46 protein-coding genes (1 of these 46 only partly in view) are annotated in these 53,608 nt (G+C 70.1%); 18 read left to right on the top strand and 28 right to left on the bottom strand.

Annotated features, from left to right (window positions below; all coding sequences use genetic code 11):
• Positions 1–67: 67 nt before the first annotated feature.
• A complete protein-coding gene (locus AC1ROC_RS06475) occupies positions 68–904 on the bottom strand; it encodes an alpha/beta fold hydrolase (RefSeq protein WP_085370763.1) in 837 nt (278 codons plus the stop codon).
• Between the two features lie 106 nt (positions 905–1,010).
• Between AC1ROC_RS06475 and AC1ROC_RS06470 the strand changes: the two genes are divergently transcribed.
• Both AC1ROC_RS06470 and AC1ROC_RS06465 read left to right on the top strand, forming a co-directional pair.
• Positions 1,011–1,580 carry a TetR/AcrR family transcriptional regulator gene (locus AC1ROC_RS06470; RefSeq protein ID WP_492998856.1) on the top strand — a complete coding sequence of 190 codons (570 nt, stop codon included), beginning with the start codon at positions 1,011–1,013 and terminating at the stop codon, positions 1,578–1,580.
• An 86-nt stretch (positions 1,581–1,666) separates the two neighbouring features.
• On the top strand, positions 1,667–3,289 hold the full coding sequence (locus AC1ROC_RS06465; RefSeq protein WP_492998854.1) for an MFS transporter: 1,623 nt from the start codon (positions 1,667–1,669) through the stop codon (positions 3,287–3,289).
• Here AC1ROC_RS06465 and AC1ROC_RS06460 read toward each other — a convergent pair.
• Positions 3,282–4,121 carry a helix-turn-helix transcriptional regulator gene (locus AC1ROC_RS06460; RefSeq protein ID WP_168688979.1) on the bottom strand — a complete coding sequence of 280 codons (840 nt, stop codon included), beginning with the start codon at positions 4,119–4,121 and terminating at the stop codon, positions 3,282–3,284. The two genes, AC1ROC_RS06465 and AC1ROC_RS06460, sit on opposite strands and share 8 nt — an antisense overlap.
• A gap of 100 nt (positions 4,122–4,221) precedes the next feature.
• On the opposite strand from AC1ROC_RS06460, the gene AC1ROC_RS06455 reads away from it, so the two are divergent.
• Positions 4,222–5,004, top strand: a complete 783-nt coding sequence (locus AC1ROC_RS06455) for an SDR family oxidoreductase (protein WP_085370767.1) — start codon at positions 4,222–4,224, stop codon at positions 5,002–5,004.
• On the opposite strand, the gene AC1ROC_RS06450 is transcribed toward AC1ROC_RS06455, so the two are convergent.
• A complete protein-coding gene (locus AC1ROC_RS06450) occupies positions 5,001–6,113 on the bottom strand; it encodes a DNA glycosylase AlkZ-like family protein (RefSeq protein WP_085370768.1) in 1,113 nt (370 codons plus the stop codon). The two genes, AC1ROC_RS06455 and AC1ROC_RS06450, sit on opposite strands and share 4 nt — an antisense overlap.
• The gene (locus tag AC1ROC_RS06445; RefSeq protein WP_085370769.1) at positions 6,113–6,583 is read right to left on the bottom strand and encodes a hypothetical protein; all 471 of its coding nucleotides are present in this window, start codon (positions 6,581–6,583) and stop codon (positions 6,113–6,115) included. The genes AC1ROC_RS06450 and AC1ROC_RS06445 overlap by 1 nt, the downstream gene beginning before the upstream one ends.
• A 223-nt stretch (positions 6,584–6,806) precedes the next feature.
• Here AC1ROC_RS06445 and AC1ROC_RS06440 point away from each other — a divergent pair, with 223 nt between their 5' ends.
• Positions 6,807–9,383 (top strand): ATP-dependent Clp protease ATP-binding subunit, encoded by a 2,577-nt coding sequence (locus AC1ROC_RS06440; RefSeq protein ID WP_168688982.1) that lies wholly within the window; start codon positions 6,807–6,809, stop codon positions 9,381–9,383.
• Positions 9,384–9,507: 124 nt separating this feature from the next.
• Here AC1ROC_RS06440 and AC1ROC_RS06435 read toward each other — a convergent pair whose 3' ends face one another.
• A complete protein-coding gene (locus AC1ROC_RS06435) occupies positions 9,508–9,699 on the bottom strand; it encodes a helix-turn-helix transcriptional regulator (RefSeq protein ID WP_085370772.1) in 192 nt (63 codons plus the stop codon).
• Entirely contained in the window at positions 9,680–10,102 is a 423-nt protein-coding gene (locus AC1ROC_RS06430; RefSeq protein WP_492998850.1) for a hypothetical protein, read from the bottom strand. The genes AC1ROC_RS06435 and AC1ROC_RS06430 overlap by 20 nt, the downstream gene beginning before the upstream one ends.
• Before the next feature lie 128 nt (positions 10,103–10,230).
• Between AC1ROC_RS06430 and AC1ROC_RS06425 the strand changes: the two genes are divergently transcribed.
• Both AC1ROC_RS06425 and AC1ROC_RS06420 read left to right on the top strand, forming a co-directional pair.
• A complete protein-coding gene (locus AC1ROC_RS06425; protein ID WP_492998848.1) occupies positions 10,231–12,864 on the top strand; it encodes a transglycosylase domain-containing protein in 2,634 nt (877 codons plus the stop codon).
• 62 nt (positions 12,865–12,926) lie between these two features.
• Positions 12,927–13,154 (top strand): hypothetical protein, encoded by a 228-nt coding sequence (locus AC1ROC_RS06420; RefSeq protein WP_143466014.1) that lies wholly within the window; start codon positions 12,927–12,929, stop codon positions 13,152–13,154.
• On the opposite strand, the gene AC1ROC_RS06415 is transcribed toward AC1ROC_RS06420, so the two are convergent.
• The 4 genes from AC1ROC_RS06415 to AC1ROC_RS06400 all read right to left on the bottom strand — a co-directional run bounded on the left by AC1ROC_RS06415 (position 13,151) and on the right by AC1ROC_RS06400 (position 16,894).
• Positions 13,151–13,759: an HD domain-containing protein gene (locus tag AC1ROC_RS06415; protein ID WP_085370775.1), complete on the bottom strand. Its 609-nt coding sequence runs from the start codon at positions 13,757–13,759 to the stop codon at positions 13,151–13,153. The two genes, AC1ROC_RS06420 and AC1ROC_RS06415, sit on opposite strands and share 4 nt — an antisense overlap.
• Positions 13,760–13,796: 37 nt before the next feature.
• Entirely contained in the window at positions 13,797–14,828 is a 1,032-nt protein-coding gene (locus AC1ROC_RS06410; RefSeq protein ID WP_492998845.1) for a zinc-dependent alcohol dehydrogenase family protein, read from the bottom strand.
• Positions 14,825–15,211, bottom strand: coding sequence for a (deoxy)nucleoside triphosphate pyrophosphohydrolase (locus AC1ROC_RS06405; RefSeq protein ID WP_143466015.1), 387 nt, complete (start codon positions 15,209–15,211; stop codon positions 14,825–14,827). Before AC1ROC_RS06405 ends, AC1ROC_RS06410 begins: the two co-directional genes overlap by 4 nt.
• Before the next feature lie 78 nt (positions 15,212–15,289).
• Positions 15,290–16,894 carry a serine hydrolase gene (locus tag AC1ROC_RS06400; RefSeq protein WP_492998945.1) on the bottom strand — a complete coding sequence of 535 codons (1,605 nt, stop codon included), beginning with the start codon at positions 16,892–16,894 and terminating at the stop codon, positions 15,290–15,292.
• Positions 16,895–17,006: 112 nt separating this feature from the next.
• On the opposite strand from AC1ROC_RS06400, the gene AC1ROC_RS06395 reads away from it, so the two are divergent.
• Positions 17,007–17,537 (top strand): cysteine hydrolase family protein, encoded by a 531-nt coding sequence (locus tag AC1ROC_RS06395; protein ID WP_085370779.1) that lies wholly within the window; start codon positions 17,007–17,009, stop codon positions 17,535–17,537.
• A 95-nt stretch (positions 17,538–17,632) separates the two neighbouring features.
• Here AC1ROC_RS06395 and hpaD read toward each other — a convergent pair whose 3' ends face one another.
• The 6 genes from hpaD to hpaH form a co-directional block, all read right to left on the bottom strand.
• Positions 17,633–18,709: a 3,4-dihydroxyphenylacetate 2,3-dioxygenase gene (gene hpaD, locus AC1ROC_RS06390; RefSeq protein WP_492998842.1), complete on the bottom strand. Its 1,077-nt coding sequence runs from the start codon at positions 18,707–18,709 to the stop codon at positions 17,633–17,635.
• A gap of 47 nt (positions 18,710–18,756) precedes the next feature.
• A complete protein-coding gene (gene hpaE, locus AC1ROC_RS06385) occupies positions 18,757–20,253 on the bottom strand; it encodes a 5-carboxymethyl-2-hydroxymuconate semialdehyde dehydrogenase (protein ID WP_085370780.1) in 1,497 nt (498 codons plus the stop codon).
• Positions 20,254–20,299: 46 nt separating this feature from the next.
• On the bottom strand, positions 20,300–20,995 hold the full coding sequence (locus AC1ROC_RS06380; RefSeq protein WP_085370781.1) for a GntR family transcriptional regulator: 696 nt from the start codon (positions 20,993–20,995) through the stop codon (positions 20,300–20,302).
• Positions 20,977–22,419 (bottom strand): fumarylacetoacetate hydrolase family protein, encoded by a 1,443-nt coding sequence (locus AC1ROC_RS06375; RefSeq protein WP_492998839.1) that lies wholly within the window; start codon positions 22,417–22,419, stop codon positions 20,977–20,979. Before AC1ROC_RS06375 ends, AC1ROC_RS06380 begins: the two co-directional genes overlap by 19 nt.
• A 73-nt stretch (positions 22,420–22,492) precedes the next feature.
• A complete protein-coding gene (locus AC1ROC_RS06370; protein WP_492998837.1) occupies positions 22,493–23,302 on the bottom strand; it encodes an HpcH/HpaI aldolase family protein in 810 nt (269 codons plus the stop codon).
• The gene (hpaH, locus tag AC1ROC_RS06365; protein WP_434948096.1) at positions 23,287–24,072 is read right to left on the bottom strand and encodes a 2-oxo-hept-4-ene-1,7-dioate hydratase; all 786 of its coding nucleotides are present in this window, start codon (positions 24,070–24,072) and stop codon (positions 23,287–23,289) included. Before hpaH ends, AC1ROC_RS06370 begins: the two co-directional genes overlap by 16 nt.
• A 294-nt stretch (positions 24,073–24,366) precedes the next feature.
• Between hpaH and AC1ROC_RS06360 the strand changes: the two genes are divergently transcribed.
• The 5 genes from AC1ROC_RS06360 to AC1ROC_RS06340 all read left to right on the top strand — a co-directional run bounded on the left by AC1ROC_RS06360 (position 24,367) and on the right by AC1ROC_RS06340 (position 31,945).
• Positions 24,367–25,890, top strand: a complete 1,524-nt coding sequence (locus tag AC1ROC_RS06360; protein ID WP_085370785.1) for an ABC transporter substrate-binding protein — start codon at positions 24,367–24,369, stop codon at positions 25,888–25,890.
• Positions 25,891–25,984: 94 nt separating this feature from the next.
• Positions 25,985–26,926, top strand: a complete 942-nt coding sequence (locus tag AC1ROC_RS06355; protein WP_085370786.1) for an ABC transporter permease — start codon at positions 25,985–25,987, stop codon at positions 26,924–26,926.
• Positions 26,923–28,761 (top strand): dipeptide/oligopeptide/nickel ABC transporter permease/ATP-binding protein, encoded by a 1,839-nt coding sequence (locus AC1ROC_RS06350; protein WP_492998834.1) that lies wholly within the window; start codon positions 26,923–26,925, stop codon positions 28,759–28,761. The genes AC1ROC_RS06355 and AC1ROC_RS06350 overlap by 4 nt, the downstream gene beginning before the upstream one ends.
• The gene (locus tag AC1ROC_RS06345; protein WP_492998832.1) at positions 28,758–29,597 is read left to right on the top strand and encodes an ATP-binding cassette domain-containing protein; all 840 of its coding nucleotides are present in this window, start codon (positions 28,758–28,760) and stop codon (positions 29,595–29,597) included. The genes AC1ROC_RS06350 and AC1ROC_RS06345 overlap by 4 nt, the downstream gene beginning before the upstream one ends.
• Positions 29,594–31,945, top strand: a complete 2,352-nt coding sequence (locus AC1ROC_RS06340; protein ID WP_492998830.1) for an arylsulfatase — start codon at positions 29,594–29,596, stop codon at positions 31,943–31,945. The genes AC1ROC_RS06345 and AC1ROC_RS06340 overlap by 4 nt, the downstream gene beginning before the upstream one ends.
• Before the next feature lie 60 nt (positions 31,946–32,005).
• On the opposite strand, the gene AC1ROC_RS06335 is transcribed toward AC1ROC_RS06340, so the two are convergent.
• Entirely contained in the window at positions 32,006–33,445 is a 1,440-nt protein-coding gene (locus tag AC1ROC_RS06335; RefSeq protein ID WP_085370790.1) for an aldehyde dehydrogenase family protein, read from the bottom strand.
• Positions 33,446–33,699: 254 nt separating this feature from the next.
• Here AC1ROC_RS06335 and AC1ROC_RS06330 point away from each other — a divergent pair, with 254 nt between their 5' ends.
• On the top strand, positions 33,700–35,226 hold the full coding sequence (locus tag AC1ROC_RS06330) for a GMC family oxidoreductase (protein ID WP_492998943.1): 1,527 nt from the start codon (positions 33,700–33,702) through the stop codon (positions 35,224–35,226).
• On the opposite strand, the gene AC1ROC_RS06325 is transcribed toward AC1ROC_RS06330, so the two are convergent.
• The 5 genes from AC1ROC_RS06325 to AC1ROC_RS06305 are packed head-to-tail and all read right to left on the bottom strand — an operon-like array spanning position 35,207 to position 40,802.
• Positions 35,207–36,454 carry a multidrug effflux MFS transporter gene (locus AC1ROC_RS06325; protein WP_492998827.1) on the bottom strand — a complete coding sequence of 416 codons (1,248 nt, stop codon included), beginning with the start codon at positions 36,452–36,454 and terminating at the stop codon, positions 35,207–35,209. The genes AC1ROC_RS06330 and AC1ROC_RS06325 overlap by 20 nt on opposite strands.
• Positions 36,455–36,467: 13 nt before the next feature.
• Positions 36,468–37,460 carry an alpha/beta hydrolase gene (locus AC1ROC_RS06320; protein ID WP_492998825.1) on the bottom strand — a complete coding sequence of 331 codons (993 nt, stop codon included), beginning with the start codon at positions 37,458–37,460 and terminating at the stop codon, positions 36,468–36,470.
• 43 nt (positions 37,461–37,503) lie between these two features.
• A complete protein-coding gene (locus AC1ROC_RS06315) occupies positions 37,504–38,529 on the bottom strand; it encodes an alpha/beta hydrolase (protein ID WP_492998823.1) in 1,026 nt (341 codons plus the stop codon).
• A gap of 54 nt (positions 38,530–38,583) precedes the next feature.
• Complete coding sequence (locus AC1ROC_RS06310) at positions 38,584–39,591, bottom strand: aldo/keto reductase (RefSeq protein WP_492998821.1); 1,008 nt, start codon at positions 39,589–39,591, stop codon at positions 38,584–38,586.
• A 50-nt stretch (positions 39,592–39,641) separates the two neighbouring features.
• The gene (locus AC1ROC_RS06305; RefSeq protein WP_492998819.1) at positions 39,642–40,802 is read right to left on the bottom strand and encodes a zinc-binding dehydrogenase; all 1,161 of its coding nucleotides are present in this window, start codon (positions 40,800–40,802) and stop codon (positions 39,642–39,644) included.
• A gap of 112 nt (positions 40,803–40,914) precedes the next feature.
• Here AC1ROC_RS06305 and AC1ROC_RS06300 point away from each other — a divergent pair, with 112 nt between their 5' ends.
• Positions 40,915–42,345: an amidohydrolase gene (locus AC1ROC_RS06300; protein WP_492998816.1), complete on the top strand. Its 1,431-nt coding sequence runs from the start codon at positions 40,915–40,917 to the stop codon at positions 42,343–42,345.
• 634 nt (positions 42,346–42,979) lie between these two features.
• Here AC1ROC_RS06300 and AC1ROC_RS06295 read toward each other — a convergent pair.
• Positions 42,980–43,720: an SDR family NAD(P)-dependent oxidoreductase gene (locus tag AC1ROC_RS06295; protein WP_492998814.1), complete on the bottom strand. Its 741-nt coding sequence runs from the start codon at positions 43,718–43,720 to the stop codon at positions 42,980–42,982.
• 99 nt (positions 43,721–43,819) lie between these two features.
• Between AC1ROC_RS06295 and AC1ROC_RS06290 the strand changes: the two genes are divergently transcribed.
• A complete protein-coding gene (locus tag AC1ROC_RS06290) occupies positions 43,820–44,800 on the top strand; it encodes an aldo/keto reductase (protein ID WP_492998812.1) in 981 nt (326 codons plus the stop codon).
• Positions 44,801–44,874: 74 nt separating this feature from the next.
• On the opposite strand, the gene AC1ROC_RS06285 is transcribed toward AC1ROC_RS06290, so the two are convergent.
• Complete coding sequence (locus tag AC1ROC_RS06285; RefSeq protein ID WP_492998810.1) at positions 44,875–45,699, bottom strand: alpha/beta fold hydrolase; 825 nt, start codon at positions 45,697–45,699, stop codon at positions 44,875–44,877.
• A gap of 155 nt (positions 45,700–45,854) precedes the next feature.
• On the opposite strand from AC1ROC_RS06285, the gene AC1ROC_RS06280 reads away from it, so the two are divergent.
• On the top strand, positions 45,855–46,844 hold the full coding sequence (locus AC1ROC_RS06280; RefSeq protein WP_492998808.1) for a methyltransferase: 990 nt from the start codon (positions 45,855–45,857) through the stop codon (positions 46,842–46,844).
• A 94-nt stretch (positions 46,845–46,938) separates the two neighbouring features.
• Positions 46,939–47,925 carry an MBL fold metallo-hydrolase gene (locus tag AC1ROC_RS06275; RefSeq protein ID WP_492998805.1) on the top strand — a complete coding sequence of 329 codons (987 nt, stop codon included), beginning with the start codon at positions 46,939–46,941 and terminating at the stop codon, positions 47,923–47,925.
• On the opposite strand, the gene AC1ROC_RS06270 is transcribed toward AC1ROC_RS06275, so the two are convergent.
• The 4 genes from AC1ROC_RS06270 to AC1ROC_RS06255 form a co-directional block, all read right to left on the bottom strand.
• Positions 47,912–48,505, bottom strand: coding sequence for a TetR/AcrR family transcriptional regulator (locus AC1ROC_RS06270; RefSeq protein ID WP_492998802.1), 594 nt, complete (start codon positions 48,503–48,505; stop codon positions 47,912–47,914). The two genes, AC1ROC_RS06275 and AC1ROC_RS06270, sit on opposite strands and share 14 nt — an antisense overlap.
• Before the next feature lie 111 nt (positions 48,506–48,616).
• Positions 48,617–50,284 (bottom strand): amidohydrolase, encoded by a 1,668-nt coding sequence (locus tag AC1ROC_RS06265; protein ID WP_492998800.1) that lies wholly within the window; start codon positions 50,282–50,284, stop codon positions 48,617–48,619.
• Positions 50,281–51,159 (bottom strand): molybdenum cofactor biosynthesis F family protein, encoded by an 879-nt coding sequence (locus AC1ROC_RS06260; RefSeq protein WP_492998797.1) that lies wholly within the window; start codon positions 51,157–51,159, stop codon positions 50,281–50,283. The genes AC1ROC_RS06265 and AC1ROC_RS06260 overlap by 4 nt, the downstream gene beginning before the upstream one ends.
• Positions 51,160–51,212: 53 nt before the next feature.
• Positions 51,213–53,219: a primary-amine oxidase gene (locus AC1ROC_RS06255; protein ID WP_492998795.1), complete on the bottom strand. Its 2,007-nt coding sequence runs from the start codon at positions 53,217–53,219 to the stop codon at positions 51,213–51,215.
• A gap of 277 nt (positions 53,220–53,496) precedes the next feature.
• Here AC1ROC_RS06255 and AC1ROC_RS06250 point away from each other — a divergent pair, with 277 nt between their 5' ends.
• Positions 53,497–53,608 carry the beginning of an APC family permease gene (locus AC1ROC_RS06250; RefSeq protein ID WP_492998941.1) on the top strand. It continues 1,334 nt past the right edge of the window, so the window shows 112 of its 1,446 coding nt (coding positions 1–112); the start codon lies at positions 53,497–53,499; its stop codon lies beyond the right edge, outside the window.

Raw genomic sequence — 53,608 nt, 5'->3', positions numbered from 1 at the left:
CTACCCCCCCCCCCCCCCCCCCCCCCCCCCCCCCCCCCCCCCCTCGGTGGGGTGGCGCCTGTTTCGGCTACTTGGCGAGGAAGGCCAGCAGGGCGGCGTTCACCTCGTCGGCGTGGGTCCAGAGCAGGCCGTGCGGGGCGCCCTCGATCTCGACGTACTCCGCGTCGGGGAGCGCTGCGGTAAACCGGCGTCCTGTGGCGTCGATCGGCAGGATGCGGTCCGCCGTGCCCTGCAGGATGAGAGCTGGCACGTCGACCTTCGCGATGTCCGCGCGGAAATCGGTGAACCAGGTGAGCGGAGCAGCACTGGATGCGACGGCGCCGCTTCCGGCCGCGACGGCCCAGCTGTTGCGCACGGCCTCCTCGCTGATGCGGCTGCCGAGGTTCTCGTCCAGGTTGTAGAAGTCGTTGTAGAAGGCGGTGAAGTACGCATAGCGGTCGGCCTTCACCGCGTCGACGATGCCCTGGAAGAACTCGAGCGGAGCCGCGCCGTCCGGGTTCTCGTCCGTCTTCAGCAGGTACGGCTCCAGCGGTGCGAGGAACGCGGCCTTGCTGACCCGCTCCGAGCCGTGAGTGCCGAGGTACCTGCCCACTTCACCGGTGCCCATCGAGAATCCGACGAGGACCGCATCCCGGACGTCGAGCGTCTCGAGGACGGTGGCGAGGTCGGAGGTGAAGGTGTCGTAGTCGTATCCGGTAGCCGGCTGGCTCGACTGGCCGAAGCCGCGGCGGTCGTAGGTGATCACGCGATAGCCGGCGTCCAGGAGGGCGGCGGACTGCTTCTCCCAGGAGTGGCCGTCCAGCGGGAAGCCGTGGATGAGGACGACGGGCCGGCCCGTCCCGTGGTCTTCGTAGTAGAGCTCGATGGGGGTGCTGTTCTCTTCGCCGACGGTGATGAACGCCATGTCCGTATCCCTTTTCGTGTGTGCTGTTCGCCGAGAACGGTCGTTCTCGGCTGCTGTTGACGATCATATGAGAACGATGGTTCTCGCGCAAGCTATACTTCTGGCTATGACCGGAGAAGCTGTGCGGGACCGCATCGTCGACGCGGCGGACGACCTCTACTACGCGCGCGGCATCACGGCCGTCGGCATGGACGAGATCCGCGACACGGCGGGCGTGTCGCTCAGGAAGCTGTACCTGGAGTTCCCGTCGAAGGACGACCTCGTGCTCGCCGTGCTCGACAGGAGGCACCGGATGTGGACGGACGGCGTCGCAGGCAGGGTCGCCACCGTCGACGACCCGGAAGAGAAGCTCCTCGCCATCTACGACTACCTGGCGGACTGGTTCGCCGACGACTCGTTCCGCGGCTGCGGCTTCATCAACGCGTTCGGGGAGCTCGGCGGCGGGCATCCGGATGTCGTCGCGGCGGCCAGGAAGCACAAGCAGTCGTTCCAGGAGTACGTCGCCCGGCTCGTCGAGGAGGCCGGCGCATCCCCGTCGCTCGCTCCCCAGCTCGCGATCCTCGCCGAGGGCGCGCAGACCACAGCGGCCATCGCCGGGACGGCGGACGCTGCAGAGCAGGCGAGGGACGCCGCGCGCATCCTGGTGCGCGCGGCGAGGAGCTCCGACCGCGGCTGACCGCGCCATTGCGGCCGATGCGCGCGGAGGAACATACTGAGCGCATCCGGTCGGGGAGGAACACCCCGCAGAGTCGGGAGCCGCACATGAAGAAGTGGTCGGTCGTCATCGTCCTGGGAAGCGCCCAGTTCGTGATGGTGCTCGACGGCACCGTGATGAACGTCTCCATCTCGACCGTCGTGGCCGACCTGCACACCACGGTCGCGGCGATGCAGGCCGCTATCACCTTCTACACGCTGACGATGGCGGCGTTCATGCTGCTCGGCGCGAAGCTCGGCGACGTCTGGGGCAGGCGCAGGGCGTTCGTGATCGGCTCGTGCGTGTACGCCCTGGGGTCGCTGCTGACCGCGGTCAGCCCGAACATCGAGACGCTGTTCCTCGGCTGGTCCGTGATCGAGGGGCTGGGGGCCGTGCTGGTCATCCCGGCCATCGCCGCCCTGATCGCCGACAACTACCGCGGGCACGACAGGATCACGGCGTACGCGATCATCGGAGCCGTCTCCGGTGCGGCGGTCGCCGCCGGGCCGCTGATCGGCGGGTACGTCACCACCTACCTCGACTGGCGATACGTGTTCGTCTCCGAGGTGGTCATCATGGCGGTGGTCGTGCTCTTCAGCAGGGTGGTGCGCGACGCGACGGGACGCACGAAGTCGAGGATCGACGTGTGGAGCGTGCTGCTGTCGGCGTTCGGCCTGGTGTTCGTGGTCTACGGGATGCTGCAGAGCAAGACCTGGGGCTGGCTCATCCCGCTGCACTCCCCGGTGATCGGCGGCGTGCCGATCAACCCGTTCGGGATCTCGCTGACGGCCTGGTTCATGCTGATCGGCGGCGTGCTGCTGTTCCTGTTCGCGCGAAGGCAGCGGAAACTGGCCGACTCCGGCAGATCGCCGCTCGTGCACATCGAGATGTTCGGCATCCGGCAGTTGCGCAGCGGCCTCAGCGTGCTCGGCGCGCAGTACGCGGTCACGGCCGGGCTGTTCTTCATGGTGCCGGTCTACCTGCAGATGACGCTGGGGCTGGATGCGCTCTCCACGGGGCTCAAGATCTTCCCGCTCTCCATCGCGCTCATCTTGTTCTCCGTGCTCGGCACGATGCTGTCCCGGTTCTGGTCGCCGAGGCGGATCGTGCGGGTGGGGCAGGTGATCCTGGTGGTCAGCTCGCTCATCCTGCTCGGTGCGGTCACCGCCGACCTGCGGAGCTGGCTGTTCGGCATCGGGATGTTCCTGGCCGGCGGGGCGCTCGGGCTCTTGGCCTCCCAGCTCGGCAACGTGAACATGTCCAGTGTCGGCGAGAAGCAGTCCAGCGAGGTCGGCGGCCTGCAGGGCGTGTTCCAGAACCTGGGCTCGTCGCTCGGCACGGCGCTGATCGGCTCGATCCTGATCGGCGCGCTCGCCACGTCGTTCGCCTCTGGCGTGTCCAGCAGCAGCCTGCCCGACAGTGTGCAGTCGACCGTGCAGGAGCGGACGAACGGCGGCGTCGACATCGTCCCGGCGGACAGCGTGCAGAAGATCGGTGAGGACGCAGGGCTGTCGGAGAGCGACGCGAAGACGCTGGAGTCGATCTACCGGGATTCGCAGCTCTCGTCGCTCAGGATCTCGATCTTCGGCCTCATCGTGATCTCGGTCGGCTCCCTCGCGCTGTCGCGCGGCATCCCGACGCAGGTGCTGGGGCGCAAGCGGGAAGAGGAGACCGAGAAGACGGTCAGCTGAACGCCTGCATCCCGAGCACGCCGAGCAGGGCGAGCTTCTCCGCGCCGTCGGTGCGCGGGGGAGCGGTGAGGACGAGCAGACACTGCGACTGGTCCTCGGTGAACAGCACCTGGCAGTCCAGCTCGATCGGGCCGAGCTCCGGATGCACCAAGGTCTTGTGGTCCTCGAACCGGTTGGCGACCTCGTGCCTGTCCCACAGCTCGGCGAACTCCGCGCTCTCCCGCTGCAGGGCGCGCACCAGCTCGCCCGCCTGCGAGGCGGAGCCCATCGCGCCGTACGCGACCCGCAGCGAGGCGACCTGCGCGCGGCTCTGCCTGTCCCTGTCGTCCTCCGGGTACCGGATGCGCTCGGTCTCCGGATGCACGAACCACCGGTACGCCTCGAACCGTTCGATACCGGTGAAGCCGGAGCGGTCGCCGAGCAGCGCGGCCGACATGCCGTTCTGCACCAGGGTCTCCCCGAGGTTGGACAGGATCAGGGCGGGGGTGTCGTCGAGCCGGTCGAGCACGCGGAGCAGAGCGGGGGCGACGTGCGCCGCCCCGGCGAACCGGTCGGGCGGGTTGTGGCCTGCCGCGCGGAACAGGTAGTCGCGCTCGTCGCCGCTCAGGCGGAGGGCGCGGGCGAGGGAGCCGAGCATCTGCTCGCTCGGCTGCGGGCCGCGCTGCTGCTCGAGCCTGGTGTAGTAGTCGGCGGACATGTTCGCCAGCTGCGCCACCTCCTCCCGCCGCAGGCCGGGCGCGCGGCGGCGGGCGCCGGACGCGAGACCGACGTCGGAGGGCTGCAACTCCTCCCGGCGTCTGCGGAGGAAATCGGCGAGGTCTGCGCGGTCCATGTGTCCATCATCCGTCGTCCGGCCGTGGCGAGCCAGGGATCGCGCATCCCCCGATAACCGCTCTCTGCCGGGAGGCGCGCAGCCCCCGGACACTCGAAGCATGAACATCACAGGAAACACCGTCTTCATCCCCGGCGCGACCAGCGGGATCGGCCTCGCCATCGCCGTCGCCCTGCACGCGAAGGGCAACACCGTCATCGTCGGCGGCCGCCGGGCAGAACTGCTCGAACGGATCGCGGACGAGCACCCGGGCATCCACACCGTGCGGATCGACACGGCCGACCCGGAGAGCATCCGGTCGGCGTCCGCAGCGGTGATCGCCGCGCATCCCGACCTCAACGTACTGATCGCGATGGCCGGGATCATGCGGGTGGAGGACTGGCACTCGGCAGCAGGATTCCTAGCGTCCGCCGAGGCCACCGTCGTCACCAACCTGCTCGGCCCGATCCGGCTGATCGCCGCGTTCACCGAGCACCTGCAGAGCAGGCAGGATGCGACCATCGTCACCGTCTCGTCCGGTCTGGCGTTCGCCCCGCTCGCCGTGACGCCGAGCTACAACGCGACCAAGGCGGCCATCCACCAGCTGAGCGAGAGCATCCGGCTGCAGCTGGCCGACACGAGCGTGCGCGTCGTCGAGCTGGTGCCACCCGCGGTGCGCACCGGGCTGCTGCCCGGCCAGGAGGAGAGCGAGGTGGCGATGCCGCTCGACGCGTTCGTCTCCGAGGTCATGGAGCTGCTGGAGACGCAGCCGGATGCGCGGGAGATCCTGGTCGACCGGGTGAAGTTCCTGCGCTACGGAGAGGCGCGCGGCGACTACGAGATGGTGGTGGCTGCGCTCAACGCGAGCGACCCGCACGGGAAGGCGCCGGTCGCGGCGAACTAGGCGCGCTCGACGGCGAGGCCGAGCCAGGCGGCGAGGTCGGCGATCTCGGCGTCGACCGCATCCCGCGTCTCCGGCGTGAACGGTGTGTCCTCGTGCACGGCGGAGACGCGGAGGACGCCCGCCTTCTTGTCCGCGGTCGCGTCGAGCTTGCCGACCAGCCGGTCGCCGTGCAGGATCGGCAGCGCGAAGTAGCCCCAGCGTCGCTTCGCGGCCGGCTTGTACATCTCCAGCAGGTACTCGAACTCGAAGACCTCCAGCGTGCGCACCCTGTCGTGGATGAGCCTGTCGAACGGCGAGAGCAGCGCGGTGCGGCCGGAGAACGCGTGGCCGGCGCCGGCATCCAGAGCGTCCAGCGCATCCGGGTCGGCCCGCCACGGCCGGCTGCTGCCCTCGATCTCGACCGGCACGCCCGCTTCGCCGACCATCGCGGCGCGGGCGATGCCCTGCGAGCGCAGGCGACGGGCATCCCGGATGCGTGCGGCCTCCTCCTCGGGGACGACCTCGATGCCGGACGGATAGACGCGCTCCGCGAGGTCCCACGTGCGCTGCTTGCCGATGCGGCCTGCGGTCGCGATCTCGCCCCGGGCGGAGAGGAACTCGAGCATCCTGGTCACGTTCTGGCCGTGCGTCCAGCCGCTGGACTCCCACGGCACGGCCGCCGTATCAGGGATGTCGCGGGAGAGCAGAGGGCCGTCGGTGCGCAGCCGGGCGAGCACATCCAGGCGGAACTGCGCGTTCGCCTCCAGCCAGGCGTGCACGCCGCTTCCCTCGCGCGGCCACCTGGCCATCGCGTCGAGGTGCAGGCCGAGGGCGGAGGTGGGGCGGAGCATGGCGATGGGCGGGGTGCTCTGGTCGTCCTGCGCCTTCTGCTCGAACAGGGTGCGGTCGGTCTCGACCGCCTGGCGCAGCTGCTCCGGCCGGAAGGCGGAGCCGAGACGGGTCCAGGCGATCAGCTCTGCGCTCGGTGCGATGGCCGCCGTCGGGTCGAGTTGCAGCAGGGTGAGCTGCTCGACCAGGGGGATCAGTTCGGTGGGCCGGTCGGCGTCGAGGCGCTGCGCGGTCACCGCGATCCTGCGCGCCTCCGCGCGGCTCAGCCCGGTGGACGGCATCAGGCCTGGTGTCCCGCGTCCGCCAGTTCCTCGACGATGTGCTCGAACAGCGCAGAGGAGATGAGGTGCCGCCGGAGTGCTGTGCCCGCGACCTCCATCGGTCCTCCACCGCCCTGGCCGAGCGGCAGGCCGTCGAGGGGGACCGGAGGGATCTCGCGCAGCCGCGCCACGAGTTCCGCCTCGTCGAGCCGCCCTGCGCCGTACGCCTCGAACAGGCGGCCTGCGTACGCACCGCCGTCGCGGAGAGCGGTGATCTTGGCCCCCACCTCGTTGAGGTAGCCGAGCTCCCGCCACTGCAGGATGTTCGCGTGCGCCTTCCGCGCGGCGTTCGCGACGGCGGACTTGGCCTGGGCGGGCGGCGTGGACAGCGGCACCCGCGCACGGAACGCGGCGAGAGGGAGGTCGCTGAAGCGGACGAGGAATCGGGCGGCGTCGTGCTCGACGGAGACCGTGTCGGCGTCGGCGTGCATGGGGGACTGGAGCGCTGACGCTACAGCGTCGTACAGCGCCCTCGCCTTGGCATTCGCGACGCCATTCCTGGAGCCGGCGCGACTTTCCATCCACCAAGGTTAACGCGGCCGACGGTCGACGGCGAACGCGCCGCGGCTGTGTTCGGGCCTGCGGGAATACCTCGCACCCCGCAGCGTTGAACTTGAGTGCAGTTCACTCAACTTTCAACACACAGGAGATTTCGTGCCCGAAGACTTCACTCCCGACAGTAACGAAGGAAACTCGTTCGACGAGTTCCTCGCCCGTTACCTCGCGGGTGAGCGTGCGCGTACCGCGCGCTCCATCGACATCAGCCGGTTCCTGAGCCGGCGCACGCAGGAGACCCTCGCCGAGGCCGGACGGTTCGCGCTCGAACACGGCCACCGGGAGCTCGACGCCCTGCACATCCTCCGCGTCATGGCGACGGCAGAGCCCGCCGCAGACGCCATGCGCCGCATCGGCGCGGACCCGCAGGCGGTCGCCGCCGCGGCAGAGCAGCGACTCCCGCAGACGGGCGACCCCGTCGACGTGGATGCCGCATCCATCACCCCGTCCGCCCAGCGGGCGCTGTTCCACGCGTACCAGGTCGCCCGCGCATCCGGATCGACGTACATCGACCCCGAGCACCTCTTCTTCGCGCTCGTCATCATCCAGGACGCCCCCGCGGGGCAGGTGCTGCAGGCGGCAGGCGTCACCCCGGATGCGCTGACCTCCGCCATGCGCCAGACCACGACCGTCGGCGCCGGAACTGCTGGACAGGCCGCTGACGGAGAGGACGCGGAGAACGCATCCACCACTCCGATGCTCGACCAGTTCGGCACCGACCTGACCGCGCTCGCCCGCGACGGCAAGCTCGACCCGGTGATCGGCAGGCTCGACGAGATCGAGCAGACCGTGGAGATCCTGTCCCGGCGCACCAAGAACAACCCGGTGCTCGTCGGTGAGGCGGGCGTCGGCAAGACCGCGATCGTCGAAGGCCTCGCCAGCGCGATCGTCGACGGCGGAGTGCCGGAGCAGCTGCGCGACAAGCGCGTGGTGTCGCTCGACCTCGCCGGAATGGTGGCCGGCACCCGCTACCGCGGCGACTTCGAGGAGCGCCTCACGAAGCTGATGGACGAGATCAGCGCGGCCAAGGACGAGCTCATCGTGTTCATCGACGAGCTGCACACCGTGGTCGGCGCCGGCGGCTCGGGAGAGTCCGGCGGCATGGACGCCGGCAACATCCTGAAGCCGCGGCTCGCCAGGGGCGACCTGCACCTGGTCGGCGCGACCACGCTCAAGGAGTACCGCCGCATCGAGAAGGACCCGGCCCTCGAACGCCGCTTCCAGCCCGTGACGGTCGGCGAGCCCAGCATCGAGGACGCCGTGCTCATCCTCTCCGGGCTCCGCGGAGCGTACGAGGAGCACCACGGGGTGCGATACACCGACGACGCGATCCGCGCGGCCGTCGAACTGTCCGCCCGCTACGTCTCCGACCGCTTCCTGCCGGACAAGGCCATCGACCTCATCGACCAGGCTGGGGCTCGCCTCCGCCTGCGTCTCGGCAAGCGCGTCGACACGACAGAGCTGATGGCGACCCTCGCCACCCTCGAGTCGGAGAAGAACTCCGCTGTCGCGTCCGAGCACTACGAGGAGGCGTCGCGCCTCCGCGACGAGATCGAGGCGGTGCAGCGTTCGCTGGACGAGCTCGGCTCCGCGCCCCGGCCGGATGCTGTGGTCGACGAGCCGGAGATCGCCGGCGTCATCTCGCGGGCGACGGGCATCCCGGTCAGCCGCATCGGAGAAGCGGACCGCGAACGCCTCGCCAAACTCGAGACAGAGCTGCACGAGCGCGTGATCGGTCAGGACGACGCGGTCGTCGCCGTCGCGAAGGCGGTGCGCCGCAACAGGACAGGGCTCGGAGACGAGCGCCGCCCCGTCGGCAGCTTCCTCTTCCTCGGCCCCACCGGCGTCGGCAAGACGGAACTCGCGAAGGCGCTCGCCGCCTCCCTGTTCGGTGACGAGAAGGCGATGCTCCGCTTCGACATGAGCGAGTTCGGCGAACGCCACACGGTCGCCCGTCTGGTCGGCGCCCCTCCCGGATACGTCGGATACGACGAGGCAGGCCAGCTCACCGAGCGTGTGCGCCGCAACCCGTACTCTGTCGTGCTGTTCGACGAGATCGAGAAGGCGCACCCCGACGTGTTCAACCTGCTGCTGCAGGTGCTCGACGACGGCCGCCTCACCGACGGCCAGGGCAGGACGGTCGACTTCCGCAACACGGTGGTCATCATGACCTCCAACCTCGGCTCGGAGTTCCTCGCATCCCGCAGCGGCGCCCTCGGCTTCGTGCCGGTCGGCGGCGACGCCTCAGCATCCGGTTTCGCGTCGGAGAAAGACCTGCGCGACCGCGTGATGGGCAAACTGCGCGAGGCGATGCGTCCCGAGTTCCTCAACAGGATCGACGAGATCGTGCTGTTCAGGAAGCTCGACGCCGAGCAGCTGCGCGACATCGTGCGCCTCCTCCTTACGGCGACGAGCGCCCGCCTCGGTGCGCGCTCGATCGGCTTCGAGGCGACAGACGCCGCGGTGGAATGGATCGCCGACGCCGGCTACGAGCCGGAATACGGCGCCCGCCCCCTGCGCAGGGTCATCCAGCGCGAGATCGACGACAGGATCGCCGAACTCATGGTGAGCGGCGAGCTGACCGACGGCGGCACCGTCACCGTCGACGCAGTGGACGGCGCCGTGCGGGTGACCGCCGGTGCGCGTGCTGCGGAGTGGATGGCGCGGGCGGCGTAGCCGCGGTCGTGCTGTGAGGTGAGAGGCGGCGTCCCCGGGAGGGGGCGCCGCCTCTTTGTGTGTGCGCATTCAGTGCACGTGCATCCCAGTTGGAGCACGTGCCGCTAGCGGACGGTGACCGCGATCAGTCCAGGCTGAAGATGTCTTCGACGGGGACATGGAAGCGGCGGGCGAGTTTCAATGCGAGCGTCAGGCTGGCCTGGAACGTGTCGTTCTCGAGGGCGACGATCGTGCGTCGTGACACGCCGCAGTCCGTGGCGAGCTGGCTCTGCGTCAGTCCGGCCGCGAGGCGGTGCTCACGAATCCTGTTCCGCATCCTGACTTCCGTATCTGGTCGTGCTGACGGCCGAGCGTGCCCAGACGTCGATCACCAGCGCGACGACGTAGCCGAGCATCACAAAGCCGGGTGGCCAATCCGAGCCGACGGTGAACGTCAGGGTGCCGAGGAGGACCGCGAGGACCAGAGCGTCGACGAAGGCCGCTGCGCGCACGCGCAGTGCGGTGTGCGACTCGACGCTCTCCGCCTCCGCCGCCAGCGTCGCTCGCTCCCTCGCGGTGCGGAAAGCGAAGGTGCCGATGGCGCCGATCAGCACGATCGCACCGAGCAGCCACGGGTAGACCGGGCGGGCAGAGGCCGTGGAGTTCCCCCAGGCGGCGATGGCCGCGAGCCCGAGCAGGCAGCAGGCCAGGAAGACGATGTATGTGCTGCGGTTCTTCATTGAAGGCCTCTCGGAGATGGAGCGCGTGAAGTCTACTTCACCTTCGATTGCACCCACTCTGAAAGGACGGACAGGGTTCGCCGCGGTGCGTCAGTGGTTTCTGAGTGTTGCGGTGAAACGCTGGATGGATGTCTTCCCGCCCGCAGTTCCGTGACCGGCCGTGGTTCGTCGCGCTCTCGCGGCGGTTCGATCCGTTGCGGGGGTACGAGATCCGGCCGGCGAGGTCGCGGGCGGGGCTGATCGCGCAGTTCGGGGTGGTCGCGCTCATCGCGGCCGTGCTGAGTTCGGTGTTCGTCATGCCCGGATTCCTGGGAGTCGGCCAGACGGCGGCTGCCGCATCCAGTGCGTTCGAGGCGCTGCCGTCGAACCTGGAGATCCAGCCGTTCGCGCAGAACACCACCGTGTACGCCAAGAAGGGCGGGGCGGATGTCCCGATCGCCTCGTTCTATGCGCAGAACAGGCAGGACGTCGGCTGGAAGGATGTGGCGCAGACCGTCAAGGACGCCACCGTGGCCGCCGAGGACCCCCGGTTCTACTCCGAGGGCGCCGTCGACCTGCTCGGGACCGTGCGCGGGGCGTTGTCGACCGTGAGCGGGAGTTCGGTGCAGGGCGGGTCATCAATCACGCAGCAGTACGTCAAGAACGTCGAGGTGGAACGCTGCGACGCGCTCACCGACGCCAAGAAGCTGCAGGCCTGCTACACCGACGCCGCCGGGGTCACCCTGCAGCGCAAGGTGCAGGAGATGCGGTACGCGGTCGGGCTGGAGAAGAAGTACACCAAGGAGCAGATCCTGCTCGGCTACCTCAACGTCGTCGGATTCGGCGGCACCGTGTACGGCATCGAGGCGGCAGCGCACTACTACTTCAACACCACGGCCGCCCAGCTGAGTCTGCCGCAGGCCGCAACGCTCGTCGCCATCCTGAACAACCCGGCCAACCTGCGCATCGACGAACCGAACAACAAGGACAACGGCGCGGCCGACGGATACAAGGCCACCAAGGAGCGGCGCGACTACGTGCTCGACCGCATGGCCATCAACCACAAGATCACCGCGGCCGACCGGGATGCGGCGAAGAAGACGCCCGTGCAGCCCGTCATCACGCCGACCACCTCCGGATGCGCGGCCGCCTCGCAGTACAACGCCGCGTTCTTCTGCGACTACGTGCGGGATGTCGTGCTCAACGACCCGGCATACGGTGCGACCGCCGACGACCGCTGGGCGACGCTCAACCGCGGTGGGCTGAAGATCTACACCACCCTCAACCTCGACCTGCAGGCGGTGGCGCAGCAGTCGCTCAGCGCATACATCCCGCCGTCGATGGCGGGGATCGACCTCGGCGCATCCAATGTCTCGATGGAGCTCGGCACGGGCAGGATCGTGACGATGGTCGAGAACCGGGCGTTCAACAACACCGACCAGCCGCAGGACGGCACGACGGCGGTGAACTACAACACCGACGAGGCGTACGGCGGATCGCAGGGCTTCCAGACCGGCTCGACCTTCAAGGCGTTCGACCTGGCGGCGTGGCTCGAAGCGGGCAACAGCCTGTACGACACCATCAACGCCACCCAGCACGACTTCCCGACCTCCGAGTTCACGAACAGCTGCGCCGACATCAACGGACCGGACTGGCCCGTCACCAACGACGAAGGCTCGGCCAGCAGGCTCTCGGTGATGGCGGCGACGGCCGAATCGGTCAACACCGCGTTCGCGAAGATGGGGACCAAGGTCGACCTCTGCTCGATCCTCAACGCGGCGAAGGCGCTCGGCGTGCATCCCGCGTCGTCGAGCAACCCGTTGACGTCCGTGCCGTCGATGATCCTCGGCGTCAATTACCTGTCGCCGTTGACGATGGCGACCGCGTACGCGGGCATCGCCAACAACGGCACGGTCTGCACGCCGGTCGCCATCGACAAGGTCGTGAACGCGGACGGCTCGCAGCACAAGGTCAGCCCGACCACCTGCACGCAGGGGCTGCAGCCGAACATCGCGGCCGGAGTCACCTATGCGCTCCAGGGCGTGATGCGCGGCGGCGGCACGGCGGCCAGCGCCAACCCGTACGACGGCACGCCCATCATGGGCAAGACGGGCACGACGGACGACTCGCTGCAGAACTGGCTCGTCACCTCCACCAGCAAGGTGTCGACGGCGACCTGGGTCGGCAACGTGTCAGGGGCGACCCCGCTGCGCAGTCTCGACTTCAACGGAGTGGGCGGCGGCGACGTGAAGTTCTCCGTCGCCAAGCCCATCCTCGAGGCGATCGACGGCCTGTACGGGGGAGACGCGTTCACCAAGCCGACCAACGCCGTGCTGTACGGCGACCAGGTGACGATCCCGGATGTGTCCGGCAAGACCCCCGACGAGGCGCAGTCGCTCCTGACGGGGCTCGGCCTGGACGTGACGGTCGACCAGGCGCCTGTCGACTCCGCGCAGCCGGCGGGGACGGCGGCGGGCACCGATCCTGCAGCAGGATCCTCCGTCAACAAGGGCAGTTCGGTGACGGTGCAGATCAGCAACGGGCAGTCCGCGACCATCCCGGGTGGCCTGATCGGTCAGTCGGAGAGTGCGGCGAAGGCGGCGCTGGCCGCGGCCGGGTTCACCAACGTGAGCGTGAAGAAGCCGGATGCCGGTGGCGGCAACGGCAACGGCAACGGCGGCGGGAACGGGAAAGACGCATCCAGCCTGACGGTGAAGGCGGTGGACCCCGCTGAAGGAACGCCGGCGCGGAAAGACCAGGCGATCGTCCTCACGCTCGGCTGACCGGATGGCCAGCGCGCCGGGTGGCGTGCGGCCGCCCGCCTGGCGTGGCGCACAATGGAACCATGCAGGACGGCAGCGGGGGAGCACGGGCGACGTGTCCGTCGTGCGGTGCTGAGGCGCACGTGGTGCGGAACCCGTACTACGGCGCAGGTCTCGCGGTGCACGAGCTGATCGTGGAGTGCCCGCAGTGCGGCGTCTCATTCCTGGACACGGTGCCGGTCGCTCACGAGGATGCGCCGCCGAAACGGCGAGGTCTCGGCGCGAGGCTGCTCGCCCTGTTCGGCCGCTAGGCGCCCAGTGCCTCCAGCGGGTTCTCCGCCAGCTTCCGCACGACGCCGTTCGCGACGATCCTGGCCGCCTGCGTCGTCGGCTTGCGCGCGGCCTGGTCCGTCACGCACGCTCCGAACTCGGCGGCGATGCTGAGCCGCGGGTATGCGGCGAGCACCTCCTCCCGGAAGGCCAGAGGAAGCAGGTCGGCGCGTACGCCGGAGATATCGAGGCCGGTGGCGATCTCGAGCAGATGGCCCTCCGCATCCAGTGCTGGATCCACGGTCGGCCAGTTGTGGCGCACGATCACCTCGTGCACGCGGGTGCGGCGCTCGGCGGGCCAGCCTGCGCCGGCGGTGAGCGCGGCGGCGACGTGCCCGCCGGCGTCCTCGTAGCTGAGCGTGACGTTGTCGAACTCCTCGACCAGCCCGAGGTCGTGCAGCAGCGCCGCGACGTAGAGCAGCTCGTGGTCGATGTCGTCCGCGCCGTCCAGCTCGGCGAAACCGAGCGCCCACAGCCACGACCGGATGCAGTGGTTCAGCAGCGCCGGCGTCTGCCGCTCTGCGGCGAACTCGTACGCGGCGCGGGCGGCCTGGGTGTCTGGCGGGGTGAAATCGGCGAGGCGCATACGGCCATCATGCCGGGTTTCCGGGAGGAGGGCGCGCTCAGGCCGGGTGGACCACGGTGATGCCCGTCGGCGACGCCGTCTCCGCATCGGGGAGCATCGCCGCGCCGGTCTCCAGGCTGACGGCGCCGGAGAGCAGTGCTTGCGGGCGGAGGGCTCCGGAGGCGACGAGGTCGAGCATCCCGGGATAGTCGGCGGCGGACATCCCGTGGCTGCCGAGGATGTCGAGCTCCCAGGCGAGTACGCGGTCGAGGGGGAGGACGGGGAGCTGGTCGGCAGAGAGCAGGCCGACCTGCACGTGGCGGCCGCGGCGACGCAGCGACAGGACGGCGTCCGTGCTGGTGGTGGACGAGCCGACGGCGTCGATGCTCACGTCGGCGCCTCCTCCGGTGAGGTCGGTGATGGCGGCCGGAGTGGATGGGTCTGCGAGCACGACGTGCTCTGCGCCGAGGCGGGCGGCGAGGTCGAGCGCGGCCGGGTTGCGGTCGACCGCGACCACCCTGGCGCCGAGAGCGGCCGCGATCATCACGGCGCTCAGGCCGACGCCGCCCGCTCCGTAGATGGCGACCCACTCGCCCGGGCGAACGGCGGCGCGCATCCGGACGGCGCGGTACGCGGTGGCGAAGCGGCAGCCGAGGCTGGCGGCCGCGTCGTCGTCGAGACTGTCCGGCACGGCGACCAGATTGAGGTCTGCGGCGCGGATCGCGACCAGTTCCGCGTGCGATCCCCAGTGCGTGAAGCCGGGCTGGGTCTGGTTCGGGCAGACCTGCGACTGGCCGGATGCGCACCAGGAGCATGCGCCGCAGCCGTTGACGAACGGCGCGGTCACCCTGTCTCCGACCCGCCAGCCCGTCACGCCGTCGCCGAGCGCGGCGATGGTCCCCGCGAACTCGTGGCCGGGGACGTGCGGCAGGTGGACGGTGTCGTCGTGTCCGGCCCAGGCGTGCCAGTCGCTGCGGCAGAGGCCGGATGCTCCCACCCTGATCACCGCGCCGCCCTCCGGAGCGACGGGGTCGGGGACGTCGCGCGCCTCGACAGGACCGCCGAAGCGGTCATAGACCATCGCCCTCATGCCGTGAGCACCCGGACGGCTGGCACGTCGGCCGCGGCCCACTCCAGCGCCGCCAGCTCCGTGGTGCGGACCCAGAGGAGCGCGTCGTGGTCCGTGCTGCGCGTCGGCAGCTCACCGGTGAGTTCCGCGCGGTAGCAGGCCAGGTCGATCGAGCGTCCGCCCGCCTCCGTGACACTGCGGTCGACCAGCTCGCCGACCAGGATGCCGACGCCGAGCTCTTCGCGGATCTCGCGCACCAGCGCGGTCTCCGGGGTCTCGCCCTGCTCGACCTTGCCGCCGGGGAACTCCCAGAGTCCGGCGGCGTCTTTGCCGGGGGCGCGGCGGCACGCCAGCACACGCCCGTCGCGCACGAGGACGGCAGCCACCACTTCGAGGGGTTCCACGACTCCATCCTGCCCCCTGGGGGCCGAAACCGCCGGGTGCCCGCGCCGTCGGGCGCGACAGGCCGCTCGCGCATCCGGTCAGCGGGTGAAGGTGCCGACCTTCTCCGTGTTGTAGTACTCGAACACGAACGAGGCGCTGCGACCGTCCGACGGCGGGGAGAACGTGATCGCGGAGAGCGAGCCGGGCGGCGCGTTCTCGCTGTCGAGCGGCGTGACGAACTCGTCTCCCGTCCAGTGCTTCAGCGTGTACACGGTGTTCTTCGGGCCGAGCGTGATGGTGAGCGTGCCGCCGGTGGCCGCGACCGTCGCCGGGCCGGTGTACGGGTTCTGGTACGTGCCGACGAACGAGCTGAGCGGTGCGGACGGGACGGGAGAGGTGGGAGGCGACTGGCCGACCAGGGTGCCGACGGGTTCGTCCATGTGGGCGAAGGCGTTGCTGTACAGTTTCGCCCAGTCGGTGCGCGGCGCGCCGTACTGCACGAGGTCGAGGAACTGCATCGCCAGCGTCTCCGCCGTGCCGTTGGCCGCCGCGTTCACCAGGACGACGATGCCGAGGTCGGCGGAGGGGAGCGTGACGAACGTGGTCCCCGCGCCGAGCTGGAACGCGCCGGAGTGGCTCACCGTGGTGCGGCCGGAGGCGGCGACGCCGACGTTGAAGCCGTAGCCGTACTGGCCGGGGCGGGTCTCGGCGTTGGCGACCGGGCCCGTGATGATCTGCGGGGAGATGGCGGGCAGCAGCGCTTTGCCGTCGACGATCTCGTGGCCGCCGTACCGTCCGTCGTCGATGACCATCGCCATCCACTTGGTGAGGTCGGTGACGGAGGAGCTGACACCGCCGGCCGGGGACTGCGCATCCGGCTCGCGCTGGTACTTGGCCTCGTACTGGCCGTCGACCAGCACGTGCGGCACCGCGCGGTCGGTCCTCGCGGTGTAGTCGGAGAAGCGCGAGCTGGTGGCCGTCATCCCGAGCGGTCCGTAGAGGTCGCGCTGCGAGAGCGTCTCCCAGTCGGTGCCTGCGGCATCGGCGACGGACTGAGCGGCGGCGGTGATGCCGAAGTTGGTGTACGTCCACTGGGCGCGGAACGGTTCGAGCGGAAGGTAGCGCAGGCGCGAGAGCACCTCTGCGCGGTCGTAGCCGAGCTCTTCGAGGTCGTCGCCGGCGTGGTCGGGGAGGCCGGAGCGGTGCGCGTAGAAGTCCGCGATGGTGGCGTGCGTCGTGACGTACGGGTCCGCGAGCGCGAACGACGGGAGGTTGGCCGTCACCGGGGTGTTCCAGGCGACGGTGCCCTTGCCGACCTCGTCGGCGATGACCGTGGCGCCGATGGGCTTCGACAGCGACGCGAGCTGGAACACCGTGTCCGCGTCGACGGCGCCCGGCTTGCCGACCTCGCGGACGCCGAAGCCCTTCGCGAAGACGGTCCTGCCCTGATAGGTGACGCCGACGGCGATGCCGGGCACGCCGGTCTGCGTCAGGATCGACGACGCGAGCGCGGGGAGCCTGTCGATCGCGGCGGTGACGGCACCCTGCGCGATGGGCACACCGGCGTCCGCTCCCGGATCCGTGCTCAGGCCGGCCGGGGCCGCCGGCGTGTGCGCCGCGTCTCCGCCCCCGCCGCTCGCCGTGCACCCCACCAGGGTGACCACCGCCACCGCGGCACCGATCAGAGCACCCGCCCGTCGCATCCTCACGATCCGCACTCTAGCGGTCAGGCGGGGGTCGGGCCCAGTGTTTTTCGTTGGGATTCCGGGGGCGGGTGTCGGTGCCGTGCGGCAAGATGAAGGGGTGCGCTCATCTGTGAACCCCACCGTCCTCATCGTCATCGACCTGCAGCGGGGGGTGCTCGCGGAGTGCTTCGACGCAGAGGGCGTCGTCAGCCGCACGGCCGCACTGGTCGATCGGGCGAGGGACGAGCGGGTGCCGATCATCTGGGTGCAGGACGAGCACGACTTCCCGCAGGACAGTGAAGGCTGGGGACTCGCGGAGGGGCTCACCAGGGCGCTCGGGGAGCCGCTCGTGCGCAAGTCGTACCGCGACGCGTTCGCGGACACCGGGCTCGACGAGCTGCTCGAAGGCTTCGACGTGACCCACATCGTGGTTGCCGGCGCACAGTCCGACTACTGCATCAGGACCACGACGCAGGCCGCCGCCGTCCGCGGCTACGACGTGACGCTGGTGGGCGACGCCCACACCACGACGGACGCGGAGTGGGACGGCGAGCAGCTGACGGCCCAGCAGATCATCGCGCACACCAACAGGTACTTCTCCGGGCTGCGCTACCCCGATCAGACCTTCGCCGTCGTTCCGGCGGCCGACGTCGCGTTCTGACCCCCGAAAACATCGAGTCCGAACTTGTTCACGCCCGACACCGGCGTGTCGCGTGAACAAGTTCGGACTCGATTGTTTGGGGAGGGGGCTCGCGGCTAGAGGGTGGCTCCGAGCTTGAAGCCTTGGGTCTCCTCGCCCTTGCGGGTGTACGAGAAGCCGTCGGCCCCGATGGTGACGTCCATCTCGGAGTCGTCGGTGCGGGAGGTGAGCGGCTGGGGGTTGCCGTCGAGGTCGAGCACCAGGGAGGCGTCGGTGTACCAGGACGGGACGACGGGGTTGCCCCACCAGTCGCGGCGCTGGTTGTCGTGCACGTCCCAGGTGACGACGGGGTTGTCCGGGTCGCCGGTGTAGTAGTCCTGGGTGTAGATCTCGACACGGTGGCCGTCCGGGTCGCGCAGGTAGAGGTAGAACGCGTTGGAGACGCCGTGGCGGCCGGGGCCGCGCTCGATCGCGTCGCTGCGGCGGAGGGCGCCGAGCTTGTCGCAGATGGCGATGATGTTGTGCTTCTCGTGCGTGGCGAACGCGACGTGGTGCATCCGGGGGCCGTCGCCGCCCGTCATCGCGGTGTCGTGCACGGTGGGCTTGCGGCGCATCCACGCGGCGTAGGTGGTGCCCGCCTCGTCCTGGATGTCCTCCGTGACGCGGAAGCCGAGGTCCTCCATGTACTTGACGGCGCGGGGCACGTCGGGGGTCACCTGGTTGAAGTGGTCGAGACGGACCAGCGCGCCGGGGGTGTAGAGGTCGTACCGCCAGGCGAGGCGCTCGACGTGCTGCACGTCGTAGAAGAACTCGTACGGGAAGCCGAGCGGGTCTTCGACACGGACGGAGTCGCCGACGCCCTTCGTGAATCCGGAGGCGTTGCGCTCGACGCGGCAGCCCAGCTCGGTGTAGAACTCGACGGCGCGGTCCAGGTCTTCCGGGGTGCGCACCCGGTACGCGAACGCCGCGACGGCGGCGACAGGTCCCTTGCGGAGCACCAGGTTGTGGTGGATGAACTCCTCGAAGCTGCGCAGGTAGACCGCGTTCTCGTCCTCCTCGGTCACGACCAGGTCGAGCACGTCGACGTAGAAGTCGCGGCTGGCCTGCAGGTCGGTGACGACGAGCTCCATGTACGCGCAACGCACGACGTCCGGCGGCGTCGCCTTCGGGGTGGGGATGGCGGTGGTGGTCATGGGGTGAATCGCTTTCTCTTCGTTGAGGGGGGAGTAAGGGGTGAAGGTCAGTTGGCGCCGAAGCGTGCGGTGTGCACCGGGCCGAGGGTGATGTGCACGGCCTGCTGGTCGGTGTAGAAGTCGATCGAGCGGTAGCCGCCCTCGTGACCGAGCCCGGACGCCTTGACGCCGCCGAACGGGGTGCGCAGGTCGCGGACGTTGTGCGAGTTGAGCCACACCATCCCGGCCTCGACGTTCTGGGCGAAGGTGTGCGCGCGCTTCAGGTCGCTGGTCCAGATGTATGCGGCGAGGCCGTAGCGGACGCCGTTGGCGAGCTCGAGGGCCTCCTCGTCGGAGTCGAACGGCGTGATGGCGACGACGGGGCCGAAGATCTCCTCCTGGAAGATCCGCGCATCCGGTGCGACATCGGCGAACACGGTGGGCGCCACATAATTGCCGTGGTCGATGCCCTCCGGACGGCCGCCTCCGGCGAGGAGCCGGCCCTCCTGCTTGCCCAGCTCGACGTAGCTCATCACCTTGTCGTAGTGCTCGGGGTGCACGAGCGCGCCCACCTCGGTCTTCGGGTCGTGCGGGTCTCCGACGACGATGTTCTTGGCGCGGGCGGCGTAGCGGGCGCAGAAGTCGTCGTAGACGCTGCGCTCGACCAGGATGCGGCTGCCCGCCGTGCAGCGCTCGCCGTTCAGCGAGAACACGCCGAACAGGGTGGAGTCGATCGCGGCGTCCAGGTCGGCGTCGGCGAAGACGACGGCCGGTGACTTTCCGCCGAGCTCCATCGACAGGCCTTTAAGAAAGGGAGCGGCGTTGCCGAAGATCAGCTGGCCGGTGCGGCTCTCACCCGTGAACGAGATGAGCGGGACATCCGGATGCTTCACCAGCGCGTCTCCCGCCTCCTCTCCGAGGCCGTTGACGAGGTTGAACACGCCGTCCGGCACCCCGGCGTCGCGGAAGATCTGCGCCCACAGGCTGGCGGAGAGCGGTGTGAACTCCGCGGGCTTGAGCACGACCGTGCAGCCGGAGGCGAGCGCGGGGGCGAGCTTCCAGCTCTCCAGCATGAACGGGGTGTTCCACGGCGTGATGAGGCCGGCGACGCCGATCGGCTTGCGGTTGACGTAGTTGAGCTGCGAGCCGGGCACCTTGAACGCGTCGTCGGCCTGGGCGACGATCAGGTCGGCGAAGAACCGGAAGTTCTCCGCAGCGCGCTGCGCCTGGCCGAGCGCCTGGGTGATCGGGAGGCCGGTGTCGAAGGTCTCCAGCTCGGCGAGGCGTGCATCCTGGGCTTCGACGGCGTCGGCGACGCGGTTCAGGATGCGAGCCCGCTCGCGCGGCTTCATCCGCGGCCACGGGCCTTCCTTGAAGGCGCGGGTGGCGGCGGCGACGGCGAGGTCGATGTCCTCCTTCTGGCCGGCCGCGGCGGTGACGTACGTCTCGTTCGACACAGGGTCGAGCACGTCGAACGTCGCGCCGGAAACGCTGTCGACGAAGGCGCCGTCGATGAAGTGCTGGATGCTGTCTGGCAGATTCTCCGGAATGTAGTGCTGCGTCATGGGCGCACGCCTCCTTCGGCGGTCGGTGAATTGATGTGTTGTGGTCTCAGTGCTGCGGGTGCTTGTGCTCGTCCTGATAGGCGTGGAACGCATCCAGGGTCGCGAGTCGGTGGCGGCGGGCGGCCAGCTCGATGTCGAGAGGCTCGGCCCCCCGCTCGATGAGCTTCAGGATCTGCTCGTGCTCCTCGACGGATTCGCGGGCACGGCCGGGAACGAAGCTGAAGGTGGAGTCGCGCAGCACCTTCAGCCGGTTCCAGCCGCGGTGCACCAGATCCAGGATGTGCGGGTTCGGGCACTCCTCGAACAGGACGGAGTGGAACTCCAGGTTCAGCTCCGTGAACCGGTGCGGGATGAAGTCGTCGAGGCACGCGATCATCTCGCGGTTGATCGACCGGGCCCTGTGCAGGTGGTCGCCGTTCAGCAGGGGAGCGGACATCTGGGTCGCTGCGCCCTCGACCAGGGCGAGCGTCTCCATCGTGTACGTGTACTCGGTGTCGTGCAGCAGGGCGACCTGGGCGCCGACGTTCTTCTCGAACGTCACCAGCCCTTCCGCCTCCAGCCGGCGGATCGCCTCGCGGACGGGCACGACGCTGATGCCGAGCTCCCCGGCGATCTGGCCGAGCACGAGCCGGAATCCGGACACGTACCTGCCGTCGTCGATGCGCTCCCTGATCCAGTCGTATGCGAGTTGGGATTTGCTCGGCGTCGCCGTCTTCGCGGTTCCTACTGCTGTGTCAGCCACACGCGGTACCTGTCCTTCCATTCGGCGTTCATCGGGAACAGACCGTCGATCGTCGCGCCGGCAGCGACCTGCTCGGCGATGAACTCCTCTTCGCGCTCCTGTTCGAGCGCGTCGGCCACGACCTCCTCGACCAGGGCGGTCGGGATGACGAGCAGGCCGTCGGCGTCGCCGACGATCACGTCGCCCGGCTGCACGGCCGCGCCGCCGCAGGCGACGGTGATGTCCGCATCCCACGGCACGTGCTTGCGGCCGAGGACGGCCGGGTGACCGCCCGCGTGGTAGGTGGGGATGTCGAGCGCGGCGACGATCGCGAGGTCGCGCACGCCTCCGTCCGTGACGATGCCCGCAGCGCCGGCGACCTGCGCCCGCAGGGCGAGCACGTCGCCGACGGTGCCGCTGCCGCGCTCGCCGCGGGCCTCGATGACGAGCACGTCGCCGGGGCCGAGGGCGTCGAAGGCGCGCTTCTGGGCGTTGTATCCGCCTCCGTGCGCTGCGAAGAGGTCTTCGCGGTTCGGCAGGTAGCGGAGCGTCTTGGCGCGGCCGACCAGCTTGGTGTCCGGCCGGGTGGAGTTGAGGCCGTCGATCGAGACGTTGTTCAGGCCGCGCTTCCGCAGCTGGGAGCTGAGGGTGGCGGTGGAGACGGAGAGCAGCTGGGCGCGCACGGTGTCGGTCAACTCGAATCCGGGAGCCGCGGGGGCGGGAGGAGTGCCCCAGGCCTCCGACCGCTGGAAGTCGTCCACGGCGGGCTTGGTGCCGAAGTCGCCGAACGGGACGGTGCCCTCGGTGATGCGGGTGGCGAGGCGGCCGGTGCTCGGCGCATCCGGAGCCGTCGGCGCGTCGACCTCGACCTCGACCAGGTCGCCCGGCTGCGTGACGGACGAGCCTGCCGGGGTGCCGGTGAGGATGATGTCTCCCGGCTCCAGGGTGAGCAGCTGGGAGAGGTCGGCGACGAGCTGGCCGAACGGGAAGAGCAGGTCGTCCGTCGTCCCTTCCTGCACCAGTTCGCCGTTCAGCCAGGTGCGCACGCGGAGGGTGTCGGGGGAGACGGCGTCCGCCGGGATGATGCGGGGGCCGATGGGCGTGAAGCCGTCGCCGCCCTTGGAGCGGACGTTGGAGCCCTTGTCCGCCGCGCGCAGGTCGTAGACGCCGAAGTCGTTCGCCGCGGTGACGCCGGAGACGGCCGCCCAGCCGTCCTCGGGGGAGACCCGGCGGGTCGGGCGGCCGATGATGAGCGCGATCTCGCCCTCGAAGGCGAGGAGCTCGGTTCCCGCCGGGCGTTCCAGCTCGGAGCCGGAGGCGGCGATGGAGGAGGCCGGCTTGAGGAAGTAGGACGGGGTGGCGGGTGTGCGACCTCGCTGCGCGGCACGCGAACGGTAGTTCAGGTGCACGGCGATGATCTTGCCGGGGAGGCTGATGTCGCTCACGGGGTGGTTCTCCTCGTCATCGGGGACTGTATCTGAGATTGTATACGATCCGTGAGGCGTGCGCCAGCGCGCATCAGTAGCTCGCGGGCGCGACATCGGAACCGCCGCCGATGAAGCGATCGGCCAGCGCCTCGGAGGCGCGCGCCAGCAGGGCGACATCGGCGCCGACCAGCACCCAGCGCGCACCGGCGGCGAGATAGCGGTCGGCGGCGACCGGGTCGAACGCGTTCACACCGACCGGCTTGCCCGCCGCCGTGCCTGCCGCGATGGCCGTCTCGACCGCGGCGACGACGTCGGGATGCGTCTGCTGGCCGAGGAGTCCCATCGACGCCGCGAGATCGGCCGGACCGACCAGGAGGCCGTCGACGCCGTCGACCGCTGCGATCTCGTCGACGTTCGCCAGCCCATCCACCGTCTCGATCTGCACGTACAGGGAGACGAGGCCGTCGGCGCGGGAGAGGTAGTCGTCGATCCTGCTCCACCGGGCGGAGCGGGCGAGGGCGCTGCCGACGCCGCGGACCCCGGCCGGCGGGTAGCGGACGGCGGCGACCATCTCGGCAGCCTGCTCCGCGCTGTTCACCATCGGGATGAGCAGGTTCTGCGCCCCGAGGTCGAGCAGCTGCTTGACGATCACCGTGTCGCCGATCGGCGCGCGCACCAGCGGCGTCACCGGATACGCGGCAATGGCCTGCAATTGCGCGAGGATCGACTCGAGCCAGACGGGGGAGTGCTCCCCGTCGATGAGCACGATGTCCAGCCCGGCCCCCGCGCAGATCTCGGCGACGAGCGCGCTGCCGGAGCACGACCAGATGCCGAACTGGGGACGGGGTGCTGTGCGCAGCCGGTCGGCGAGCGTCGGCGTTGGTTCTAGGCGAATCGGCATGTGATGGCTCCCAGGGTTCCGTAGTCTGCGTGGACGGTGTCGCCGCGTTCCACCCACATCGGGCGGGTGAACGAGCCGGCGAGGACGATCTCGCCGGCTTCGAGGGTGGTGCCGTGTGCCGCGAGCTTGTTCGCGAGCCACGCGACGCCGGAGGCCGGGTGGTTGAGGACGGCGGCGGCGACGCCGGACTCCTCGATGGTCTCGTTGCGGTAGAGGAGGGCGGACACCCAGCGCAGGTCGACAGCATCCACGGCCACGGGGCGGCCGCCGACGACCATGCCGCCCATCGCAGCGTTGTCCGAGATGGTGTCGACGATCGTGCGCCCTGCCATCTCGATGCGGGAGCTGAGGATCTCGAGCGCGGGGACGACGTACTTCGTCGCGTCGAGAACGTCGTAGAGCGTGCAATCCGGGCCGGTGAGGCTCTCGCCGAGCACGAACGCCAGCTCGACCTCGATGCGCACGTTGGAGTACGCGTCGAACGGGATGACGGAACCGGTCTCGAAGACCATGTCGTCGAAGATGACGCCGTAGTCGGGCTCGGTGATCCCGGTCGCCTGCTGCATCACCTTGGAGGTGAGGCCGATCTTGTGGCCGACCAGTCTGCGTCCAGCGGCGATGCCGCGTTCCTTCCAGACGTTCTGGACCGCGTACGAGTCCTCGACGGTCATCTCCGGATGGCGGGCGGTGAGCAGCGGCACGGTGCTGCGGTCGCGTTCTGCGGCCGCCAGTTCGTCCGCGATCGAGTGGATGGTCGAGTCTTCGAGCACCGGATGGTCCCTTCGTCGTCGGAGGTTCTGGCCGCCGGGGCAGCCTCGGGTGAATCGTATATCATCCCGTACATCTTGGCGATTTCGCGGAGCGGCCGAGTCGTGGAAAGCTCGTCTCACCCCGTTTTTCTCCACAGGTTGTTTTTCTTGTCAACAACTGTAGAATTACCGCCACGACACAGCGATGTGTAGCCAACCTCGGTTGACGACCGGATCAGTAACTGCTGTGTCGTACGCCTGCGCAGCGTTCGATTGATGTTTTAGCTCCTGCCTTGCCAACCGAGAGAAGAAGACATGAAGAAAGCAATGATCGCGGTGGCCGTCGCCGCCGTGACCGCGCTTGCGTTGACCGCATGCGGCTCAGGGGGAAGCGACACCAAGGCCACGACCGGCGCATCCGGTGGCCCGCTCAACATCGGGAACTTCGCCGATGTGACCAGCTGGGATCCGTCGCTCGCCGATATCGGCTTCGATGGCCCGTACCTGTCGGCGGTCTACGACCCGCTGGTCAGCGTCGACGGCGACGGCAAGCCCACACCGGCCCTCGCCACCTCCTGGAAGGTCTCCGACGACTTCCTGAAGGTCACCATGACCCTCCGCACCGGCGTGAAGTTCAGCGACGGAGAGGCCTTCGACGCGGCAGCAGCGGTGAAGAGCCTCGACTACCTCAAGAAGGGCGCGCGCTCCGGCGAGGCGTACGAGAACGTCGCGAAGTTCGTGGCCGTCGACGACAAGACCCTGGAGATCGACCTCACCAAGCGCGACGACACCCTGCTCTACTTCATGGGCATCGGCCGCAGCTGGATGATGGCGCCCAAGGCCATCGCGGCCGGCACGCTCGCGAAGACCCCGGAGGGCTCCGGCCCGTACACGCTCGAGACCTCGAGCGTCGCCGGATCCGAGTACCACTTCAAGAAGGTCGCGAACCACTGGGACGCGAAGCAGTTCCCGTTCGACCCGCTGGCGATCTACCCGATCCAGGATGCGACGGCCCGCGACAACGCGATGGCCTCCGGTCAGATCAACGTGAACTACGCCGACGATACGGCTCTCAAGCAGGCCAAGGAGAACAACTGGAACGTCGCGGCCAAGGTCTCCGGCTGGGTCGGTCTGCAGTTCACCGACCGTGCGGGGGAGAAGTTCAAGCCCCTCGGCAACGAGAAGGTGCGCCAGGCGCTGAACTACGCGTTCGACGGTGCGAGCATCCTGAAGTCGGTCGGCAGCGGAGCAGGAGCGGTGTCCAACCAGGTGTTCCCCGACGGCACGCCGGGCAACGTGAAGAGCCTGAACAGCGAGTACAAGTTCTCCATCGCCAAGGCCAAGTCGCTTCTCGCCGACGCCGGATACGCCGACGGGTTCGACCTGCACATGCCGATGTCCCAGGTCTTCCAGGTCTGGCAGCCGGTCGTCGACCAGACCTTCGGCCAGCTCGGCATCACAGTCACCTGGGACGACATGCAGTACATGGACTACCAGAAGAACGCGCCGACCTACCCGATGTTCGTCTCCTTCCTCGCGATGGACTCGAACCCGGTCGCGACGGTGCAGCGCATGATCAACCTGCCGCAGTGGTTCAACCCGACCCCGCAGGTCGAGAAGTTCCCGGATGTGCAGGCACAGGTCGAGAAGGTCCTCTCCGCCGACCCGAGCAAGCAGACCGCCGAGATCGAGAAGCTGAACACGCTCGTGACCGGCAAGGCGTGGTTCGACGTCTGGTACCAGGCGAACAACAGCTACGTCTCCACCTCGAACATCTCGATCACCCCGGTGACCGGCATGATGTTCCCCACCCTGCGCCAGATCACCGCCAAGGGCTGACGCACCCCAGGCGGGCCGCGGGAGAGCGCGGCCCGCCATCCCGTTTCATCCCACTTCCCGCTCCACTCCCTCCCCGTCTCCGACAGGACAAGACATGATCAGATTCACGGTCAAGAGGCTCGTCTCCGGCGTGATCCTCCTGCTCGTCGTGGCGACAGGCACGTTCTTCCTCGCCCACGCCGCCATCGGCGATCCGACGGCGGGGCTCCTCGGCTCGTCGGCGACGCCCGCGCAGCAGGCCGCGCTCGCTGCGAAGATCGGTACGGACCGCCCGCTCCTCGTGCAGTTCTGGGAGTGGGGCTCGCACGCGATCGTCGGCGACTTCGGAACGTCCTGGCGCAACTTCCAGCCCGTGAACGCGCAGATCGCGATCAAGCTCCCCGTCACCCTCTCCGTGGTGACGGCGGCCACCCTGCTGTCCGCCGTGTTCGGTGCCCTGTTCGGCGTGCTGGCCGGGCTCCGGCCCGGCTCCGTGCTGGACAAGGTGATCAAGGCGGCCTCGGTGATCCTGTTCGCGCTCCCCGGTTTCTGGGTGAGCCTCGTGCTGGTGATCTGGTTCGCGGTGAACCTGCACTGGTTCCCCGCCGTCGGCTACGTGCAGCCGTCGCAGAGCATCGACGGGTGGCTGCGCTCGATCACCCTGCCGTCCATCGCCCTCTCGCTCGGCGCCATCGTGATGATCGCCGAGCAGCTGCGCAACGCGATCATCTCCGCGAACAACCAGGACTACGTGCGCACCCTGCGCAGCCGCGGCCTGTCCCAGCGTCGCGTGGTCGTGCACCTGATCAGGAACGCGGCTCCGGCATCCCTCACCGTGCTCGCCCTGATGTTCGTCGGCCTCCTCGGCGGAGCCATCGTGGTGGAGCAGATCTTCTCCCTGCCGGGCATCGGAGCGCTCACCAGCGGTTCGTCGCAGAACGGCGACATCCCCATCCTGCTCGGCATCACCGTCGTCACGGTCATCTTCGTGGTGATCGTGAACTTCGTCCTCGACGTGGCGCTCGGCTGGATCAACCCGAAAGCGAGGGTGCAATGACGACTCCGACCGATGTGATCATCGACCCGCGCGCCGGTCGTCGCGGCTCGACGTTCGCCCGCTTCATCAAGCGCCCTGCCGGTGCGATCTCGTTCGCCGTGCTGGTGCTCGTGGTGCTCGTCGCGTTCTTCGCACCGCTGCTCTCGCCGCACGACCCCAACTTCGTCGACCTCGCGCTGACGAAGGCGCCGCCGAGCCCCGCGCATCCCCTGGGCGGGGACAGCGCGGGCCGGGATGTGCTGAGCCGCCTCATCTGGGGAACGCAGTCGACCCTGTGGGGCGCGTTCGTGACCATCGTGGTCGCGGTCGTCGTCGGCGTTCCCGCCGGCCTGGCCGCCGGATACTACGGACGCTTCTTCGACAGGGCGGCCACCTGGGTGAGCGACGCCCTGCAGGCGATCCCGGCCATGATCATCCTGCTGATCGTCGCGGCGGGGACGCGCAACGACTTCACCGTGCTGATGGCGACTCTCGGCGTCTTCATGGCGCCCGGCTACTTCCGGCTCACCCGCTCCACCGTGCTCGCGGTGCGCAACGAGCCGTACGTGGATGCCGCCAAGGTCTCCGGCCTCGGCAATGCCAGGATCATGGCGAAGCACATCGTCAAGGCGGTCTACGCCCCGGTCATCATCCAGACCGCGCTGACCGCCGGGATGGCGATGGGCATGCAGGCGGGCCTCCAGTTCCTCGGCATCGGCGGAGCGAAGACGCCCGGCTGGGGCGCGATGATGAACGAGGGCTTCCGCACGATGCTGACCACCCCTCTGCTGCTGCTCTGGCCGTCGCTGGCTCTCGGCATCACCATCGCGGCGCTGGCGGTGCTCGGCTCGACGCTCGCCGACGTGGTGAGCGTGCGCACTCCGATCGGGCGGCGCAGGAAGGCCTCGCGGCGCGCACGGCGTTCTGGTGCAGAGCCGGCGGTCGTCACCGCGTCGACGGGCTCCGTCGCCCACAAGTCCGTCGACTCCGCCGTGCAGCTGCAGAACCTGCGGGTGAACTACGTGACGCCGGACGGCGGGACCGTGGAGGTGGTGCACGGCATCACCCTCGATGTCGCCCCCGGCGAGGTGCTCGGCATCGTCGGCGAGTCCGGCTCCGGCAAGTCGCAGACGGTGTTCTCGATCCTCGACCTGCTGCCTGCCGGCGGCGAGTACACGGCCGACGCCCTCTGGATCGGCGGAGCCGACGTGACCAGGATGGCGCACGCCGACAGGCAGAAGCTGCTCGGCCACGAGGTGGGATACATCCCGCAGGAGCCGATGTCGAACCTCGACCCCTCGTACACGATCGGCTACCAGCTCACCGAGCCGCTGCGCTCGGTGCACAAGCTGTCGAAGGCGGACGCCGCAGCCCGGGCTCTGGCGATGCTCGACAGGGTCGGCATCGTCGACCCTGTCAGGGTGATGAAGTCGTACCCGCACCAGCTCTCCGGTGGAATGGCCCAGCGCGTGCTGATCGCCGGGGCCATCGCCGGGAAGCCGTCCGTGCTGGTCGCCGACGAGCCGACCACGGCGCTCGACGTGACCGTGCAGGCCGAGGTGCTCGAACTGCTGCGCGAACTGCAGCAGGAGTACCGGATGGCGCTCGTGATCGTGACCCACAACTTCGGCGTCGTCGCCGACATCTGCGACCGCGTCGTGGTGATGCGCGACGGCGGCATCGTGGAGGTCGGCACCGTGGAGCGCATCTTCTCGCGGCCGACGGACCCGTACACGGCCGAGCTGATCGCCGCCTCGCTCGACGGCGCGGCCAGCCGGTCGGAACTGGATGCGTCTCTCGCCGCATCCAGTGGGCCGACAGAACCCACCGAACCGCGGAAGGCGGTCCTCGCATGAACACGTCCGTGCCCAGCACCCCCTTGCTCAGCGCATCCAACGTCGTGGTCGACTACGGCACCCGGCGCGGGACGTTCCGCGCCCTGAAAGAGGTCTCCATCGATGTGGGCGCGGGAGAGTGCGTGGGCCTGGTGGGGGAGTCCGGCTCCGGCAAGTCCACCCTCGGCAAGGCGATCCTCGGCCTCGTGCCCGTCGCGAGCGGCAGCATCCGGTTCGACGGCGAGGACATCACCCGGCTGAAGGGCTCGAAGCGGCGGGCGCTCGCGTCGAGCATCCAGGTGGTCTTCCAGGACCCGTACGGCTCGCTCAACCCGGCCATGACCATCGGGGACATCCTCGCGGAGCCGCTGACGACGGCGGGCACCGGCCGGCGGGATGCGCGGGCGGCCGTCTCCGAGATGCTCGACAGGGTCAAGCTGCCGTCGACGGTGATCGACCGCTACCCGAAGGAGTTCTCCGGCGGGCAGCGGCAGCGCATCGCCATCGCCAGAGCACTGGTGCGCAAGCCGCGGCTGATCGTCTGCGACGAACCGGTGAGCGCGCTCGACCTCACCACCCAGGCGACCATCATCGACCTGTTCATCGAGCTGCAGCGCGACACCGGCGTCTCCTACCTGTTCGTCTCGCACGACCTCGGGGTGGTGCGCAGGATCTGCCACCGCGTCGCCGTGATGTACCGCGGCGAGATCGTCGAGACGGGCGACGGCGAGCAGGTCACGCGCGACCCGCAGCACCCGTACAGCAAGCGGCTGCTGATGGCGTCGCCGGTCGCGGACCCTGCCGGGCAGGCCGAGCGCAGGGCCGCGTGGCTGAAGCTGCGCGAGCAGGCGGCGTGAGCGGGGCGAGCGGGACCGGGGCAGGCGCGAACGGGGCGCCGGCGGACAGCAGGGGCTACGAGGGGTTCGACGGGTTCGTCGCCGAGGTGGCGAGCGCATCCATCCCGTCGTGGCCGCCGCGCGTCCGAGCGCGCGAGGGCGCGCCGAACGTGATCGTGGTGCTGCTCGACGACCTCGGGTTCAGCGACCTGTCGCCGTTCGGCAGCGAGATCGACACCCCGGCCGTGAAGCAGCTCGCCGAGTCCGGCTACCGGTTCACCAACTACCACTCGACGCCGGTGTGCTCCCCGGCGCGCGCCGCGCTGCTCACCGGGCTCAACCCGCACAGGGCGGGCTTCGCCTCCGTGGTGCACGCGGATCCGGGGTTCCCGGGCTACGTGATGGAGATCGCGGACGACGTTCCGACCATCGCGCAGTCGTTCCGCGCATCCGGGTACGCCACGTTCATGGTGGGCAAGTGGCACCTCACCACCGAGTCGAAGATGCACGACGGCGCAGACAAAGCCTCTTGGCCGCTGCAGCGCGGCTTCGACCGGTACTACGGCTCGATGGACGGCTTCACGACGCTGTTCCACCCGCACCGGCTGGTGAGCGACAACAGCCCGGTGACCGTCGACGAGTTCCCGGACGACTACTACCTCACGGACGACCTCACCGACCGCGCCGTCGGCATGATCCGCGGCCTGCGCGCCAACGACGCGGACAAGCCGTTCTTCCTCTATTTCGCGCATCACGCCGTGCACGGGCCGATCCAGGCGAAGGCGGCGGACATCGAGAAGTACCGCGGGGCGTACGAGCGCGGCTGGGACCACATCCGGTCGGAGCGGTTCGCCCGGCAGGTGCGGGACGGGCTGTTCCCGCCGCAGACGGTGCCTGCCCCGCGCAACGAGGAACCGCTCGCTCCCGTCACGGCGTGGGACGACCTCGGCGACGAGCAGCGCGCGCTGTTCGCCCGCTACATGGAGGTGTACGCGGCCGCCGTCGACAACGTCGACCAGAACCTCGCGAGACTCGTGGATGCGCTGCGCGAGAGCGGAGAGTACGAGAACACGATCATCGTGGTCGCCTCCGACAACGGGGGCACGGGCGAGGGAGGTACGGAGGGCACACGCAGCTACTTCAGCCAGTTCGTGCAGCTCGCCGGACTGCCCGCCGACTGGGAGCGCGACGTCGACCGCGACCCGTCGCTGATCGGCGGCCCCCGCGTGTTCGCGCACTACCCGGCCGGATGGGCGTACGCGTCGAACACCCCGTTCCGGCTCTACAAGGGGGCGACGTACGAGGGCGGCATCCGCGTCCCGCTCGTGGTCTCCTGGCCGGCCGGACTGCCGCGCGATGCTGGCGACGACGGCGTGCGCGACCAGTACACCTACGTGACCGATCTCGGGCAGACCCTGCTGTCGCTGGCGGGCGTCGAACCGCTCGCCTCGCGCGCCGGACTCCCGGCGAAAGAGGTGGACGGCGTCCCGTTCGACGCGGTGCTGCGGGATGCGGGCGCTCCGGCCACGCGCACGGAGCAGTACTCGGAGTTCGCCGGCAACCGCGCCTTCGTGAGCGGCCGGTGGAAGATCGTCACCGACCACCGCTGGACCGACGCGTTCACCGACGCGGAGTGGCGGCTGTACGACCTCGCGGACGACCCCACCGAACGCGTGGATCTGGCGGGGGAGCATCCGGAGCGGGTGGCCGAGCTGGCCGGGAAGTGGCGTGCGTCAGCGTGGAGCAACACGGTGTTCCCGCTCGGCGACGACGGCTCGCTGTTCACGCACCGGCCGTCGACCGAACTCGAGCTGGAACGGCCGGTCACGCTCTATCCCGGCACCCCGACGCTGGAGCGGTTCCGGGCGAGCAAGCTGACCAAGCTGCGCAGCTTCGACGTGGAGGTGCGCGCCGACCTGGCCTCGGGAGAGGGCACGCTGGTCGCGCACGGCGACCAGGGCGGCGGATACGCGCTGCAGGTCTCCGACGGGCGGCTGACGCTCGCGTACAACGAGTACGGCCGGATGCACAGGGTGACAGTGCCGGTCGCTGCGCTGGGTGGCCGGGACGTGACCCTGCGCTTCGAGGCCGTGCCGGGCATCCGGTGGCTGATCGGCGTGGAGGCGGGCGGCGAGAGGGTGGCGGAGCTCGGGCCGGTGCTTCAGCTGGTCGGGATGGCGCCGTTCACCGGCATCAGCGTCGGCGTGGACCGCGGCGGCCCGGTCGACTGGGACGTGTACGAGCAGCGGAGGTCGTTCCCGTTCAGCGGGGTGCTGCACGCGGTGCGGTATGTGCCAGGCGCGAAGGCGGAGGAGAACCCCGAGGTCATCGTCCCGATCGAACGGGAGCTCGCGCGCATCTACGAGTGACGGCGCACGACGAAACGGCCGCGACCCCCTCGGGAGATCGCGGCCGTTTGTGTTCGTCGCTCAGTAGTGCAGCCAGACCGACTTGGTCTCGGTGTACGCGTCGATCGCCCACGGGCCCATCTCGCGGCCCCAGCCGCTGGCCTTGTATCCGCCCCACGGCGCTGCCATGTCGGGGATGGACGGCATGTTCACGAACACCGCACCGGCCTTGATGCCGTTGGCGAGGCGCTGGGAGGTGGCGATGTCCTTGGTCCAGATGGTCGCGGCGAGGCCGTACTCGGTGTCGTTGGCGCGGGCGATGATCGCGTCGAGCTCGTCCTCGTCCTCGTAGCTCGTGATCGACAGGACAGGACCGAAGATCTCGTCGTGCATGATCGTCATCTCGTCGGTGACGCCGGCGAACACGGTCGGGGTGAAGAAGTAGCCGTCGCGGTCGGCGCGCGTGCCGCCGGTGACCAGTTCCGCCCCCTGCTGCCGCCCGATCTCGACCAGACGTTCCACGTGGCCGAGGTGCTTGGCGGAGACGAGCGGGCCGAGGTCGACGCCCTCGTCGAGGCCGTTGCCGAGGCGCAGACCGGCCACGCCGCCCGCGAGCTTCTCGACGAACTCCGCCTCGCGCTTCTTGTCGACGTAGAACCGCGTGTACGCGGCGCAGACCTGCCCGGAGTTCAGGATGCTGCCCGCGATGTTGCCGCCGACGGCCGCGTCGATGTCGGCGTCCGCCGCGATGATCGACGGCGCCTTGCCGCCGAGCTCCAGCGTGAGCCTCTTGAGGTTCGAGTCCGCGCTCGCCCGCGTGATGATGCGGCCGACGGCGGTGGAGCCGGTGTACGAGAGGTGGTCGACATCCATGTGTTCGCTGAGCATGGCGCCGATCGCGCCGTCGCCGGTGACCAGGTTCACCACACCGCTCGGGATGCCGGCCTCTGCGCACAGCTGCACCAGCCGGATGGTCGTGAGCGGCGTGACCTCGCTCGGCTTGATGACGACGGTGTTGCCGGTCGCGAGCGCGGGGGCGAGCTTCCAGGCGAGGATCATCAGCGGGAAGTTCCACGGGGTGACCAGCGCGTTGACGCCGACCGGCTCGCGCCGCGTGTAGTGCAGGGTGTCCGGGAACGACACCGGGTTCACCGTGCCCTGGATCTTCGTGACCCAGCCCGCGTAGTAGCGGAAGTGCTCGGCGGCGCCGGTCACGGACACCATCTTGGAGATGCCGAGCGGCTGCCCCTGATCGCGGGTCTCCAGCGCGGCGAGCTCGTCGTGGTGCTCGTCGATCAGGTCGGCGAGCCGGAACAGCAGCGCAGCACGCTGGACGGGCAGGAGCCCGGCCCACTCCGCCGTGCCGAGGGCGGCGCGCGCGGAGGCGACCGCCGCATCCACGTCGGCACGGGATGCGGTGCCGACCTCCTCGATGACCTGCTCGGTGGCGGGGTCGACGGTGGCGATGGCGCCGCCGGACGCCTCCGTCCACTCGCCGTCGATGAACAGTTTGGTGGCCACTTTCGTGCTCCTTTGCGTAGCCGGACGAGACGGGCGGACTCCGCTGACGGACGCCCACGCAAGCAGTATCCGTGCGGGAGTCGTGCGCTGTCTTGACCGGTGGGGCACGGCCGTTGTCTGCGAGCGAATGGTCGGAGGACGGCCGTTCCGCCGTGCGTGCGCGACGTGCGAACCTCGGGGGGACTCGAAGGGGAGGACCTGTGGCGGAGACAGTGGATGCGAAGGCGGCGGCGAGCGCGGCGGCGGATGCGGCAGTGGAGGTGCCGCGCAGCGTGATCGTCATCGGCGCCGGCTCTGCCGGTTCGGTGGTGGCCAGACGGCTGGCGGACGCCGGTGTGGCGGTGACCGTGCTGGAGGCGGGCGGCGAGGACACCAACCCCGCCATCCACGACCCGTCCAGGATGGGCGAGCTCTGGCACAGCGCGGACGACTGGGACTACTTCACGGTGCCGCAGGAGCACGCGGCCGGACGCAGGCTGCACCTGCCGCGCGGCAAGGTGCTCGGCGGCTCGCACTCGCTCAACGCGATGATCTGGGTGCGCTGCACCCCCGCGGACTTCGACCACTGGGCGTCGCTCGGCAACGACGGCTGGGCGTGGAGCGATGTGCTGCCCGTCTACCGCGCCATCGAGCGGCACTCCGGGGGAGCGTCCGCGCTGCACGGTGCAGACGGCCTGCTCGACGTGACGGACGACTACGCGCTCGACCCCATCCAGCAGTCCATCGTGGACGCCGCGGTGGAGGAGGGGCTCGAACACAATCCGGACTACAACGGCGACCACCTCGACGGGGTCTCCCAGCAGCAGATCACCGTGCGCGACGGCCACCGCCTGAACACCTACCTGGCCTACCTCAAACCGGTGCGCGACCGGGTGGATGTGCGCACCGGATGCTGGGTGCACCGTCTGCTCACCGAGCAGGGGGACGACGGCGTCCCGCGCGTGGTCGGCGTCGAGTTCGAGCAGGACGGCGAACTGCACCAGGTGCGCGCCGACGATGTGGTGCTGTGCGCCGGGGCGCTCGACTCTCCGCGCATCCTGTTGCGGTCGGGGATCGGCCCGGCGGACGAGCTGACGGCGGTCGGGATCCCGTCGCTCGTCGACCTGCCGGGGGTCGGCAAGAACCTGCACGACCACCTGCTCTCCCCGGTGATCTTCGCCACGGAGCGCGAGGTCGGCGCTCCACGCCCCGGCGTCTCGGTGACCCAGTCGCACCTGTTCTGGAAATCCGATCCCGAGCTGGAGGTGCCGGACACTCAGCCCATCCACTTCTCCGTCCCGATGTACCAGGACGGCATGACCGGCCCGGCCGACGGGTTCAGCCTGATGGCGGGCATCGTCTCCCCGAAGGCGCGCGGCAGCGTCACCCTGTCCGGTCCGGGCCCGCGCGACCCCCTGCTCATCGACCTGGATGCGCTCGGTCACCCGGACGACGTCGCCTCGCTCGTGGCGTCTGTGCGCCAGTGCCGCAGCATCGGCACGCGTCCGGCGCTCGCCGCCTGGGGCGCGACAGAGCTCTATCCCGGGCCGGAGGTGGGCGACGGGGACGACCTCGCCGACTACGTCCGCTCCACCGCCGTCACCTACCACCACCAGGTGGGGACGTGCGCGATGGGGGTGGATGCGCAGGCCGTGGTGAGCCCGCGGCTGCGCGTCCACGGCGTGCACGGGCTGCGGGTGGCGGACGCGTCGATCATGCCGCGGGTGACGACGGGGAACACCAACGCGCCCAGCGTACTGATCGGCGAGAAGGCCGCGGCGTTCATCCTCGCGGGGGAGTGAGCGGAGAAGGCGCGCGGCTGACCCGCATTCCGGCCAGGCGCGGAACGACGGCCCAGGCGAGCAGCCCGGCGACCGCGGCGGCGATGGCGATGGTGAGCGCCATCGCCAGCGCGGTCGAACCGCCGAGCGAGGCGAACGGCCCGACGATCGGCCCGACCGTGAACGTGACCGTGCCGAGCACGGCGGCGGCCGTCCCCGCCCGGGCGGAGTGGGAGCCGAGGGCGAGCGTCGTGCCGTTCGGGCCGCCGACACCCGACGAGAACAGGAACAGGGCCAGCGAGGACAGCACACCGGCCAGCCCCCAGCCGAGCAGCACCGACGCCAGCAGCAGGAGGGCGGCCGCCGCCGTCGCGAGCTGGCCGATCAGGTACATGCTGCCCGGTCCGACGCGGCGGACGAGCAGCCGGCTGACCTGGGCGCCGAGCAGGTTGGCGAGCGCGTTGATCGCGAAGAACAGGCTGAACAGCTGCGGGCTCAGGCCGAACTGGTCCTGCAGCACAAAGCTCGACATCGACAGGTAGGCGAAGAACGCCGCCCCTCCCGCCGCCGCCGCGATCACGATCACGACGAACAGCCGGTCCCGGAACAGTTCGCGCAGGTGGCCGCCGGTGGTCCGCAGCCCACCGCTGTGCCGCATCCCGGGCGGCAGCGACTCCTTCAGGCCGGTGAGCGCGATGACGAACAGGGCGAGGCCGATCCCGGTCAGCACCAGGAAGATCCCGCGCCAGTCCATGACGAGCGCGAGCGTTCCGCCGACGACCGGCGCCACGATCGGCGCGGACGCGCTGACCACCGCGAGCAGCGACAGCATCCGCGACAGGTCGACGCCGCTGTACATGTCGCGCGCGACCGCCATCGTGATCACCAGCCCGGCCGAGCCGGCGAGCCCCTGCAGCAGCCGGGCGACGAGCAGCACCTGGATGTTCGGCGCGAGCACACACGCCAGCGAGAGCAGCGTGAACAGCGCGACCCCGACCAGCAGCGGACGACGGCGGCCGTACCGGTCGCTGAGCGGACCGGCGACCAGCTGGCCGACGCCGAGCCCGACCATGCACACCGACATCGTCGCCTGGGCGAGCGCGTCGCTGGTACCGAGCGATGCGGCCAGCTGCGGCAGCTGAGGAAGATAGAGGTCCATCGACAGCGGACCGAACGCTTCGAGCAGGCCGAGCACCAGGATGCTGCGGCGCACGCTCATCACGGGAGCGACCGCGCTGGACGCTGTCACGGGCGTGACGCCGTCACGAGCGGGGCAGGCGCAGGGTGCGGCGCAGCCAGCTGTCCCTGGCGGCGATGGCGGCCTTCGACACGATGGCGTCCGGGGAGAAGCCGGAGAAGCCGTGGTACGCGCCGGACCAGACGTGCAGTTCGGCCTGGCCGCCCGCCGCCCAGATCCTGCCCGCGTATTCGATGGACTCGTCGCGGAACACCTCCGCGGCGCCGACCTCGATGTATGCGGGAGGCAGGCGGGACAGGTCGGTGGCGCGGGCAGGGGCGGCATACGGCGAGACGGCGTCGGTGAAGCGGTCGGAGCCGAGGATCGCATCCCAGGCCGTGTCGTTGTTGTTGCGGTCCCACGCGCCGATCCCGTCGTACTGCCTGGCGGAGACGGTCTCGTTGCGGTCGTCGAGCATCGGGCAGTTGAGGAGCTGCCCGGCCAGGCGCGGGCCGTTCCTGTCCCTCGCCATCAGCGCGACAGCCGCGGACAGGCCGCCTCCCGCGCTCGCCCCGGACACGAGGAGGCGCTCGGGATCGACGCCGAGGTCGGCGGCGTTCGCGGCCAGCCAGAGCAGCCCGGCGTAGCAGTCCTCTCCCGCCGCCGTCCCGGGATGTTCGGGCGACAGCCGGTACTCCACGGCCACGCCGACGGCGCCGTACTGCTCTGCGAGCTCGATCAGCTCTCCCGTGCCGAAGAAGCGGGTGCCGAGCACCTGCCCGCCGCCGTGGATGCTCAGCACGCCCGGCGCATCCGGAGCCTGCCGCACGGGACGCACGATGGTGATCTCGATGTCCGGAGCACCGGCAGGGCCGGGGATGACGGCGTTCTCCGCGGTGACGGCGCGCCCGGCGACCTGCTGCTCGATCGGCGGGATGATCGTGGCGAAGTGCGCGCGGTTGGCGAGGATCGTGTCCGCCCGCAACGGGATGCGCTCCACCAGGTCGAGGAACGCGGTGAGGCCGGGCACCAGGGCCGGGTCGTACGGCACCGGGTGGTGGGGCGATGCGAGCGTCATTGCTGTGCCTTTCGGTGGGGTGGGCTGGGCTGCCGGGGCCGGGTCAGAGGCCGAGGATGCGGCGCAGCCAGGAGAACCGCGCGGCGAGCGCAGCCCTGGTCAGCTCGCTGCCCGGTGCGTAGATGTCGAACCCGTGGAAGCCGCCCGACCAGACGTGCAGCTCCGCCTCGCCGCCAACTGCCCAGATCCGGGACGCGTATTCCACGTCCTCATCCCGGAACGGCTCGGCGGCGCCCACCTCCACGAAGGCGGGAGGGAGGCCGGAGAGGTCGCTGGCGCGGGTAGGGGCCGCGTATTCCGGCGCATCCGGGCTGTATGCCAGCTCGGCGCCGAGGACGCACTCCCAGGCGAGCAGGTTGGCCTCGCGCGTCCAGGTGCCGACACCGGAGTACTGGTGGCTCGACACGGTGGTGTTGGTGTTGTCGATCATCGGGCAGAGCAGCAGCTGGCCGGCGATGGCCGGTCCGCGACGGTCGCGGGCCATCAGCGAGACGGCGGCCGAGAACCCACCTCCCGCGCTGCCGCCCATCACCACGATCCTGTCCGGATCGACGCCCAGTTCGGCGGCGTGCTCCGCCAGCCAGGCGATCCCGGCGTAGCAGTCCTCCACCCCGGCGGGGAACGGATCCTCCGGCGCGAGCCGGTACTCCACGTTCACGGCGATCACGCCCAGCTCGGCGACCAACTCGACCAGCCGCGCGGTCTCCCAGCTGCGGTGGCCGACGATCATCCCGCCGCCGTGGATGTTGTACAGGGCTGGCAGCGCGGCGGCGGTCGCGTCGTGGCCGCGCGGGGTGAGGACGGTGATCTCCAGCTCCGGCGCACCGGCCGGCCCGGGGATGACGAGGTCGACGGCGTCGATCGGGAGGTCGCCGATGACCTCGGCGGCGCTCGGGAACAGGCCGGACGCTCCCTGCCTGCTCAGGTGCAGGGTGTCTCTGCTGAGCGGCGGCTGCGGGTTCTGCGCCAGCGCGTCGAGCACCGGGGCGATCTCCGGGTCGAACGGGACGCGGGGGATGGGGGTGGATGCGGCGGAGGTGGCGGTGCGGTCGTCTTCTGCGATGGTCATGGCTGCTCCTGGTGGTGTGGTGGTGTGGTCTCTCGACGCGATGCCGGGGCCCGGTCAGGGGCCTTCGGGGTCGACGACGCCCTTGTCCGCCCAGAACGGCTCCACACTGGCGCGCAGCTCCGCCGCGCCGACGCGCTCGACCAGGGCGACAGCATCCAGGTTCTGCTGCACCTGTTCGAGACGGCTCGCACCGAACAGCGTCGTCGTGGTGGCCGGGTGGGTGAGCGTGAAGGCGACGGCGAGCTGCGCCGGAGTCGTGCCGAGCTCGTCCGCGACGGCGGCGAACGCCGGAACATCGGCGACGATGCGCTCCCTGATGGATCCCGGATCGCGGCCAACCTCGCGGCCCGGCGTGACGTTCCCGGCGAGGATGCCGCCCTCCATCACGTCCGACGCCTGCATCGTCAGGCCGTCGGCGAACAGGCGCGCGAACGGTTCCCCATCCGGGATCGACCGGCGGGCGACGCTGTACTTGAGCTGCGCGATCTGCGGGCCGGCGACCCCCTCCGCCGCTGCGATGTCGCTCAGCCTCCGGATGTTCGCCGCAGACCAGTTGTTGACACCCCACGCCCTGATCAGCCCGGCGTCCGCCAGCGCAGCCAGGTCGACGACGAGGTCGCGCAGGTCGATGTCGTCCCGGCGGAGGTCGCCGAGGATCACCAGATCGGCGTACTCGCTGCCCACCCGGAACAGCGCGTGCTCCAGCTGCGGCCGGAAGCCGTCGTCGCCGAACCCCTCCAGCCACAGCTTCTCCGACAGCAGGTAGTCCTCGCGCGGGATGCGCGCCGCGCGGACGATCGCGGAGAACAGCACGTCCGTGAACACGGGCGGCTGCATCCCGCGGAACCCGTACACGCCCACGTCGAACAGGGTGATGCCGTGCTCGACGGCGAATGACACCATGTCGACGGCGTCGGCGAAATCCATCCTGTCGTAGGTGTGCCACGAGCCGAGGGAAAGCACGGATGCCTCGATGCCGGAGGTGCCGATCGGGCGGCGCGGGAGGGCGGTGGATGTGGTGGTGGGCGTGGTGCCGGGGGCTGCGGCGGGTGCCGTGGTCATGGCGTCTCCTTCGTCGTCGTGCTCGGGGTGCTGCTGCGCGCATCCAGTGGTCAGCCGATGCGCGGGTCGATGACGGCCTTGATCTCGCCGAGCCCGGCCATCGCCGCCACCTTCTGCGACGCCTCCGCCAGGCCGACCGGTGCGCTGAACAGCTCGTCCCACGGCAGGCGGTCGGCGAAGCTGCGGAAGAACTCGATGGCGCGGTAGTAGTCGGAGATGTCGCCGTTGAGCGAGCCGACCACGGTCAGCTCCTTGCCCATGATCGTGCTGAGCGCGACGGGGTCTCCCGCCGGTCCGGTGCTGCCGACCACGACGAACGTGCCGCGCTGCGCCGCCATCGCGAGCGCCTCCGGCCCGACGCTCGGCGCGCCTGCGACGTCGACGATCAGGTCGGCGCCCTGCCCGTCGGTGAGGTCGAGCACCCGCTGCACGGTGGCGTCGGAGCCATCCGCGATGTCGACCACGTGATCGGCGCCGAACCTCCGGGCGACGGCCAGCCGCTCGGCGGGTGCGCCGACGGTGATGACCGTCCCCGCTCCGGACAGCTTCGCGACGGCGGTGGCGAAGATGCCGAGAGCGCCGGACCCCTGCACCACCACGCGCGAACCGGGACGCACCCCGCCCGCCCGGTGGAACGCGCGCAGCACGGTCTTCGCCGCGCATCCGGCCATCGCCGCCCAGTTGTCCCTGACCTCGTCCGGGATCAGCAGCTTGGCCGCGCCCGGTGTGACGTACGCGTAGTCCGCGAGCCCTGCCGTCGCGTACGGAGGAACGTCGGAGCGCTGCAGGAAGCCGTAGCCGCGCTTCGAGCAGGCGACGGGCTCGCGCAGAACCGTGCATCCGAAGCACTCGCCGCAGGTGGACTCCGACCAGCCGATCCTGTCGCCGACGCTCAGCGCGCGACCGAGCGCATCCCGGGTGTCGGGGCCGAGCGCGACGACCTCGCCCACCATCTCGTGCCCGAGAACCATCGGCAGCATCCCGGGGAAGCTCATCTTCCCCGACCAGATCTCGATGTCGGTGCCGCAGAGAGTCGCACAGTGGATGCGCACGAGCGCCGCGCCCGGCTCGAGGGTCTCGGGGAGGGGGATGTGCTGCAGGGTGAGCGGCTCGCCGTGCGCCGTGAGGACGGCGGCGCGGGTGGAGGTGGGGGTGGGGGCGCCTGTGTCGGTGCTGGTGCCTGGGTCGGTGCTGGTGCCTGTGTTCGCCATCGAAGTCTCCGTTCCGTTCGACGGATTCCGGGGGCTTCGCTGCGCATCCGGTCGTCGATGTGGGTTATTCTACATACGTTGACCAAAATAGCGAGCCTCTCGAGGAGGAGAAGTGCAGCGACGCGACACCCCAGACCCCAGCGCAGATCTCGTACTGCGCGGCGGCACCGTGCACACCCTCGACCAGGACGACACGACGGGCACGGCCATCGCCATCCGCCACGGCCGCATCCTGCGGGTCGGCGGTGACGCCGAGGTCACCGCATCCATCGGCCGCCGCACCCGCGTGATCGACCTCGACGGCCGCGCGGTCATCCCGGGCATCAACGACTCCCACCTGCACGCCACTTGGCTGGGGGCGATGTGGCCGAACACGGTGTTCGGGGGGATGGATGCGGGGGCTGGCGCACCGCCGCCGGTCGACGGCGACCCGCACGACACCTCCCACTCCGCGCCGCTCCTCACCACGCGCGCCGAGCGCCGCGCCGCCATCCTGCGCGCAGGGGAGCTGATCGCCTCCCTCGGCATCACCAGCTACACCGAGCCGGGCATCGGCCCCGGCGAGGACGGCGGTGCGACCGGCTGCTTCGGCCAGGACGTCTTCGATGCGTACGTCGAACTCGAAGCCGAGCGCCGCCTCACCGCCCGCGTGAACGTGCTCGCCCTGTTCGGCGTGCTCGACGGGCCGAGCACCCTCCGCGACGTGACGACCGGCCTCCGGTCCCTCGAACGCGAGACCACCCGTCCCACCTGGCTGCGCGTCGCCGGGGTCAAGCTGTTCGCGGACGGCATCCCGCCCATGCACCAGGCCTGGACGCGTCACCGCTACCCGGACGGCACCTCCGGCGGCCTCCTCGTCGCCGGCCTCGACGAGGAGGAGCGTGCGGAGAACCTGCGCAGGATGATCGTCGAAGCCAACCGCCTCGGCTACCAGGTGGGCATCCACGCGACAGGCGACCGCACCATCGACACCGCCATCGCCGCCGTCGAGGACGCCCTCCGCGACAGCAGGGCGGAACTGCGCCACTACATCATCCACGGCGACCTCGTCGGCCCCGGCGAGCTCGCCCGTATGGCCACGCTCGGGATGGGCCTCAACGTGCAGCCGGGCATCGCCGTGAAGACGGCATCCTGGCTGGCAGCGGTCCTCGGCGACGACGTCGCCGCCTCCGCATGGCCCATCGGCGAGGCGGCACGCGCCGGGGTGTCCGTCTCGCTCAGCTCCGACGCCCCCATCCTCGCCCCCGACTGGCGTCAGGGCATCGCCGACGCCGACGCCTGGCTCGGCGCCCCGCTGAGCGGACCCACCGCGACCGCCGACCGGATTCGCGCCCTCCTCCGCGGATACACCGTCGCCCCCGCCCGCCAAGACGGCGCAGAGCCCTGGAAGGGCACCCTCGAACCCCGCAAGGTCGCCGACCTCTGCGTGCTCGAAACCGACCCGCTGAACGTGGCGGCGTCGGAGCTGCCCACGGTGGGGGTGGAGCTGACCGTGGTGGACGGGGAGCTCGTGTACGAGCGGGAGCCGGTGTATATGCGGTGAGGTGACCTCGGGGGATGGGGTGCGGTGTGCGCGGTCGCCGCGCCGTGCGCGTTTCCGCTCTAGCGGGGTTCGTGTCCGCCGCGCCGCGCGTAGCTCCGCTCGAACGGAGTTCGCGGCGACGGCCGCGGGCTGTTCCGTTCGGACGGAGACGTGCCTATCGCGCTCGACCCGATCACCACCCGCGCGACTCGCGCGTTCCCTCTCCGCTCGAACGGAGTTCGTGCCAGGAGGCCGCGCGTATCTCCGCTCGAACGGAGTTCGTGCCAGGAGGCCGCGCGTATCTCCGCTCGAACGGAGACACGCGCGGCGTGTCGGCTGCGTTCTCTTGCGTTGCTGATGCGCGAAGGCTCCCTGGCTCGGGTAGTCGCCCGACCCCGCGACCACGCGTGAACGCGGCCCGCCCACGGCGAGCACAGGGGAACGCGAGGCGGCACATTCAGGCCGCCCCGCGCATCCCGCGTACTTGTCGCACAGCAATGCGTGCACAAGAAGGAACCCGCGGCGGCGCACGCACCCCCTCCTCGCGCATCCCGTGTGCTTTTTGCACCCGCAACGCGTGCACGGGGAGGAACCCGTGGGGGCACACACGCCCCACCCCACCGCCCCACATATCCCGCGCCGCCGAACTACCGAACTACACCAGCAGCTGCCCGCCGTCGACCGCCAGGCTCGTGCCGGTGATGTGCGCCGCCCCCGGGCCCGCCAGGAATAGCACCGCCGGGGCGATGTCCTCCACGTCCGCGAGTCTTCCCAGCGGGATGCGCGACGACCAGACCGCGCGCTCGGGCGAGCCTTCCGGCATCCCCAGCTGCAGCATCGGCGTGAGCACCGGCCCGGGGGCGACCGCGTTGACGCGGATGCCGTTTGCGGCGAGTTCGATGGCGGCCCAGCGGGTGATCGAGTCGACGGCCGCCTTGCTGGATTCGTATGCTCCCATGCCCGGCGTCGGCTGGCGGCCGCCGATGGAGGAGATGTTGACGATCGCGCCGCGGGTGCCGGTGGCGGTCATCTGCCGGGCGACGGCTTGGGTGACCGCGAAGGTTCCGAGGATGTTGACGCGCACGATCGCGTCGTAGTCGGCGACGCTGAGGTCGGTGAGGCGTCCGTGCACCGACAGGATGCCCGCGTTGTTGACGAGGACGTCGATGGGTCCGTGGTCGGAGGCGACCTCCTCGACGGCCGCCGCGACGGCCGCCTCGTCGGTGATGTCGAGGGCGATCGCGGAGGCGCCGATCTCGCTCGCCACGCGGGCGACCGTGTCGGCGTCCACGTCGGCGAGGACGACACGGTCGCCGTTGTCGATGAAGGCTTCTGCGATGCCGCGGCCGATGCCGCCGCCTCCACCGGTGATGAGCACTGTGCGGGTTTCGGTCACGGATCTCTCCTTGTCAGGTCGCGCCACCACGTCATGGCGTCGAATGCAGTTATATTATACAAACGTAGAAAAAAGCGAAGCTGCTTCAGGAGGCCAGTCGTGTCATTCACCGGAACCGTCCCCACCCGCGCGCTCGGCCCAGGCGGCCCCGACGTGCCGGTCTTCGCCCTCGGATCCTGGAACACCTGGGACAGGATGGAGTTCGACGACGCCGTCTCGCTCATCCGCAGAGCGCACGAGGTCGGCGCGGCGTTCTTCGACGTGGCGCACTACAACATGGGTCCGCACGCCGAGAACGCGAGAACCGACCTGATCTTCGGCGAGGCGGTCCGCGCATCCGGGATCGCACGCGACGACTACCTGCTCTGCGGAAAGCTGTGGCTGTGGGAGTACCCGCACACCACCTTCGCCGACCAGATGCGCACCTCCCTCGACCGCATCGGCGTCGACAAGGCCGACCTGGTGGTGGTCGGCGACTACTTCGGTGAGGTGGATGTGCGTGCGATCGTCACCGACGTGGCCGCCGAGATCGGGGCCGGCCGCTTCGACGGCTGGGGCGTGAACAACTGGGCGATCGACGACGTGCGCCTCGCCATCGACTTCGCACGGGATGAGGGGCTCACCCCGCCCACGTTCGCCCAGCTCAAGTACGGCCTGGTGCGCCGCACGATGGCGGAAGGGTCGCACTACGGCGAGCTGTTCGCCGCCGGTGCGCTCGCGCTGCAGGCCTCCGACGTGTTCGAGGGCGGCATCCTCGCTGGCAAGCTGGCGCCGTCGCGCAAGATCGGCGCGGATGTCGGCGGCATCCGGGAACGCATCGTCGCCGCCTACCCGCGCGTCCAGCAGATCGCGCACAGCCTCGACGCCACCCCGACGCAACTCGGACTCGCGTTCGTGCTCGCCCACCCCGCGACGGCGAACGTGCTCTTCGGCGTCAGCCGCGCGGAGCAGCTGGAGGACAACCTCGGGGCGCTGGCGCTGCTCGACCGGGTGGGCGCAGAGGGTATTCGCGCGGTCACGGCGGACCTGTGGCTCGACCGCGAGGTGAACGCGGATGGGACGTGGGCGGTGCAGGCGTGAGGTGGCGGGATGAGGCTGGCGCAGGGTGAACGCGGACGGAATGTGACCGATGCTGGGGTGAGCGCGCGGATGCGTCACTCGCCCAGGAACGCCACCGCCGCCGCCCGGAACTCGGCACTGTCGAGCGCACCCCGGTGATCGCCGGGCACCCGCACGATGGCCGCGCCGGGCACTGCGGCCACCAGCTGGTCGATCCCACCGGACATCGGGTCCTCCGCCCCCGCCGCGAACAGGACGGGCACGTCGGGCGCGCCCGCCTCAGGCGCGAACGGCTCCGACCCCAGCCCGGCGATCAGCGCGACCAGGGATGCGGTGTCCGCGCCCGGTGCACACACCATCGCCGCCATCATCCCGGTGAGCGGGTCGGTGGCGGTGGGTGCAGAGTCGGCAGCAGTGGCCGCCGGGTTCCCGTCCACCCCCACCCCGGTGAGGCGGCGCAGCGCATCCAGGTCGACGGCGGTGAAGGGCTCGAACGGACTCAAGCCGCCCAGCACCATGCGTCGCACGCGGCCGGTGGATGCGGCGGGCAGCTCCCACGCGAGCCGCGCGCCGAGTGAGTACGCCACCACATCCACCTGGTCGGCGCCGATGGCTTCGATGGCGGCGGCGATGGCTGCGACGACCGACGTTGTGGTTCCGGATGCGGCACCCGCGACGGCGGGGGAGCGGCCGTGGCCGGGCAGGTCGATGACGTGGGTGGTGCGTCCGGCGTCGGCGAAGGTGCGCGGCCAGCCGGTCGCGGTGAAGTCGTCGTCTCCGCTCGATGCGAAGCCGTGGAGGAAGATCACAGGCGGAAGGTGGTCGGCGGAGGCGGCGGCGACGGTCGTACGGACCGCGAGCGGCCCTTCGATCCCTGCGCCCGCGGCGGGCGTCCCTGGCTCGTTCTGCGGTGTCGGCATCCTGGTCTCCTTCGACGGTGAGGTGTTTTTCTATGCTAGTAGAAAATAAACGTCAACGTATGTAGAGTCGTGGCATCTCCACTCAGACATCGCCGTCCGGAGAGGCTCATTCCGGAGCAGACTGCGGCGGCGCCACGACAGAAAGAGCGTGACAAGTGACCTCAACCCGTGCAGCAACGCCCGAGGCGATCGTCGACATCGCGATCGGTTTCATGGGAGCGAAGCAGCTGTTCGCCGCCAGCCGCGTCGGACTGTTCTCCGCCCTCGCGGACGGGCCGCTCGACGTGGCCGGGCTCGCGGCGGCGACCGGCATCTCCGAGCAGCAGATCCGCGTCCTGGCCGACAGCATGGCCGCCCAGGGACTCCTCAGCAGGACAGACGGACGGTACGCGCTCACCCCCGACGCCGCCGCCTACCTCACCGGCGACCGCGCCGAGCTCGACCTTGCGCCGTTCCTCGCCTTCCTCAACGCCACCAGTTACAGCCAGTGGCTCGGCTACGACTCGACGGTCGACACCAACGACGCGGGAACGCTCGACCTCGACGACGCCGGCTGGGGTGCGTTCCTCGACGGCGTGATGACGTACAACGAACTGCACGCGGCGATGCTGGTGCAGAACTTCGACTTCACGCCGTATCGCAACGCGCTCGACCTCGGCGGCCTGAGCCCCGCGTTCGCGGCGAAGGCGATGGCGGCGAACCCCGAGCTGCGCACGCGCTTCGTGTTCGACCCGCAGTCTGTGCCGTCCGTGCAGGCGGCGGTCGAGGCGGCCGGGCTGGCCGACCGGTCGGTCGTGGAGGGTGCGGAGACCGCGACGGCGGAGCCGGGCGGGGAACACGACCTCATCCTCGTCAACCACGTCATCCACCGGTTCGACGACGCCCAGAACCGCGGCATCTTCGAGCACGCCCGTGCCGCCGCTGCGCCGGGAGCGACGCTGCTGGTGCTCGACTTCTTCCTCGACGACGACGCCGAGCAGCGCAAGATCGACGCCCTGCACGCGGGGGAGTACTACAACATCGACGGAACGGTGGTCTACCAGGAGAGCGTCGTGCGCGACTGGCTCACTGCCGCCGGATGGACCCCGCGCGGCACGGTCGCGCTGCCGGGCAGCCCGCGCATCCTGATCGCCGACGCCGCCTGACCAGGCGAGCGGACAGTGGATGCGCGGGTGGCGCGGCCGGGCACGTTCCGGCCGCGCCACCCGCGCGCACACCACACCCCGATACCCTGAAGCGGTGACCGGGCAGCTGCGAGAACTCCACCCCGGCGTGCACGCCCTGCGCGTCCCGATGCATCCGGGCGGGCTGCCGTACAGCCTCTGCTACCTCATCGAGGACGCCGACGGCCGCATCCACATCGTCGACCCCGGCACGGCTGGCAGCGACAACCTCGCCGCCCTCGACGCCGCCCTGCGCAGCATCGGGCACGGGATGCACTCTGTCGCGTCCGTCATCGCCACGCACCTGCATCCCGACCACCTCGGGCTCGCGTTCGAGGTGAGTGCGGCGTCCGGCGCTCCCATCGTGCTGCACGAGCGGGAACGGGATGCGCTGCTCGCGCCACCCGCGCCCGCTCGCGACCCTGCCGCGCAAGTCGAGGCGTGGGGCGTCCCGGAGCAGCGGCGCCCCGAGCTGCTCGCCGCGGCGGCCAGGCCCTCAGCGGCGGCGACGCTCCCCGACGGGGCCGCCGACCGGATCGCCGGGGTGCGGGACGGCGACATCCTCGCGATCCCCGGCAGGAGCATCCGGGTGCTGTGGACGCCCGGCCACACCGCAGGCCACCTCTGCCTCGACGACGCCGGGCTCGGGATGCTCTACACCGGCGACCACGTGCTGCCGACCGTCAACCCGGGGATCGGGCTCGGCCCGGGGTTCACCAGGAACCCGATCGCCGACTACCTGGACTCGCTGGAACGGGTCGCGGCGCTGGGCGAACGCGAGGTGGCGCCAGGACACGAGGACGTGTTCACCGGGCTGGCGGAGCGCTGCGCGGAACTGTCGCGACACCAGCTGCGGCGCACCCAGGAGGTCGCCGCAGGGCTCGCATCCGGAACCGCCGCCGCGGAGGAGCAGACCGTGTGGGAGCTGGCGCGCACGCTCACCTGGACGAGCGGCTGGGACGGCCTCTCCGGCTTCACCCTGCTGTCCGCTCTCACCCAGACCGGGATGCACGCCGCGTTCGCGCGCTCATCGGAGGGGCGCGACCACCTCAGGCGGTCGTGATCCGCTCGAAGAACGCGTCCAGCTGCGCCTCAAGCAGTGCCGGGGTGGAGAGGTGCGGGGCGATCAGGCTCATCACGTTGGCTCCGACGTTGATCAGGACGATCTCGTCGACGAGCTGCTCGTCGGGGGTGGAGGAGACGATGTCGCCGGCCGCCCTGCCCTGCTCGATGTACGTGCGGAGGCCGCCGCGCCAGCTGGTGAGGTGGGAGAGGTACGCCTGGTGGAGGTCGTCGTTCGACATCGCCCGCTCCCAGAAGCTGAGCAGCACGCGGCCGGCGACGATGGCCTCCTCGGTGAGCGGGGCGGAGGCGTAGACGATCGCGCGGAGGGCTTCGAGGCCGGTCGCGTCGCCGACAGCGCTGGCCACGCCCTCGCTCATCATGCCGAGGGCGCGGTCGTACGTGCCCTGGATGATCTCGTCCTTGCCGGGGAAGTAGTGCTTCAGTGCGCCGTTGGCGAAGCCGGCCTCGCTGGCGATCTCCCGCATCGTCGCAGCCTCGAGCCCGCCTTTGACGATCAGCGCCCAGGTGACGTCGATGATGTCAGAGCGCCGCTGATCGTGGTCGATCACCTTGGGCATACGTCTCCCCTCGAAACGCGCTGGGACTCGGCCACGATGGTGTGGCCGGCATCGACAGCCGCGTAGTCAACAAGTGTAGGGTAACCGCTCCACCCGGCAGGGGAGGACGCGTCACTCCCGCGAGAACACCTGCTCACCCTCGAAAAACGTCTGCAATACCCTGATGCTGTGCAGCTCGTGCTCCTGCACCACGAATGGGTCGCGGTCGAGCACGACGAAGTCGGCGGACTTGCCCGGTTCGAGCGAGCCCGTCACGTCTCCGAGCCCCATCGCCGTCGCGCCGTTCACGGTGAACACTTCGATGGCCTCCGGCAGCGTGATGGCCTCTTCGATCCCGAGCACGCCACTGCGCTGCCCGGACGGGTCGGCCCTCGTCACGAGCCCCTCGATGCCCTCCCAGGCGTTCGGGGTCTCGCTCACCGGCCAGTCGGACCCTCCGGCCACCAGGGCGCCCGAGTCGATCAGCGACCGGTTCGGCTGCAGCCCGGCGACCTCCTCGGCCGGCCGCACGGTGCTCAGGGCGTCGGCGATCACACCGGGGAACCACAGGAACGGCGAGATGTCCGCAGACACCCCCAGCTGCGCGAAGCGCGGCAGGTCGCTCTCGGCGATGAACTGCCCGTGGGCGATCTGGTAGAGCGGAGCGGTGTGGCCTTCCGCGCGGACCGTCTCGACCGCATCCAGGACCATCCGGACGGCGGCGTCTCCCGAACAGTGGATCTTGGCCGAGATGCCCTGGGCTGCGGTGCGTCGCAGCCAGCCGAGCAACTCGTCGGCGGGCATCGTGGTCGTGCCGTGGAAGTGGGCGCCGTGCGCGTCGGACGGAAGGTAGGGTTCGAGGAACGCGCCGCTGTGCGCCGGCGGCGTTCCGTCGAGGAAGATCTTGATGAAGTCGGGGCGGTGGTGCTCGCCCGTCAGCTCTGCGCGGTGCGCGATGAGCGCGTCCCCCAGCTCGGCGTATCCGAAGATCTGGTCGTTGACGGTCATCGAGGAGACGACCCACGCGCTCAGCGCCCCACGGTCGTCGAGCGCCTTGAGCGCCCGCATCTGGTCGAGCGAGATCGCCGCATCCTGGAACGCGGTGATGCCGTAGGAGTGCACGATCTCGATGGCGCGCGCCGACGCCTGCTCCTGCTGGGCGGCATTGAGCGCGACGGCGGGCTGCGCCACCTCTTCGACGAGCAGGCCGGCCGCTTCGAGCAGCACGCCGCTCGGCTCTCCGGTCTCCGGGTCGCGCACGATCACGCCGCGATCCGGATCCGGTGTGGATGCGTCGATCCCGGCGAGCTCCAGCGCCCGCGAACTCACCCACCGGTTGTGGTGGCTGTCGTCGGTGAGGAGCACGGGACGGCCCCCTGCCGCGTCGTCGAGCCCGCGCCGCGCCTGGGCGTGCCCGAGCTGGTCGAGGAGTCCCGTGCCCCAGCTGCTGCCCACGATCCACTCGTCCGGACCGCGGGTCGCTGCGTATGCGCGCACCGCGTCGAGGATCTGGTCGTAGCTCGCTCCGTTCGAGAAGGTGAGCTCGAACAGTTCCGCCCGTCCGGCGTGGGCGTGGTGGTTGTGCACGTCGACGAGGCCGGGCATCACGAACGCGCCTGCCGCGTCGAGCACCCGCGTCTCCGGCCCGCGCAGGCCGGACAGCTCCGCCGCAGAACCGACGGCGACGATCCGGCCGCCGCGCACGGCGAACGCCTCCGCCCGCGAGCGATCGGCGTCCACGGTGTACACGGTGGCGTTCGTGACCAGGAGGCCGGCCGCGCCCTCGCCGACGGTGCTCATCGCGCGGTGTCCGCTCCGGCATCCTGAGCGGGAGCGGCCGCAGCGGGAGCAGCAACTGCAGGATCGTACGGGTCGGGATGCACGGTGTTGCTCAGCAGCCGCCCGTACGCCCCGAAGGTGAAGTGCGTCGGCACGGTGCCGGACTCGTCCAGCCCGAACAGCACGCCGTGCGATCGGATGGCGCGCACGTTGCGGTGGTCGGCGATGGTCACCGACGCGCACGGGATGACCTTCTCGCGCCAGGTGAACACGTAGATGCCGGGGCGGATCTCCCAGACGGAGTTCTCGTCGGTGTCGGCGAGACCCTTCTCCGGTCCGGCCAGGCACTGCCACGAGTACCACTGCGGGCTCAGGTAGACGTGCTCGTACGCGTGCTCGCTGCTGTACACCCACATCACCCGGCGGCCGATCAGCGCGGTGGTCGGCGCCGGTTCCGCTCCGGCGGTCTCGACGCCCTCGATGAGCGACGGCACGAACAGCTGACGCACCGCGGTGTTCCCCGGGAACTGGTCTCCGATGGCCTGGATGATCGACAGCGCACGGCCGTTCGTCAGGTCGATGACGAGCGACACCGCCTCGTCGGGCTTGTGCTGGTGGTGGAACTGCGCGAAGTACAGCCCGGTGTCGACCTCGAACGCCTCGTACGGGTCCGTGCCGGACGACGCGGCGATCGGATCCCCGTCTCCCGGCTGGTACTCCCACTCGACGCTGTCCGCGCCGAAGCGGTGCACGATCCTGGTGCCGCGCTCGTCGACGAGCGCGACGGTGCGCCCGGCGAGGTCGGCGGTCGGCTCCGCCTTGTTCGCGTCGAAGCCGGGGGCCAGCCCGTCCAGCGGGAGCCAGGTGGAGGTGTCAGACAGGGTGAGAGCGCTCATGTGATGTCTCCGTTCGGTGAGGGGTGGTGCAGAGGGATGCCGTCAGGTGGTGGTCAGTGCTTGCAGCGGCACTCGCCGCCGCCGTGCTCGCCGCCACCATCGCCGCCCGCGCAGCAGGACGACGCGGCAGCGCCATCCGGCAGGTCGAGCGCCGGGTTGCGGTCGAGGAAGCCGTACGGCTTGAACAGGAAGCCGGAGTAGTCGACCGGCATGATCGGCCAGTCCTCCGGGCGCGGGATGTGCGTCGGACCGAAGACGTGCCAGAGCACGATGTCGGTGTCTTCCAGCGAGCGGTCCGCGGCCGTCCAGGCGGGGAGGCCCGCCCCTCCGGCGTGCGCGTTGGGGTAGTCGCCCGCCGGGAAGCGCTCCGCCGGATCGAACGCGGTGGCCCACAGGTGCTTGGTGGCGAACGTCGCGCGCCCGAACACGGTCGATTCCGGCTGCGCCATCAGCGTCGCCCCCGGTTGCGGCACGAGGTGGTACGCCGTCGGCTTGCCGACCAGGTTGCGCCTGTCGGAGCTGGTCACCTCCCACACCCGCGACGACGCGGTGTTGGCCAGGCGTCCGGCCTCCCGTTCGCTGCGGATGGGCGTGGTGGTCCAGGTGAACGCGTTGCCGTAGGGGTTGTCCTCGCCGATCGGGATGCCGACCACGTCGACCTCCGCGAGCGAGTTGCGCTCCCCGTCGATCGCCACGTCGAGCCGCGCGCAGAACAGGTGCTGGTGCACGGGAGCGAACAGTCCTGGCGCGATCTCGGTCGCGTGCGGGTCGTCGGAGCCCGGGATGCCGGCTCCCGCGAAGACGATGCCCGTCGCCTTCGCCTCCACCTGGATGGTGCCGTCGAGGTAGAAGTACCAGAAGAAGCCGTAGTCGTAGTTGCCGATGGTGGAGAAGTACGACACGACCAGGCGGCGGGAGCGCCGCACCTCCGCTTTGCCGGTGAGGTCGGTGTGCTTCCAGAGCACGCCGTAGTCCTCCTCGTGCATACACACCACCTGGGGGATGGTGACCGGGTTTCCGTGGTCGTCGGCGACCACGCCGTCGAAGTAGTGGATGACGCCGAGGCAGTCGCAGCCGAGGGTCAGGCTGTTGGCGTTCTTGCCGAGCAGGTACTCGCCGGCGTCGAAGTAGCTGATCCAGAACCGGGTGGGCGTCGTGTCGCCGTACGGCACGACCATCTCGGGAACGGACGCACGAGAGAGCACCGGCCGGTCTTCGTCGCCGTCGCGGAACGTGACCTGGTTCAGCACCAGGCCCTCGCGCGCGTTGAAGCCGACCCGGAACTTCCAGTTCTCCCACTCGACCGCCTGCCCGTCCACGTGGAAGCTCGGCCCTTCCGGCTGCGTGATCTCGATCGGCTTCAGCGAGGTGCGGGCCGGTCCGACCGTCGCTGCGTCGTAGTTGCCGTCCATCGCGGGCACGGGGACGTCGCCCTCGTCCTCGACCCGGATCACCGTGCCGGCGGTGAGGTCGATGTGCACGATCAGCCCCTCCACCGGATGCGACCACGGCGAGTCGTCGATGCTCGATCGCAGGAACGTCAGCGACCGGATGGCGCGCCTGCCCACTTCGTCCGCCCGGTTGAAGTGCCCGGGCGCGAGCGGTGCGCAGAACGCCAGCTCCATGCGGTCGGCCAGCCCGCGACGCGTCATGGCCGCCTGCCACTCCGGAGACGCCTTGGCGATCCGCTCGGCCGCCTCGTACTCCTCGAAGAGGTATTGCGGCTGCCCGTACGGCGCGGCGTCCGTCGACAGCGGCGTGTGGCTCACGAGTTCCGAAGTGGTGAGGGAGACGACGGCCTCCGCCGACTGCCCGGTGGCGGTGTCCAGCAGCACGAACAGGATGCGCCGCTCGATCGCATCCCCTGGCCGGAAGGAGGCGACGGCCTCCTTGGCGGGCTCGACGGGGAGCACGGAGGGGAACCGCGTGCCGGGCCCGATGAGCCCCGCTGCGTCGAGGATGTCGCGACCGCGCGCGAGCTCGGCGGCCGTCAGCGAATCGAGGGGATGCGCGACCGTGGTCGGTGCGGTCGTTGTGCTGGTGTGGTGGTGCGCGGACATGGACATCCTTCTGCTGGTGGTCTGTTCAGTATCGAAGCCGTACTCCATCCTGGGGAATGCGCACCGGCGCGATGTGCCTGTTGAGTCAAGTTGTGTGCAGTTGGAGCCAAGCCCGATCTGTGGAGGAAGCGGGAATATCGCTGATAGCCGTGGCGAATCCTGTGCCGCGCCGACCGAGGAGTACCCCGTGACTTCCACAGATCAGGCAGACAACGCCGTCGCCGCCACCACGCCGTCCGCGCACCGGCGGCGCCTCGGCGTCCCCGCCGTCACGTTCATGATCATCGCGGCGTCCGCGCCGCTCACCGTGCTCGCCGGCGGCGTCACCACCACGTTCGCGGTCACCGGCGTCACGGGGGTGCCGCTCTCGTTCCTCATCCTGGGCGTGA

The organism is Leifsonia sp. GW821-FHT13C05 (genome assembly GCF_058806515.1).
This window is presented reverse-complemented; position numbering and strand designations above follow the sequence as displayed.

Bases quoted from the DNA above. Each gene is read 5' to 3' on its own strand.
- AC1ROC_RS06450 (WP_085370768.1), bottom strand. From the start codon at position 6,113: ATGCCGTCCACCGGGCTGAGCCGCGCGGAGGCGCGCAGGATCGCGGTG.
- AC1ROC_RS06360 (WP_085370785.1), top strand. From the start codon at position 24,367: ATGAAGAAAGCAATGATCGCGGTGGCCGTCGCCGCCGTGACCGCGCTT.
- hpaD (WP_492998842.1), bottom strand. From the start codon at position 18,709: ATGACCACCACCGCCATCCCCACCCCGAAGGCGACGCCGCCGGACGTC.
- AC1ROC_RS06345 (WP_492998832.1), top strand. From the start codon at position 28,758: ATGAACACGTCCGTGCCCAGCACCCCCTTGCTCAGCGCATCCAACGTC.
- AC1ROC_RS06285 (WP_492998810.1), bottom strand. From the start codon at position 45,699: ATGCCGACACCGCAGAACGAGCCAGGGACGCCCGCCGCGGGCGCAGGG.
- AC1ROC_RS06425 (WP_492998848.1), top strand. From the start codon at position 10,231: ATGTCTTCCCGCCCGCAGTTCCGTGACCGGCCGTGGTTCGTCGCGCTC.
- AC1ROC_RS06460 (WP_168688979.1), bottom strand. From the start codon at position 4,121: ATGGACCGCGCAGACCTCGCCGATTTCCTCCGCAGACGCCGGGAGGAG.
- AC1ROC_RS06260 (WP_492998797.1), bottom strand. From the start codon at position 51,159: ATGAGCGCTCTCACCCTGTCTGACACCTCCACCTGGCTCCCGCTGGAC.
- AC1ROC_RS06455 (WP_085370767.1), top strand. From the start codon at position 4,222: ATGAACATCACAGGAAACACCGTCTTCATCCCCGGCGCGACCAGCGGG.
- AC1ROC_RS06465 (WP_492998854.1), top strand. From the start codon at position 1,667: ATGAAGAAGTGGTCGGTCGTCATCGTCCTGGGAAGCGCCCAGTTCGTG.
- AC1ROC_RS06270 (WP_492998802.1), bottom strand. From the start codon at position 48,505: ATGCCCAAGGTGATCGACCACGATCAGCGGCGCTCTGACATCATCGAC.
- AC1ROC_RS06305 (WP_492998819.1), bottom strand. From the start codon at position 40,802: ATGGCGAACACAGGCACCAGCACCGACCCAGGCACCAGCACCGACACA.
- AC1ROC_RS06430 (WP_492998850.1), bottom strand. From the start codon at position 10,102: ATGAAGAACCGCAGCACATACATCGTCTTCCTGGCCTGCTGCCTGCTC.
- AC1ROC_RS06400 (WP_492998945.1), bottom strand. From the start codon at position 16,894: ATGCGACGGGCGGGTGCTCTGATCGGTGCCGCGGTGGCGGTGGTCACC.
- AC1ROC_RS06445 (WP_085370769.1), bottom strand. From the start codon at position 6,583: ATGCACGCCGACGCCGACACGGTCTCCGTCGAGCACGACGCCGCCCGA.
- AC1ROC_RS06355 (WP_085370786.1), top strand. From the start codon at position 25,985: ATGATCAGATTCACGGTCAAGAGGCTCGTCTCCGGCGTGATCCTCCTG.
- AC1ROC_RS06370 (WP_492998837.1), bottom strand. From the start codon at position 23,302: ATGCCGATTCGCCTAGAACCAACGCCGACGCTCGCCGACCGGCTGCGC.
- AC1ROC_RS06420 (WP_143466014.1), top strand. From the start codon at position 12,927: ATGCAGGACGGCAGCGGGGGAGCACGGGCGACGTGTCCGTCGTGCGGT.
- AC1ROC_RS06475 (WP_085370763.1), bottom strand. From the start codon at position 904: ATGGCGTTCATCACCGTCGGCGAAGAGAACAGCACCCCCATCGAGCTC.
- AC1ROC_RS06470 (WP_492998856.1), top strand. From the start codon at position 1,011: ATGACCGGAGAAGCTGTGCGGGACCGCATCGTCGACGCGGCGGACGAC.
- AC1ROC_RS06435 (WP_085370772.1), bottom strand. From the start codon at position 9,699: ATGCGGAACAGGATTCGTGAGCACCGCCTCGCGGCCGGACTGACGCAG.
- AC1ROC_RS06410 (WP_492998845.1), bottom strand. From the start codon at position 14,828: ATGAGGGCGATGGTCTATGACCGCTTCGGCGGTCCTGTCGAGGCGCGC.
- hpaE (WP_085370780.1), bottom strand. From the start codon at position 20,253: ATGACGCAGCACTACATTCCGGAGAATCTGCCAGACAGCATCCAGCAC.
- AC1ROC_RS06350 (WP_492998834.1), top strand. From the start codon at position 26,923: ATGACGACTCCGACCGATGTGATCATCGACCCGCGCGCCGGTCGTCGC.
- AC1ROC_RS06415 (WP_085370775.1), bottom strand. From the start codon at position 13,759: ATGCGCCTCGCCGATTTCACCCCGCCAGACACCCAGGCCGCCCGCGCC.
- AC1ROC_RS06320 (WP_492998825.1), bottom strand. From the start codon at position 37,460: ATGACGCTCGCATCGCCCCACCACCCGGTGCCGTACGACCCGGCCCTG.
- AC1ROC_RS06255 (WP_492998795.1), bottom strand. From the start codon at position 53,219: ATGTCCGCGCACCACCACACCAGCACAACGACCGCACCGACCACGGTC.
- AC1ROC_RS06315 (WP_492998823.1), bottom strand. From the start codon at position 38,529: ATGACCATCGCAGAAGACGACCGCACCGCCACCTCCGCCGCATCCACC.
- AC1ROC_RS06310 (WP_492998821.1), bottom strand. From the start codon at position 39,591: ATGACCACGGCACCCGCCGCAGCCCCCGGCACCACGCCCACCACCACA.
- AC1ROC_RS06265 (WP_492998800.1), bottom strand. From the start codon at position 50,284: ATGAGCACCGTCGGCGAGGGCGCGGCCGGCCTCCTGGTCACGAACGCC.